The sequence below is a fragment of the Anaeromyxobacter soli genome, assembly GCF_022808855.1.
Classification (GTDB): Bacteria; Myxococcota; Myxococcia; order Myxococcales; family Anaeromyxobacteraceae; genus Anaeromyxobacter; species Anaeromyxobacter soli.
The window spans coordinates 145,158-202,319 of the sequence record NZ_JAKZLF010000005.1 but is presented as its reverse complement, the minus strand read 5'-3'; the positions used below and the strand labels follow the sequence as shown (position 1 = coordinate 202,319).

46 protein-coding genes and 1 pseudogene (2 of these 47 running past the window's edge) are annotated in these 57,162 nt (G+C 73.0%); 23 read left to right on the top strand and 24 right to left on the bottom strand.

From position 1 onward, the window contains the following. The 4 genes in view from MLV88_RS06160 to MLV88_RS06145 are tightly spaced (at most 20 nt apart) and all read left to right on the top strand, a layout consistent with a single transcriptional unit that may run on beyond the window. Nucleotides 1–1,319 carry the 3' portion of an AMP-binding protein gene (locus MLV88_RS06160; protein ID WP_242352806.1) on the top strand. The gene continues 226 nt to the left of window position 1, outside the view, so the window shows 1,319 of its 1,545 coding nt (coding positions 227–1,545); the start codon falls outside the window, past its left edge; its stop codon occupies nt 1,317–1,319. A 20-nt stretch (nt 1,320–1,339) separates the two neighbouring features. After that, nucleotides 1,340–2,368 carry a TRAP transporter substrate-binding protein DctP gene (dctP, locus tag MLV88_RS06155; RefSeq protein ID WP_242335024.1) on the top strand — a complete coding sequence of 343 codons (1,029 nt, stop codon included), beginning with the start codon at nt 1,340–1,342 and terminating at the stop codon, nt 2,366–2,368. Continuing rightward, nucleotides 2,365–2,925, top strand: coding sequence for a TRAP transporter small permease (locus MLV88_RS06150; protein WP_242335021.1), 561 nt, complete (start codon nt 2,365–2,367; stop codon nt 2,923–2,925). Before dctP ends, MLV88_RS06150 begins: the two co-directional genes overlap by 4 nt. After that, nucleotides 2,922–4,271, top strand: coding sequence for a TRAP transporter large permease (locus MLV88_RS06145; RefSeq protein WP_242335018.1), 1,350 nt, complete (start codon nt 2,922–2,924; stop codon nt 4,269–4,271). Before MLV88_RS06150 ends, MLV88_RS06145 begins: the two co-directional genes overlap by 4 nt. A gap of 62 nt (nt 4,272–4,333) precedes the next feature. Here MLV88_RS06145 and MLV88_RS06140 read toward each other — a convergent pair whose 3' ends face one another. Further along, on the bottom strand, nt 4,334–4,849 hold the full coding sequence (locus tag MLV88_RS06140) for a transposase (RefSeq protein ID WP_243337052.1): 516 nt from the start codon (nt 4,847–4,849) through the stop codon (nt 4,334–4,336). A 272-nt stretch (nt 4,850–5,121) separates the two neighbouring features. Continuing rightward, nucleotides 5,122–5,475: a hypothetical protein gene (locus MLV88_RS06135; protein WP_242352810.1), complete on the bottom strand. Its 354-nt coding sequence runs from the start codon at nt 5,473–5,475 to the stop codon at nt 5,122–5,124. A gap of 543 nt (nt 5,476–6,018) precedes the next feature. On the opposite strand from MLV88_RS06135, the gene MLV88_RS06130 reads away from it, so the two are divergent. From MLV88_RS06130 to MLV88_RS06115, 4 genes are all read left to right on the top strand, one after another. Next, the gene (locus MLV88_RS06130) at nt 6,019–9,468 is read left to right on the top strand and encodes a pyruvate carboxylase (protein WP_242352812.1); all 3,450 of its coding nucleotides are present in this window, start codon (nt 6,019–6,021) and stop codon (nt 9,466–9,468) included. A gap of 108 nt (nt 9,469–9,576) precedes the next feature. Beyond that, on the top strand, nt 9,577–9,972 hold the full coding sequence (locus MLV88_RS06125) for a bacteriohemerythrin (RefSeq protein WP_242335005.1): 396 nt from the start codon (nt 9,577–9,579) through the stop codon (nt 9,970–9,972). Between the two features lie 136 nt (nt 9,973–10,108). Then, entirely contained in the window at nt 10,109–11,971 is a 1,863-nt protein-coding gene (locus MLV88_RS06120; RefSeq protein WP_242335002.1) for a 2-oxoacid:acceptor oxidoreductase subunit alpha, read from the top strand. Between the two features lies 1 nt (nt 11,972). Next, on the top strand, nt 11,973–13,016 hold the full coding sequence (locus MLV88_RS06115; protein ID WP_242334999.1) for a 2-oxoacid:ferredoxin oxidoreductase subunit beta: 1,044 nt from the start codon (nt 11,973–11,975) through the stop codon (nt 13,014–13,016). Between the two features lie 170 nt (nt 13,017–13,186). On the opposite strand, the gene MLV88_RS06110 is transcribed toward MLV88_RS06115, so the two are convergent. Together MLV88_RS06110 and MLV88_RS06105 are read right to left on the bottom strand one after the other, a co-directional pair. After that, nucleotides 13,187–13,468, bottom strand: a complete 282-nt coding sequence (locus tag MLV88_RS06110) for a rhodanese-like domain-containing protein (RefSeq protein WP_242334996.1) — start codon at nt 13,466–13,468, stop codon at nt 13,187–13,189. A gap of 94 nt (nt 13,469–13,562) precedes the next feature. After that, entirely contained in the window at nt 13,563–14,849 is a 1,287-nt protein-coding gene (locus tag MLV88_RS06105) for a hypothetical protein (protein ID WP_242334993.1), read from the bottom strand. Between the two features lie 119 nt (nt 14,850–14,968). On the opposite strand from MLV88_RS06105, the gene MLV88_RS06100 reads away from it, so the two are divergent. The 4 genes from MLV88_RS06100 (at nt 14,969) to MLV88_RS06085 (ending at nt 20,035) form a co-directional block, all read left to right on the top strand. Beyond that, a complete protein-coding gene (locus tag MLV88_RS06100; protein WP_242334990.1) occupies nt 14,969–15,940 on the top strand; it encodes a quinone oxidoreductase family protein in 972 nt (323 codons plus the stop codon). Between the two features lie 78 nt (nt 15,941–16,018). Beyond that, nucleotides 16,019–17,659, top strand: coding sequence for an AMP-binding protein (locus MLV88_RS06095; protein WP_242334987.1), 1,641 nt, complete (start codon nt 16,019–16,021; stop codon nt 17,657–17,659). Between the two features lie 300 nt (nt 17,660–17,959). Further along, on the top strand, nt 17,960–18,523 hold the full coding sequence (locus MLV88_RS06090; RefSeq protein ID WP_242360828.1) for a DUF5666 domain-containing protein: 564 nt from the start codon (nt 17,960–17,962) through the stop codon (nt 18,521–18,523). Between the two features lie 228 nt (nt 18,524–18,751). Further along, nucleotides 18,752–20,035 (top strand): outer membrane protein assembly factor, encoded by a 1,284-nt coding sequence (locus MLV88_RS06085; RefSeq protein ID WP_242360825.1) that lies wholly within the window; start codon nt 18,752–18,754, stop codon nt 20,033–20,035. 294 nt (nt 20,036–20,329) lie between these two features. On the opposite strand, the gene MLV88_RS06080 is transcribed toward MLV88_RS06085, so the two are convergent. The 3 genes from MLV88_RS06080 to MLV88_RS06070 all read right to left on the bottom strand — a co-directional run bounded on the left by MLV88_RS06080 (nt 20,330) and on the right by MLV88_RS06070 (nt 25,245). Then, nucleotides 20,330–23,422, bottom strand: a complete 3,093-nt coding sequence (locus MLV88_RS06080; protein ID WP_242360606.1) for an efflux RND transporter permease subunit — start codon at nt 23,420–23,422, stop codon at nt 20,330–20,332. Nucleotides 23,423–23,447: 25 nt separating this feature from the next. Then, nucleotides 23,448–24,539 carry an efflux RND transporter periplasmic adaptor subunit gene (locus MLV88_RS06075; protein WP_242352814.1) on the bottom strand — a complete coding sequence of 364 codons (1,092 nt, stop codon included), beginning with the start codon at nt 24,537–24,539 and terminating at the stop codon, nt 23,448–23,450. Nucleotides 24,540–24,630: 91 nt separating this feature from the next. After that, entirely contained in the window at nt 24,631–25,245 is a 615-nt protein-coding gene (locus MLV88_RS06070; RefSeq protein WP_242352815.1) for a TetR/AcrR family transcriptional regulator, read from the bottom strand. 82 nt (nt 25,246–25,327) lie between these two features. On the opposite strand from MLV88_RS06070, the gene MLV88_RS06065 reads away from it, so the two are divergent. Further along, nucleotides 25,328–26,317 (top strand): aldo/keto reductase, encoded by a 990-nt coding sequence (locus MLV88_RS06065; RefSeq protein ID WP_243337043.1) that lies wholly within the window; start codon nt 25,328–25,330, stop codon nt 26,315–26,317. Between the two features lie 176 nt (nt 26,318–26,493). Here MLV88_RS06065 and MLV88_RS06060 read toward each other — a convergent pair whose 3' ends face one another. Continuing rightward, nucleotides 26,494–26,886 carry a VOC family protein gene (locus MLV88_RS06060; RefSeq protein ID WP_242360604.1) on the bottom strand — a complete coding sequence of 131 codons (393 nt, stop codon included), beginning with the start codon at nt 26,884–26,886 and terminating at the stop codon, nt 26,494–26,496. A gap of 42 nt (nt 26,887–26,928) precedes the next feature. Between MLV88_RS06060 and MLV88_RS24790 the strand changes: the two are divergent. Next, nucleotides 26,929–27,111 (top strand): annotated as a pseudogene (locus MLV88_RS24790) (HTH domain-containing protein); the annotation flags it as partial. Nucleotides 27,112–27,726: 615 nt separating this feature from the next. Next, the gene (locus tag MLV88_RS06050) at nt 27,727–28,122 is read left to right on the top strand and encodes a hypothetical protein (RefSeq protein ID WP_242334960.1); all 396 of its coding nucleotides are present in this window, start codon (nt 27,727–27,729) and stop codon (nt 28,120–28,122) included. A 47-nt stretch (nt 28,123–28,169) separates the two neighbouring features. Here MLV88_RS06050 and MLV88_RS06045 read toward each other — a convergent pair whose 3' ends face one another. Continuing rightward, nucleotides 28,170–29,609 carry a sigma-54-dependent transcriptional regulator gene (locus tag MLV88_RS06045; protein WP_242370744.1) on the bottom strand — a complete coding sequence of 480 codons (1,440 nt, stop codon included), beginning with the start codon at nt 29,607–29,609 and terminating at the stop codon, nt 28,170–28,172. Between the two features lie 234 nt (nt 29,610–29,843). Between MLV88_RS06045 and MLV88_RS06040 the strand changes: the two genes are divergently transcribed. The 3 genes from MLV88_RS06040 to MLV88_RS24510 are packed head-to-tail and all read left to right on the top strand — an operon-like array spanning nt 29,844 to nt 33,975. Further along, the gene (locus MLV88_RS06040) at nt 29,844–31,040 is read left to right on the top strand and encodes an ABC transporter substrate-binding protein (protein WP_242334952.1); all 1,197 of its coding nucleotides are present in this window, start codon (nt 29,844–29,846) and stop codon (nt 31,038–31,040) included. Next, complete coding sequence (locus tag MLV88_RS06035) at nt 31,037–33,256, top strand: sensor histidine kinase (RefSeq protein ID WP_242334949.1); 2,220 nt, start codon at nt 31,037–31,039, stop codon at nt 33,254–33,256. The genes MLV88_RS06040 and MLV88_RS06035 overlap by 4 nt, the downstream gene beginning before the upstream one ends. Continuing rightward, the gene (locus tag MLV88_RS24510; RefSeq protein ID WP_242334946.1) at nt 33,253–33,975 is read left to right on the top strand and encodes a response regulator; all 723 of its coding nucleotides are present in this window, start codon (nt 33,253–33,255) and stop codon (nt 33,973–33,975) included. Before MLV88_RS06035 ends, MLV88_RS24510 begins: the two co-directional genes overlap by 4 nt. Nucleotides 33,976–34,159: 184 nt before the next feature. On the opposite strand, the gene MLV88_RS06025 is transcribed toward MLV88_RS24510, so the two are convergent. Both MLV88_RS06025 and aceA read right to left on the bottom strand, forming a co-directional pair. Then, on the bottom strand, nt 34,160–34,708 hold the full coding sequence (locus MLV88_RS06025; RefSeq protein WP_242352821.1) for a hypothetical protein: 549 nt from the start codon (nt 34,706–34,708) through the stop codon (nt 34,160–34,162). Nucleotides 34,709–34,912: 204 nt separating this feature from the next. Beyond that, nucleotides 34,913–37,165 carry an isocitrate lyase ICL2 gene (aceA, locus tag MLV88_RS06020; protein ID WP_242334940.1) on the bottom strand — a complete coding sequence of 751 codons (2,253 nt, stop codon included), beginning with the start codon at nt 37,163–37,165 and terminating at the stop codon, nt 34,913–34,915. A 322-nt stretch (nt 37,166–37,487) separates the two neighbouring features. On the opposite strand from aceA, the gene MLV88_RS06015 reads away from it, so the two are divergent. Further along, a complete protein-coding gene (locus tag MLV88_RS06015; protein WP_242334937.1) occupies nt 37,488–37,946 on the top strand; it encodes an ester cyclase in 459 nt (152 codons plus the stop codon). A gap of 48 nt (nt 37,947–37,994) precedes the next feature. Here MLV88_RS06015 and MLV88_RS06010 read toward each other — a convergent pair whose 3' ends face one another. The 4 genes from MLV88_RS06010 to MLV88_RS05995 all read right to left on the bottom strand — a co-directional run bounded on the left by MLV88_RS06010 (nt 37,995) and on the right by MLV88_RS05995 (nt 41,981). Further along, complete coding sequence (locus MLV88_RS06010) at nt 37,995–39,047, bottom strand: NAD(P)-dependent alcohol dehydrogenase (RefSeq protein ID WP_242352823.1); 1,053 nt, start codon at nt 39,045–39,047, stop codon at nt 37,995–37,997. Nucleotides 39,048–39,183: 136 nt separating this feature from the next. Continuing rightward, the gene (locus MLV88_RS06005) at nt 39,184–40,572 is read right to left on the bottom strand and encodes an NAD(P)(+) transhydrogenase (Re/Si-specific) subunit beta (protein ID WP_242360599.1); all 1,389 of its coding nucleotides are present in this window, start codon (nt 40,570–40,572) and stop codon (nt 39,184–39,186) included. Then, nucleotides 40,569–40,871 carry an NAD(P) transhydrogenase subunit alpha gene (locus tag MLV88_RS06000; protein WP_242334929.1) on the bottom strand — a complete coding sequence of 101 codons (303 nt, stop codon included), beginning with the start codon at nt 40,869–40,871 and terminating at the stop codon, nt 40,569–40,571. Before MLV88_RS06000 ends, MLV88_RS06005 begins: the two co-directional genes overlap by 4 nt. Nucleotides 40,872–40,883: 12 nt before the next feature. Continuing rightward, nucleotides 40,884–41,981, bottom strand: coding sequence for a Re/Si-specific NAD(P)(+) transhydrogenase subunit alpha (locus MLV88_RS05995; RefSeq protein ID WP_243337076.1), 1,098 nt, complete (start codon nt 41,979–41,981; stop codon nt 40,884–40,886). A gap of 155 nt (nt 41,982–42,136) precedes the next feature. Between MLV88_RS05995 and MLV88_RS05990 the strand changes: the two genes are divergently transcribed. Beyond that, nucleotides 42,137–42,328 (top strand): hypothetical protein, encoded by a 192-nt coding sequence (locus tag MLV88_RS05990; protein ID WP_243337079.1) that lies wholly within the window; start codon nt 42,137–42,139, stop codon nt 42,326–42,328. 94 nt (nt 42,329–42,422) lie between these two features. Here the strand turns inward: MLV88_RS05990 and MLV88_RS05985 are convergent, their stop codons facing one another. Together MLV88_RS05985 and MLV88_RS05980 are read right to left on the bottom strand one after the other, a co-directional pair. Further along, nucleotides 42,423–42,842, bottom strand: a complete 420-nt coding sequence (locus MLV88_RS05985) for a CBS domain-containing protein (protein WP_242360598.1) — start codon at nt 42,840–42,842, stop codon at nt 42,423–42,425. Nucleotides 42,843–42,965: 123 nt separating this feature from the next. Next, nucleotides 42,966–43,508 (bottom strand): hypothetical protein, encoded by a 543-nt coding sequence (locus MLV88_RS05980; RefSeq protein WP_242334917.1) that lies wholly within the window; start codon nt 43,506–43,508, stop codon nt 42,966–42,968. Between the two features lie 235 nt (nt 43,509–43,743). Here MLV88_RS05980 and treS point away from each other — a divergent pair, with 235 nt between their 5' ends. Beyond that, nucleotides 43,744–45,405 (top strand): maltose alpha-D-glucosyltransferase, encoded by a 1,662-nt coding sequence (gene treS / locus MLV88_RS05975; protein WP_242334914.1) that lies wholly within the window; start codon nt 43,744–43,746, stop codon nt 45,403–45,405. A 2-nt stretch (nt 45,406–45,407) separates the two neighbouring features. Beyond that, nucleotides 45,408–45,743, top strand: a complete 336-nt coding sequence (locus MLV88_RS05970; RefSeq protein WP_242334911.1) for a hypothetical protein — start codon at nt 45,408–45,410, stop codon at nt 45,741–45,743. Between the two features lie 17 nt (nt 45,744–45,760). Here MLV88_RS05970 and malQ read toward each other — a convergent pair whose 3' ends face one another. From malQ to MLV88_RS05930, 7 genes are all read right to left on the bottom strand, one after another. Next, entirely contained in the window at nt 45,761–47,281 is a 1,521-nt protein-coding gene (malQ, locus tag MLV88_RS05965) for a 4-alpha-glucanotransferase (protein WP_242360597.1), read from the bottom strand. Nucleotides 47,282–47,293: 12 nt separating this feature from the next. Then, nucleotides 47,294–48,016, bottom strand: a complete 723-nt coding sequence (locus MLV88_RS05960; RefSeq protein WP_242334905.1) for a hypothetical protein — start codon at nt 48,014–48,016, stop codon at nt 47,294–47,296. Nucleotides 48,017–48,026: 10 nt separating this feature from the next. Beyond that, on the bottom strand, nt 48,027–49,250 hold the full coding sequence (locus tag MLV88_RS05955; protein ID WP_242335043.1) for a hypothetical protein: 1,224 nt from the start codon (nt 49,248–49,250) through the stop codon (nt 48,027–48,029). Between the two features lie 88 nt (nt 49,251–49,338). Then, complete coding sequence (gene aceB, locus MLV88_RS24505; RefSeq protein ID WP_255821076.1) at nt 49,339–52,668, bottom strand: malate synthase A; 3,330 nt, start codon at nt 52,666–52,668, stop codon at nt 49,339–49,341. 129 nt (nt 52,669–52,797) lie between these two features. Then, a complete protein-coding gene (locus MLV88_RS05940; RefSeq protein ID WP_242334902.1) occupies nt 52,798–54,234 on the bottom strand; it encodes a hypothetical protein in 1,437 nt (478 codons plus the stop codon). A gap of 494 nt (nt 54,235–54,728) precedes the next feature. Continuing rightward, nucleotides 54,729–55,907 carry a pyridoxal-phosphate-dependent aminotransferase family protein gene (locus MLV88_RS05935; protein ID WP_242334899.1) on the bottom strand — a complete coding sequence of 393 codons (1,179 nt, stop codon included), beginning with the start codon at nt 55,905–55,907 and terminating at the stop codon, nt 54,729–54,731. 203 nt (nt 55,908–56,110) lie between these two features. Continuing rightward, nucleotides 56,111–56,842: a 16S rRNA (uracil(1498)-N(3))-methyltransferase gene (locus MLV88_RS05930; protein ID WP_242334896.1), complete on the bottom strand. Its 732-nt coding sequence runs from the start codon at nt 56,840–56,842 to the stop codon at nt 56,111–56,113. 92 nt (nt 56,843–56,934) lie between these two features. Between MLV88_RS05930 and MLV88_RS05925 the strand changes: the two genes are divergently transcribed. Further along, nucleotides 56,935–57,162, top strand: partial view of a hypothetical protein gene (locus MLV88_RS05925; protein WP_242334893.1) — the 5' portion only. The gene runs 105 nt beyond the window's last position; the window shows 228 of its 333 coding nt (coding positions 1–228); it begins with the start codon at nt 56,935–56,937; the stop codon falls past the right edge of the window.

Below are 57,162 nucleotides of genomic sequence, written 5' to 3'. Positions count from 1 at the left end.
TGGCGGTGCTCCGGCGCGGCGGCATCTACGTCCCGCTGAACCCCGCCTACACGGTGGCGGAGCTCCGGTACTTCCTCGAGGACGCCGCGCCCGCCGCGTTCGTGTTCGATCCGGCCGACGCGGCGGGCAAGGCGCCGCTGGCCGCCGCGTGCGGCGTCCCGGCCTGCCTCACGCTGGACGCCGCGGGGAAGGGGACGCTCGCGGAGCGCGCCGCCGCCGAGGACGACGCGTTCCCCACCGCGCCCCGCGGGCGCGACGACGTCGCCGCGATCCTCTACACGTCCGGGACGACCGGGCGGCAGAAGGGCGCGATGCTCACGCACGGGAACCTGGCGAGCAACGCCCGGGCCCTGACGAACCTGTGGGGGTTCACCGAACGCGATCGGCTGCTGCACGCGCTGCCGCTGTTCCACGCCCACGGCCTCTTCATCGCCGCGCACTGCGCGCTGCTCTCCGGCAGCGCGATGCTGTTCCTCGCCAGGTTCTCGGCCGAGCGCGTCGCGGAGCTCCTGCCTCGCGCCACCGCGATGATGGGCGTCCCGACGTTCTACACCCGCCTGCTGGATCTGCCCGGGTTCGGCCCGGAGGCGTGCCGGTCCGTGCGGCTCTTCACCTCGGGGTCGGCGCCCCTGCTCGCGGAGACGAGCCGCGCCTTCGCGGAGCGCACCGGGCACGCCGTGCTCGAGCGCTACGGCATGACGGAGGCCGTCGTCATCACCTCGAACCCGCTCGACGGCGAGCGCCGTCCGGGCAGCGTCGGGAGGGCCATCGAAGGGGTCGAGCTGCGCGTCGCCGACGCCGAGGGCCGGCCGCTCTCCCGGGGCGCGGTGGGCGTGCTCCAGATCCGCGGCCCCGCGGTGATGAAGGGCTACTGGCGCCAGCCGGAGAAGACGGCGGAGGCCTTCACCGCCGACGGCTGGTTCCGCACCGGCGATCTCGGCACCGTGGCGGAGGACGGGTACGTGACGCTCGTCGGTCGGACGAGCGATCTCGTCATCTCCGGCGGGTTCAACGTCTACCCGAAGGAGGTCGAGCTCGCCCTCGACGCGCTCCCCGGCGTCGTCGAGTCGGCCGTCATCGGCGTGCCCCACCGCGACCTCGGCGAGGCGGTCACCGCCGTCGTGGTCCGGCGCGATCCGGCGCTCGACGCCGGCCGGATCGTGGGCGCGCTGAAGGCCCGGCTCGCCTCCTACAAGGTCCCGAAGCACGTGCACTTCGTCGACCACCTCCCCCGCAACGCGATGGGGAAGGTCCTGAAGAGCGCGCTGCGCGAAACGTATGCCGTCGAAGCGTCCCGTCCCGTCGTCCCAACCCACTGACCCGCAGCGCGGAGGCGATCGTGCACCAGTTCACCCGCAGGAACCTGCTGTTCGGAATGCTGGCCTCGCCGGCGCTGGCGCTCGTCGGCCGGCGCGCCCTCGCGGCGGGCACGACGGAGCTCAAGATCTCGCACCAGTTCCCCGGCGGCACCCTCACGGACGGCGACTTCCGCGACCGCCTGTGCCGCCGGTTCGCGGCCGAGATCGCGAAGCGGACGAACGGCGCGCTGACCGGGACGGTCTACCCGAGCTCCTCGCTCATGAAGGTCAACGCGCAGTTCAGCGCCGCCCGCAAGGGCGCGCTCGACATGAGCCTCTTCCCGCTCTCGTACGCGGGCGGCGAGGTCCCCGAGCTCAACATCGGCCTCATGCCGGGCGTCGTGACCTCGTACGAGCAGGGCATGGCCTGGAAGCACGGCGAGGTGGGCAAGTACCTCACCGATCTCCTCGCCGACAAGGGCATCGTGATCGTGAGCTGGGTCTGGCAGGCGGGCGGCGTCGCCTGCCGCAGCGGCGCCATCGTCGAGCCCCAGGACGCGAAGGGGCAGAAGGTCCGCGGCGGCAGCCGCGAGATGGACATGGTCCTCAAGGAGGCGGGGGCCACCGTGGTCTCGCTCCCCTCGAACGAGATCTACGCGGGCATGCAGACGGGGGCGCTCGACGCGGCCATGACCTCGTCGACGAGCCTCATCTCCTTCCGCCTGGAGGAGGTCGCGAAGCAGCTCGTCACGGGTCGCGGGAAGGCCTACTGGTTCATGCTCGAGCCGCTCATCATGTCGCGCGCGATCTTCGACGGGCTGCCGAAGGACCTGCAGTCGGTGATCATGACGGTCGGCGCGGAGCTCGAGTCGTTCGGCGTCAACTCCGCGAAGGCGGACGACCAGCTCGTCGCGGCGGCGTTCGCGAAGGCGGGCGCGAAGCCCGTGGACCTGTCCGAGGCCACCGTCCGTCGCTGGCAGGACATCGCCCGCGCCACCGCCTGGAAGGACTTCGCCGCGCGCAACGAGCGCTGCGCCCGGCTCCTCTCGCTCGCGGAGAAGACCCTGTGAGCCACGGATTCGAGCTCGAGGCCAGGGCAGCCGAGCTGCCGGCGCTGCCGCGCGCGGGCGCCCTCGGCGTGGCCATGCGCGCGCTCGCCGCCCTGAACCGCCACACCGTGATCGTCTCCGCCCTGGCGATCCTCGGCGCGGCGGCCGTCCTCACGGGCAGCGTCGTCACCCGCTACTTCTTCAAGGTCCCGACCGACTGGCAGGACGAGGCGGCCGTGTTCCTCATGGTCGGCGCGACCTTCCTGACGGCGGCGCAGGTCCAGGCGCAGCGGGGGCACGTGGCCATCGCGGCGCTCGCCTCGATCCTGCCGCCCCGCGTGAACCGGGCCCGCGCGCTCGTCGCGGACCTGGTGTCGCTCCTGTTCTGCACGTTCTTCACCTGGAAGTCCTGGGCGCTCCTCCACGAGGCGGTCGTGGACGGCCAGACGTCGTCCTCGTCGTGGGGCCCGCCGATGTGGATCCCGTACTCGCTCATGACGGTGGGGATGACCCTCCTCACCCTCCAGCTCGTGCTGCAGGTCCTGCATCGCCTCGCGCCGGAAGGAGCAACCGAATGAGCGTCTCCGTCGTCGGCGGTCTCTACGGCGCGGCCACCCTGCTCGTGATGTTCTCGGGCGTGCCGGTCGCCTTCGCGCTCGGGATGGTGGCGGTCGTCTTCATGTACTTCTTCATGCCCGGCGCGGCGCTCGACACCGTCACCCAGAACGTCTACGAGGAGATGTCGAGCATCACGCTCCTCTCCATCCCGCTCTTCATCCTGAAGGGCGCGGCCATCGGCAAGTCGCGCGCCGGGGCGGACCTCTACTCCGCCATCCACGCCTGGATCCGGCGCATCCCGGGCGGCCTCGGCATCGCCAACGTGTTCGCGTGCGCGCTGTTCGCGGCCATGGCCGGGTCGAGCCCGGCGACCGCGTCCGCCATCGGCAGCTCCGGCATCCCCGAGATGCGGTCCCGCGGGTACTCCCCCCGGCTCGCGGCGGGGATCATCGCCGCGGGCGGGACGCTGGGGATCCTCCTGCCGCCGTCGATCACCATGATCCTCTTCGCGGTCGCGTCGGAGCAGTCGCTCGGGCGGCTCTTCCTGGCCGGCATCGGCCCGGGCGCGCTGCTCGTGCTCCTGTTCGCGGGCTACACGGTGTTCCGCTTCAAGAAGGAGTACCGCGCCGCCCTCGCCACCTACGAGCGCACCGGCGTCCGCGCCGCGCACCTCGACGAGCCGGAGCTCTCGCTCGCCGAGAAGACGCGGATGCTGCCGAAGGTCCTCCCCTTCGTGGTCCTGCTGGTCGGCGTCATGGTCGCGCTGTACGGCGGCTTCGCCACGCCCTCCGAGACCGCGGGCCTCGGCGCGATCCTGGCGCTCGTGCTGGTGGGGATCATCTACCGCATGTGGCGCCCGCGCGACCTGAAGCCGATCTTCGCGGGGACGCTCAAGGAGTCGACCATGCTGCTGTTCATCATCGGCATGTCGCTCCTGTACTCGTACGTGATGAGCTACCTGCACATCAGCCAGTCGGCCGCCGAGTGGATCGTGGCCATGCACCTCTCGCGCTGGGTGCTCCTCGCGGCCATCCTCGTGTTCGTGGTGGTGCTCGGCTTCTTCCTGCCGCCGGTCTCGATCATCCTCATGACCGCGCCGATCATCCTGCCGCCCCTCAAGGCGGCCGGGTTCGACCTGGTCTGGTTCGGCGTGGTGATGACCGTGGTGATGGAGATGGGGCTCATCCACCCGCCGGTCGGCCTCAACATCTTCGTCATCAACAACGTCGCGCCGGACATCCCGCTCCGCGACGTCGTCTGGGGCGTGATGCCGTTCGTGGGCCTCATGGTGGTGGCGGTCGTGCTCCTGTGCGTCTTCCCCGGGATCGCGACCTGGCTCCCGGACGCGGTGATGGGGATGCGCTGACGCGGCCGCGCCCGCGCGCCGTGCTCGGGCGGAGGGGGGCGACGCGCTCGCCTCCCTCCGCCTCACGAGCCGGCCGCGAGGCCGGCCCGGCTCCGCGCGGAACTCGGCCCGCCGCACACCTGCAGCACCCACGTGCGCGGCGCCGCCACCGGCGGCGGCTCGCCGTCGGGGCAGCGCGCCGCGGCGGACGAGTAGGCGTCCACGTAGCTCGCCGGCACCGCCTCCCCGCGCCGCAACGCGTGACTCGAGAAGTTGCCGAGAACGTACCGGAGCGCGTTTCGGACCTCGGCCAGCGTGCGGAGGGCGTGCGCGTGATAGCGATCCGTGAAGACGGGCCCGCGCTTCTCCATGAGCGCGTTGAGCCCCAGCGCGACCCGTCCCGAGACCGCCTTCATCCCGCCCGCGAGCGCTCGCGCGTCGTCCGCCTCGACGACGAGGTGCAGGTGGTTCCCCTGGACGGAGAAGTGCACGACGCGGAAGTCCGTTCGTCCGGCGACGGCGCGAAGCGCACCCGCGAAGATCGCGTAGCAGCGCCGGCTCCGCAGGTTCCACACGTGCGCTCGCGTGCGAAGCGTCACGTGGAGCGGCGTGCGCGGGTCGACCTGAACGCGCGTCCGATGCGGCAGCCCCGGCTTCTCACCGCGTGGCTTCCGCCCAGCGTTCGGACGCGCACCGCCCCAGCCTGGCCGGGGCGGGAGCAGGAGGGGCAGCTGAGGGGTGCGGGAGGCCATGGGGTTCACCCTGAGCAACTTGATTGGGCGAACGTTGCCACGTGCCCCTGACGTTCGGCATCGAAGAGCTCGCCCCCCGCCGCGCGCCCCATCTCGATGCGATTGTGCGCGGGGTCAGGCTACGGACGTGACGTGACGGCTTCGGCCCAGAGCGTCGCCTCGCCGTTCTCGCGCTGGGTGAGCTTCCAGTCGCGCACCATCCGTACGTCGTCGGCGTATCGCTCCACCTTGCGCTCGACGACCTGGGCCACGAGCGTGGCCATCACCGTGCACTGCGGCTCGGGCAGCGCGCGGAACCGCGCGAGCGCTTCTCGAAAGGGCTCGGGATCGCCAAGGCGCTGGCACACGAGCGCATTCCAGATGAGGACGCCGAGGCGGATGGCGTCCTCGCGCGCCACGGCCGAGGCGTGATCTGGTAGCGCCGTGATGAAGGGCTCGGCGGTGTCGAGAATCGCAGCGGAGATCTTGCCCACTGCGCGATCCTGCCACGCCGCTCCGTCAGGCCCGTGCAGCCGTGTCGTGCGGCAAAGAGCTGCGCTGCCCGCGGAGCGCCGCGAGGGTGGCGGCGCACGGTGGCGGTCGACGTCCGCTCAATCAAGTCACGATGGGTGAAGATTCGTCGTCCGGCTTTCGATGGCCCGCGGGGCCGACGCCGCGCCATCCGGCCGCCCCAGGGCCTCGAAATCCCCGGACAAAGCCCGGAATCACCGCTCGCCGGCCCGTTTCCCCCGTCCTCGGGCCGCCGGCGCGGCGGCCCCGCCCATCCCCCGCCGCTCGACTCCAGAATCACGTCCGCGTGGCTCACGGACCCCTCGACACGTCGCGTCGAACTGTGCTCCATTGCCGCACGTAGGACGCGCTGGACCGAGCCGAGGCTCGCCAAGCCCGACTTGATCCTCCTCGCAACCGCGCCTGCTCCGGCAGGCCGGGCGGCCAGCAGCGAACGACACCCGAGACCCCGACGCCCGCGCCGCCGCGACGGGTGGGCGTCCACCGTTCGCTTCGAGGAGCCGCACATGCCCGTCCCGTTCAAGAGAGTGATGGCCGCCAACCGTGGCGAGATCGCCATCCGCATCTTCCGCGCCTGCACCGAGCTCGGGATCCAGACGATCGCGATCTACTCGGAGGAGGACCGCCTCTCGCTGCACCGCTACAAGGCGGACGAGGCGTACCTCGTCGGCAAGGGCAAGAAGCCCATCGACGCGTACCTCGGCATCGAGGAGATCGTCGCGCTCGCGAAGCGGCTCGAGGTGGACGCGATCCACCCCGGCTACGGCTTCCTCTCCGAGAACGCGGAGTTCGCCGAGGCGTGCGAGCGGGCCGGCATCGTCTTCGTGGGGCCGACGCCGGAGATGCAGCGCCGGCTGGGCGACAAGGTGGCGGGCCGCAAGGCGGCGCAGGCGGCGGGCGTACCGGTCGTGCCCGGCACCGCCGAGCCGATCGCGCACGACGAGGAGGCGCTCGTCTTCGCGCGCGAGCACGGCTACCCCATCATCATCAAGGCGAGCGCGGGCGGCGGCGGGCGCGGCATGCGCGTCGCCCGCAACCAGCGCGAGCTCGTCGAGGGGCTCGTGTCGGCGCGCAGCGAGGCGGGCGCGGCGTTCGGCAACCCGGCCGTCTTCCTCGAGCGGTACATCGAGCGGCCGAAGCACATCGAGGTGCAGATCCTCGGCGACCACCACGGGAACCTCGTCCACCTGTTCGAGCGCGACTGCTCGATCCAGCGCCGGCACCAGAAGGTCGTCGAGTTCGCGCCCTCGCTCGCGCTCTCCGAGGCGCAGCGCGCGGCGATCTGCGAGGACGCGCTCAAGATCGCGCGCAGCGTGGCGTACCGGAACGCCGGCACGGTGGAGTTCCTCGTGGACCGCGAGGGGCGGCACTACTTCATCGAGGTGAACCCGCGCATCCAGGTGGAGCACACGGTCACGGAGAGCATCACCGGCCGCAACCTCGTGCAGGCGCAGCTCCTCGTGGCCCAGGGGAAGAAGCTCTCCGATCCGGAGATCGGCATCGCGCGGCAGGAGGACGTGCAGCGCCGAGGCTTCGCCATCCAGTGCCGCATCACCACCGAGGACCCGCAGAACGGCTTCGCGCCCGACTACGGGGTGCTGAAGGCGTACCGCTCGCCGGGCGGGTTCGGCGTGCGGCTCGACGCGGGCAGCGCCTTCACCGGCGCGGTTATCACGCCGCACTACGACTCGCTGCTCGTGAAGATCACCACCTGGGGGCTGACGCTCGGCGCGGCGGCGCGGGTGATGGACCGCTCGCTCCAGGAGTTCCGCGTCCGCGGGGTGAAGACCAACATCGCCTTCCTCGAGAACGTCGCGCGCCACCCCGTGTTCCTGGCGGGCGACTGCGACACATCGTTCATCGAGGGGCACCCGGAGCTCATGCAGGCCAAGGTCAAGAAGGACCGCGGCACGAAGCTCCTGCGCTACCTCGGCGAGGTGATCGTGAACGGCTCGCCCGGCGTGGCGAAGCCGCTCCGCTCGGCGGAGCTCCGCGAGCCGCGCCTGCCGAAGGTGGAGATGTCGGGCCGCCCGCCGAAGGGATCGCGCGACCTCCTCCTCGAGCGCGGGCCGGAGGGGCTCGCGCGCTGGGCGCTCGAGGAGCGGCGGCTGCTCTTCACCGACACCACCATGCGCGACGCGCACCAGTCGCTGCTCGCGACGCGCGTGCGCACCGACGACCTGGTCCGCATCGCCCCCGCCACCGCCCGCCTCGCCGCAGGGCTCTTCTCGCTCGAGCTGTGGGGAGGCGCGACGTTCGACGTGTCGATGCGCTTCCTCAAGGAGGACCCCTGGGAGCGGCTCCACAAGCTCCGCGCCGCGATCCCGAACGTCCTCTTCCAGATGCTGCTCCGCGGCTCGAACGCGGTCGGGTACACGAACTACCCTGACAACGTGGTCGAGCGGTTCGTGGAGGAGGCCGCGAGGAGCGGGGTGGACGTCTTCCGCGTCTTCGACTCGCTCAACTGGACGAAGGGCATGACGGTCGCCTGCGAGGCGGTGCGGCGGCAGAAGAACGCCGTGCTGGAGGCGGCGCTCTGCTACACGGGCGACATCAGCGATCCGCGGCGCGACAAGTACCCGCTCGACTACTACGTGAAGCTCGCGAAGGAGCTCGAGCGCATGGGCGCACACTTCCTCGCGGTGAAGGACATGGCGGGGCTCCTGAAGCCCTTCGCCGCGGCGAAGCTGGTGAAGGCGCTCAAGGAGGCGGTGGGCATCCCCGTCCACCTGCACACCCACGACACCTCCGGCGTGGCGTCCGCGACGCTGCTCGAGGCGGCGCGGGCGGGCGTGGACGTGGTGGACGCGGCGCTCGCGCCCCTCTCCGGCCTCACCGCCCAGCCCAACCTGAACTCGCTCGCGGCCGTCCTGCGCGGCGAGGAGCGGGACCCGGCGCTCGACGAGGGCGGCCTGCAGGAGCTCGCCGCTTACTGGGAGACGGTGCGCGAGTGGTACGCGCCCTTCGAGTCCGGGCTGCGGAGCGGGACCGCCGAGGTCTATCGCCACGAGATCCCCGGCGGCCAGTACTCCAACTACAAGCCGCAGGTGGCCGGGCTCGGCCTCCTCGACCGGTGGGAGGAGTGCAAGGACATGTACCGGAAGGTGAACCTGCTCTTCGGGGACATCGTCAAGGTGACGCCGTCGTCCAAGGTCGTGGGCGACATGGCCATGTTCCTCGTGAAGAACGGCCTCGAGCCCGAGGACCTCTTCACGGAGAAGGGCAGGGATCTCGCCTTCCCGGAGTCGGTGGTCGGCCTCGCGAGGGGCATGCTCGGCCAGCCTCACGGCGGCTTCCCGGAGGAGCTCCGCCGGGTGATCCTGAAGGACCAGGAGCCCATCACGCGCCGCCCGGGCGAGCTGCTCGAGCCCGCCGACCTGGAGCGCGAGCGGGCGCGCGCGGCGGAGCGCGCCGGCGTACCGGTGGACGACAAGGCGCTCGTGTCGTGGCTGCTCTACCCGAACGTGTGGCCGGACCTCGTGCGTCACCGCGAGGAGTTCTCGGACACCTCGGTCGTCCCGACGCCGGTGTTCCTCTACGGGCTCGAGCCGGGGCAGGAGACCTCGATCGAGATCGAGCCCGGCAAGACGCTCATCGTGCGCCTCGTGACCGTCGGCAAGCTCGAGAAGGACGGCACGCGCGATCTCTTCTTCGAGCTGAACGGCGAGGCGCGCACCATCACCGTGCGCGACCAGTCCGCGGCGCAGGGGGCCCAGGCCCGGCCGAAGGCCGAGCGCGGGAACCCCGCCCACGTCGGCGCCCCCATGCCCGGCAAGGTCGTGAAGGTGAACGTGAAGGCCGGCGAGCAGGTGAAGGCCGGCGCGGTGCTGCTCGTCACCGAGGCGATGAAGATGGAGACGAACGTGAAGGCGAAGGCGGACTGCACCGTCGCCGAGGTCCGCTTCAAGGAGGGCGACAAGGTGGAGAAGGAGGACCTCCTCCTCGTGCTCGCGTGACCGGCCGGGCCGGCCGGGAAGGCGGCCGCGCTGCGCGCCGCGGCGCATGCCCGAAAGGCGCGCGGCCGCGACGTTGACGGATCGTCGCGATGGGCGCACTCGTCGGGCATGCCGCTCGAGTGGAGCCCGTCGCTCGCGGTCGGGGTCGCGGAGATCGACGCCGACCACGTCGAGCTGTTCCACCGGGCCGAGCGGCTCGTGCGCGCGCTGCGCACGGGCGATCGGGCGGGGGTCGAGGCGCTGTTCACGTACCTCGCCGGCTACGCGGAGCGGCACTTCCTCGCGGAGGAGCGGCTCATGGTCGCCGCCGGCTACCCGCGCCTCGAGGAGCACCGCGCCGCGCACGCCCGCTTCCGGGGTGAGCTCGAGGGCCACCTCCGAGCCCACGCGCGCGACGGCGGCAGCGCCGCCGCCGGCCTCGCGCTCCACAACTGGCTCTCCGACTGGCTGCGCGAGCACCTCGCCGGGCTCGATCGGGACCTGGCGCTGCATCTCGGGCGCTAGGCCTCCCCGGCGAGGCCCGATCGCGACGCCCCTCGGAGGGAGCGCGCACCCGGCGGACTCCGGGCGGCATTGCCCGCTCGACCCGCCCGCCGACCCCGCCCAGCAGAAGCTCCTGCGGCCAGATGTCGCTCCCTCTATGAAGCAGATGGAGGAGCGCACGATGGCGTCCCCGGACAGCTCCGTCGCGCCACTGCCGGCCGCCCGGCCGGACGGTGGCGCGCGGGTGAACGACTTCTCGATCCAGGTCGCGACCGCGAACGGCTCGGGCTCGCAGAGCTCGAACACCGTGCTCCTGCGGGCGATCTTCCAGATGGGCGTGCCGGTCTCCGGCAAGAACCTGTTCCCGTCGAACATCGCGGGCCTGCCGACCTGGTACACGATCCGCGCCTCGCGGGACGGCTGGATCGCGCGGAAGAAGGAGGTGGACCTCCTCGTCGCGATGAACCCCGAGACGGCGCGCGACGACGTGCTCGGGCTCTCCGCCGGCGCGGCGGTGGTCTACGACGCGCCGCTCGCGCTCGCGGAGCTCCGGCCCGACCTCGTGTACTACCCGGTGGCGTTCGACGCGCTCGTCGAGCCGCTCACGAAGGAGCCGAAGCTCCGGCGGCTCCTCCGCAACATGGCGTACGTGGGCGTCCTCGCGCGGCTGCTCGACCTCGACCTCGGCGAGGTGGAGCACGCCATCGAGAAGCAGTTTCCGGGCAAGCCCAGGGCCCGCGACCTGAACGTCGCGGCGGCGCGGGCCGGCTTCGACCACGCGGCGACGCTCGAGAAGCGCGATCCGCTGGTCGTGCGCCGGATGGACCGGACGGCGGGGAAGATCCTGGTGGACGGCAACGCCGCGGCGGCGATGGGCGCCCTCTTCGCGGGCGTCACGGTCGTCGCCTGGTACCCCATCACGCCCTCGTCCTCGCTCGTCGAGACGCTCATCGGCCACCTCCGCAGGTACCGCATCGGCCCGGACGGCAAGGCGACCTTCGCGGTGGTGCAGGCCGAGGACGAGCTCGCGGCGGTGGGGATGGCCATCGGGGCGGGCTGGGCCGGCGCGCGGGCGATGACCGCCACGGCCGGACCGGGCGTCTCCCTCATGAGCGAGTTCGCCGGGCTCGCGTACTACGCGGAGATCCCCGCGGTGATCTTCGACGTCCAGCGGGTCGGCCCGTCGACGGGGCTCCCCACGCGCACCGCCCAGGGCGACGTGCTCTCGACGGCGTTCCTCTCCCACGGCGACACGCGCCACGTGCTGCTCTTCCCGGGGTCGGTCGAGGAGTGCTTCACGATGGGGGTGGACGCGTTCGATCTCGCCGAGCGCCTCCAGACGCCGGTGTTCGTGATGACCGACCTCGATCTCGGCATGAACGTGTGGATGTCCGACCCCTTCCCGTACCCGGCGCGCCCGCTCGATCGCGGGAAGGTGCTCGGGAAGGACGACCTCGACCGGCTGGGCGGATTCGCGCGGTACGCCGACGTGGACGGCGACGGGATCGGCTGGCGCACGCTGCCGGGCACGCCGCACCCGAAGGCCGCCTACTTCACGCGCGGCACGGGCCACGACGAGCAGGCCGCCTACAGCGAGGACCCGCGCACGTTCGAGCGGAACCTCGCCCGGCTCGAGAAGAAGCTCGACGGCGCGCGCGACCTCCTGCCCGCGCCGGTGCGGGAGGGCTCCGGCGAGGCGAAGCTCGGCCTCCTCGCCTACGGCTCCTCCGATCCGGCGCTCCGCGAGGCGCGCGATCAGCTCCGCCGCGAGGCGGGGCTCGACTCCGACTACCTGCGCGTGCGCGCCTACCCGTTCTCGCGCGAGGTGCGCGAGTTCGTGGAGGCGCACGAGCGGGTGTACGTGGTGGAGCAGAACCGCGACGGGCAGCTCGCGGCGCTGCTGAAGCTCGATCTGCCGGCCGCGCTCGTCCCGCGGCTCCGCCCCGTCCCGCACCTCGACGGGCTGCCGCTCGACGCCCGCACGGTGTCCGACGCGATCCGCGCCGAGGAGGCGCGCTGACATGGCCACCCCCGCGACCCCCGCCGCCCCGCGCACCAACCGGCTCGGCCTCAGCGTCGTCGAGTACAAGGGCGCGAAGAGCACGCTCTGCGCCGGCTGCGGCCACAACGCGATCTCCGAGCGCATCCTGGAGGCGATGTACGAGATGGGGGTGCCCCCCGAGCGCGTCGCCAAGCTCTCCGGGATCGGCTGCTCGTCGAAGAGCCCCGCCTACTTCATGAGCCGCTCGCACGCGTTCAACGCGCTGCACGGGCGCATGCCGTCCGTCGCGACCGGCGCGGTCCTCGCGAACCGCGAGCTCCTCGCGCTCGGCGTCTCCGGCGACGGGGACACCGCCTCCATCGGGATCGGCCAGTTCGTGCACCTCATGCGCCGGAACCTCCCGATCCTCTACGTCGTCGAGAACAACGGCGTGTACGGGCTCACGAAGGGGCAGTTCTCGGCGACGGCCGATCTCGGGGCGAAGCTCAAGACCGGCGTGCAGAACGACCTGCCCGCCATCGACCTCTGCACGCTCGCGATCCAGCTCGGCGCCACGTTCGTCGGCCGCTCCTTCTCGGGCGACAAGCGCCAGCTCTCGGCCATGCTGCGGGCGGCGCTCGCGCACCGGGGGACGGCGATGCTCGACGTGGTCTCGCCCTGCGTCACGTTCAACGACCACGAGGGCTCGACCAAGTCCTACGCGTACATGAAGGAGCACGACGTCCCGCTGCACGAGCTCCAGTTCGTGCCGGCGTTCGAGGACCTCGCGGTCGAGTACGACCCGGGGACCACCGTGGACGTGACGATGCACGACGGCTCGCACCTGCGGCTGCGCAAGCTGGAGGAGGGGTACGATCCGCGCGACCGCGGCCGGGCGATGTCGCGCCTCGTCGAGGCGCAGGCGGGCGGCGACGTGCTCACCGGCGTGCTCTTCGTGGACGCGAAGGCGCCGAGCCTCGTCGATCTCCTGAACCTCGTGGACGCGCCGCTCGCGACGCTGCCCGCGGAGGCGGTGCGGCCGCCGCGGGAGGTGCTCGACGCCCTCATGGACGCGCTCCGCTGAGCCACCGGCGGCCGCGGCGCGGACGTCGAGGGTCAGCCGCGCTTCGCCGCCGGCCCGCCGCGCTCCACCGGCAATCCACGGCCGAGCCAGTCCGGCAGGCCGCCCTGGTAGACGTGGAGGTTCTTGTAGCCCATCTCGGCCGCCGCACGGGCGGCCTCCTGGCTCAGCGTTCAGCCGCCGCCGCGGCAGTAGAAGACGATGGGCGCCGCGCGGTCCTTCGGGAGGGAGCCCTGGTACGCCTTCGTCCACGCCGCCGGGATGCTTATGGCGCCCGGCAGGTGGGCCTCGGCGTACTCCTCGGGGCTGCGGCTGTCCACGAGGACGGCCTTCCGCGCGCCGGAGACGAGCGCCCGGACCTCGTCGGCGCCGACGGTCCTGACCTGGGCGCCGGCCGCGCCCGGCAGGACGAGCGCGGCGAGGACGGCTGCCACGGCGATGAGGCTCGAGCGCACGGCGTTCCTCCGGCTGCGGGGGCGGCGAGAGGCCGCCGCCCGATGAGAGCCGCGGGAGGGATGGAGGGTTCGGCCGGGGCCGGCCGTCGGGCCCTCAGCCGCGGGCGAGCAGCGCGGGCCACCAGCGGAACGTGCACGCGTCCTTGCCGGACTGCTGCACCACCGTCCCGTCCCAGCCCTGGTCGAGGGCGCCGGTCGTGCAGCCCTGGGCGCCCTCACGGATCGTGATGCGACCGCAGAGCCGGCCCGAGGGCGCGACGAGCTCGATCCGCTGCACGCAGTCGGGCGCGGCCACGCCGGCGGGCTCCAGGGCGGCGTAGCCCGCGTTGCCGCGCGTGAGGCGGTACCCCCAGCGCGCGCGCTCCGCGAGCCAGGCCGGCAGGGGCTCCGAGCGCGCGGCGAGCGGCGCGTAGCGGCGCAGCCAGCTCCCGTCCGAGCGGACCGCGAGCCCGCCGTCGAGGAGCGGCGCGACGTCCACGTCGTGGCTGAGCCCCTCGCCGACGACGGCGGCGGAGGCCTCGGGCTCGCCGGCGTCGGCCACCGCCGCGCCCGAGGGCTCGACCCAGTGCGCGCGGAGGTAGGCGGAGTCCTGGAAGAGCATGAGCGCGGCGCCGGTGATGGAGACGCCGGCGGCCATGAAGTACGGCTCCGCCGCGTCGGGGTCGGACGACACCGGCACCGCCTCGGGCCAGCGGGGCGCCCCGCTCGCGTCGAAGCGGAACGCGTCGAGCGCGTTCCAGTGGTTGCCGGCCACCGTGACCGAGCGGAACAGCACCACGCTCCCGCCCTGGGGATCCTGCGCCAGCCTCGAGCGGAAGCCGGTGCGCAGCGCCGGGTCCGGCGAGATCGGGGAGGCGCGGCGCACCCGCCCGTCGGGCGCGATCGAGACGTGCTCGACCGTGCCGGCCGCTCCGGCGAGCCCCTGCCAGCCGTCCGGCGCGGCGACGAGCGCCTCGGCCGCGAAGGTGCCCAGCGGGCTACCGTCGCGGGAGCGCGCCTGCCAGGTGAGCGCACCCGCCGCGTCGCGCACGCCGAGCGCGACCGCGCCGGTCCCGTCGGCGCTGCCGGCGACGCAGGTACCGCCCGCGGGGGCGGTCAGCCGGACGGTCACCGGCTCGGGCGCAGCGGTGGGGACGAGCGCGTCGCACTCGGCGGCGGCGTCGAGCCGCTCGAGGTCCAGGGAGGCCGCTCCGGGCGCGCCCGACGCGGCGATGGGGCTGGAGGACGGCGGCGGTGGCACATCGGGACCCGCCGCGCCGGCGGTGGCGCCCGAGGAGGGCGGACCGCCCGCGCCGCCGCACGCCAGGAGCGCCCCGAGGGCCGACGCGGCGAGGAGGAGGACGGACGGCCGAGGTGCGAGGAGGTGGTTGGCGGGGCGCATGGCGGGGACAGTGTCGGCACGCCGATGGGGCTCCGCCTGCCTGCTCCCCTGATTTTCTCGGCCTCGCCCGCGCCGGGCGGGCCCTGGCGTGCCGCGCCGCCCAAGGTTAGGAGCCGGGCATGCCCAGGGCCATCCGCTTCCACGAGACCGGCGGGCCGGAGGTGCTCCGGCTCGAGGACGTCCAGGTCGGCGCGCCCGGCGCGGGCGAGGCGCGCGTCCGCCACACCGCGATCGGCGTGAACTTCGTCGACATCTACCACCGCTCCGGGCTCTACCCGCTGCCGCTCCCGTCCGGCGTCGGGGTCGAGGGCGCCGGCGTGGTGGAGGCGGTCGGCGCCGGCGTCACGCACGTGCACGCCGGCGATCGCGTGGCCTACACCGGGCCGCCGGGCTCGTACTCGGAGGTGCGGCTCGTCCCGGCGGACCGGCTCGTGAAGCTGCCCGACGACATCGCCGATCGCACGGCCGCGGCGGTCCTGACGAAGGGGCTCACGGTGCACGCGCTGGTGCGGCGCACGCACGCGGTCCGTGCGGGAGAGACGGTGCTCCTGCAGGCCGCCGCCGGCGGCGTCGGGCTCATCGCGGTGCAGTGGCTGAAGGCGCTCGGCGCGACCGTCATCGGGACCGTCGGCTCGGACGAGAAGGCGGAGATCGCGCGCGCCCACGGCTGCGACCACGTGATCGTCTACACGCGCGAGGACTTCCCGAGGCGCGTGCGCGAGATCACCGGCGGCGCGGGCGTCCCGGTCGTCTACGACTCCGTCGGCAAGGCCACCTTCGACGGATCGCTCGACTGCCTCTCGCCCCTCGGGCTGATGGTCCTCTTCGGGAACGCCTCCGGGTCGGTCCCGCCGTTCGACCCCGCCGTGCTCGGGCGGAAGGGCTCGCTCTTCCTCACGCGGCCGTCGGTCTTCACGTACATCGCCCGGCGGGAGGACCTCGAGCGCGGGGCCGCCGCGCTCTTCGAGATGCTGCGGACCGGGAAGGTGAGGGTGCAGATCGGCCGGACCCTGCCGCTCGCGGAGGCCGCCGACGCGCAGCGGGCGCTCGCGGCGCGCGAGACCACCGGGTCGGTGGTGCTCTTGCCCTGACGCGCAGGGTCTAGCGGCCGCTCGCCCGCCGAAATACGATGCCGACCTTTGCGCGAACCGCGCGCGGGAGGCATCTCTTTGTACGCACCTTCCTACCTGAGCGGCCCGTCCTCGGCGCCGCTCCTCGGCGAGACCATCGGGGAGAACCTGCGCCGCACCGTGACCCGGTTCCCGGAGCGCGAGGCGCTCGTCTCGGTCCAGCAGGGGTACCGCGCGACGTACCGCGAGCTCTGGGAGCAGACCTCCGAGATCGCGCGGGCGCTGCTCGTCCGCGGCGTGCGCAAGGGCGACCGCGTCGGGCTCTGGTCGCCGAACCGGTTCGAGTGGGTGGTGCTCCAGTACGCCTGCGCCCGCGTGGGCGCGATCCTCGTGAACGTGAACCCCGCCTACCGCGTGCACGAGCTCGAGTACGCGCTCCGGCACGCGGGCGTCTCGACGCTCCTGCTCGCGCGCGCGTTCCGCCAGGCCGACTACGTCACGATGGTGCGGGAGGTCCGGCTCCGCTGCCCGGAGCTGCGGCAGACGATCGTCATCGACGAGGAGTGGACCGACCTCCGGCAGGACGCGCGCCGCCTCTCCGAGGAGGAGCTCTCGCGCGTCGAGCGCGACCTGCAGTTCGACGAGCCGATCAACATCCAGTACACGAGCGGCACGACCGGCTTCCCGAAGGGCGCGACGCTCTCGCACCACAACATCCTCAACAACGGCTACTTCGTCGCGCAGTACCTCCGCTACACCGAGGAGGACCGCGTCTGCATCCCGGTGCCCTTCTACCACTGCTTCGGCATGGTGATGGGGAACCTCGCCTGCACCACGCACGGCGCGGCGATGGTGATCCCGGCGGAGAGCTTCGAGCCACAGTCGGTGATGCGGACCGTGCAGGAGGAGCGCTGCACCTCGCTCTACGGCGTCCCGACGATGTTCATCGCCGAGCTCGACCACCCGGAGTTCTCCGCGTTCGACTTCTCGTCGCTCCGCACCGGCATCATGGCGGGCTCGCCCTGCCCGATCGAGGTGATGAAGCGGGTCCAGCGGGACATGCACATGCCGGAGGTCACGATCTGCTACGGCATGACCGAGACCTCGCCGGTGTCCACGCAGTCGCGCCCGGACGATCCGCTCGAGAAGCGGGTCACCACCGTCGGCCAGGTCCACCCGCACGTCGAGATCAAGGTCGTCGATCCGACCACCGGGCGCGTCGTGCCGCGGGGCACGCCGGGCGAGCTGTGCACGCGCGGCTACTCGGTGATGATCGGCTACTGGAACGACGCGCCCGCGTCGCGCGACGCGATCGACACCGGGCGCTGGATGCACACGGGCGATCTCGCCACGGTGGACGCCGACGGCTACGTGAAGATCGTCGGCCGCATCAAGGACATGGTCCTGCGCGGCGGGGAGAACGTCTTCCCGCGCGAGGTGGAGGAGTTCCTCTACACGCTCCCCGGCGTCTCCGACGTGCAGGTGATCGGGGTGCCGGACGCGAAGTACGGCGAGGAGCTCATGGCGTGGGTGAAGCTGCGCCCCGGCGTGACGCTCACGGGCGACGATCTCCGGCGGCTCTGCCGCGGCAAGATCGCGACCTACAAGATCCCGCGCTACTACAAGTTCGTGGACGCGTTCCCGATGACGGTCACCGGCAAGGTCCAGAAGTTCCGCATGCGCGAGCAGGCGATCCAGGAGCTCGGGCTCGAGAAGGCCGCCCGGATCGAAACCGCCTAGCACCTCGACCCTCGAGCCCCGCGGCGGAGGGAGCCCGCGGGGCGCTTGAATAGGCGCGCCGCGCCTGCCGTCGCGATCGCGGCGAGCCGAGTCGAAGGTGCACGCTCGGAGAAGGGGCTCGCTCCCTCGCGCGCCGCGCGGGCGGATGGAACGTCGAGGGGTGGACGGGCGCCGCTGCGTCCGCCTCCGCCCCCTGGCGTGCATCGACCCGCTCGCAGACGCCAGGTTTCCCGGACGGCGGGAGAGTGCGCACCTTCTCGCTTGCGGGCGCGACGCCCGCCACAGGGAGGGGAGTTGACCATGAGAAAGATCGCAATCGTGGGCGCGCTGGCCGCGCTCGCCTGGGCGCAGGGCGTCCGGGCGGAGGATCCGGCGAAGGCGGAGGCCGAGGCGCAGGAGAAGGTCCAGAAGGCGGAGGCCAAGGCGCACGAGAAGACCGCAGAGGCCCAGGCGGACGCGCAGAAGAAGACCGCCGAGGCGCAGAAGGACGTCCGCAAGGAGAAGGCGGAGGCTCAGGAGAAGGTGCAGGACGCGCGCAGGGACGAGATGCGCCAGGGCACCGCGGCGGGCACGGGCACCGGCTCGATGGCGGCGCGCGACGAGCGGAAGCACCCGATGTTCGAGGGCAAGGACAACTACGAGGTGAAGGGCAAGATCGAGGCCGTCACTGCGAGCTCGATCACCGTCCGTCGCGACGAGCTGCCGGCGGCCAAGCTGAGCGTCGATCACAACACGAAGATCGAGCTCGACGGCCAGCACGTCGCCGCGTCCCAGCTGAAGCAGGGGCAGGACGTGAAGGCGTCGTTCAACCTCAAGGACGACAAGCCGCTGGCCGTGGAGATCAAGGCCGAGAAGATGAAGTAGCGCCGCAGGCGGCGTTTGCTCGAAGGGCTCCCCGGACGTCTCCGGGGAGCCCCTTGCATTTGCGAGGCGCCTGGCGCGAGCGCCGGCTCCGCGGCCTCCTCCTCGACCCGCTCCTCGCGGGTGTCCGCGGGGGCCGTGCGCCGGAGGACGCCTTCTCTGCGCCATGAGGGAGGCCCCGCTCCTCGCCCTGCGCAGCGCCTGGCCCGGCGGTAGCTTCGTTCTCGACCCATGAGCGTCGCCCTGGTCCTCCTCGCATCCGCAGCGCTGTGCGCCGGCGCGCCCGAGCTGCCTCCGCCGGATCCCTCGGCCGCGGCGGCGCCCGCGGAGGGCGCGCAGGCGGGGGACGCACCGCGCAGCGCGCCGGCGGCGCCGGCGTCGCAGGCCACGGACCCCGCGCCGCAGGAGTCACGCCCTCGAGCAGCTCCGCCGCCGCCTCCTCCGGCGCCGCCGACCGAGCCCGGAGAGCGGTCCGCCGAGACCTCCGCCCATCAGTCCGGGCACGTCGCAGCCGCCGAGGCGACGCACCGCGGGAGCCGCTGGTTCGCGCTACCGGTCCTGTTCTGGCTTCCCGAGACCCGGCTCGGCTTCGGCGTGAGCGGCGGCCTCCATCTCCACCTCGACGGCGCTCCGCGGACGAGCAGCCTCTTCGCCGGCGCCGTCTACACGCTGCAGCGGCAGGGCTCGCTGGACGTCGCGGGGGACGTCTACCTCCCGGGCGGTGCGCTCCTGTCCGGGCGCGCGCGCGTCGTCCACTTCCCCGACGTGTTCTACGGGATAGGCCCGCACACCACGACCGCGCAGCGCGAGGACTTCACCCGCCGCGCGGCCGAGCTGGTGATCGCCGCCGAGTTCCCGATCGTCGCGCACCTGAGCGCCGGGCCGCGCCTGGACCTCCGTGCGGAGGAGATCCGCGACCGGCGGCCGGGAAGCGCGCTCGCGGAAGGCGACGTCACCGGGTGGAACGGCTACTCCGCGGCCGCGCTCGGCGCGAGCGCGCGCTGGGACTCGCGGGACAGCGCCTTCTGGCCCACCACGGGGACCCTGGCGCAGACCTGGTACGTCTACGCGCCGGAGGGGTTCGGCCGGAGCCACGGCTTCGGGCGCGGGGTCCTGGAGGTGAGCCGGTTCCTGGGGCTCGGCCGCGGGCGCGTGCTCGGGCTCGACGGCTACGCCGAGGGCGCCCACGGCGACCCACCGTTCACGCTGCTGCCGAAGCTCGGAAGCACCCACTTCCTGCGCGGCGTCCGGGAGGGCCGCTACCGCGACCGGCTCGACTGGGCGGCGCAGGCGGAGCTGCGGGTGCCGGTCTGGCAGCGGATCAGCGCCACCACCTTCGCGGCGGCGGGCGCCGTCGCCCCGGGGCTCCGGGACCTCTCGCTGCGGACCGTGCAGGTCACCGGCGGCGCCGGCCTGCGCTTCCGGCTCACGGAGGAGGGCGCCAACATCCGGCTCGACCTGGCCGCGAGCCGGACGGGCGTCGAGGTGTACGTGCTCGTGCTGGAGGCGTTCTAAACGACAGTTCGTGCTTCGCGATCACCTTCGGTGACGCGAATCACGCTGTCGTTTAGCCATGTTCGAACGGGGGCTGCGCCCCCGCCCCGCCGGGCGAAGCTCGTCGGGGCCCCACCCCTGCTCGCCGGGTCCCGTGCGCCGCCGCGAGCGGCTTCGCCGCTTCCGCGGCGTCGCCCCGGCGGGCTCGCTTCGCTCGCCTGTTCGCGAATCATGATCAACCTCTTAGGCGCGCCCGGGCCTCGAGCGGGCTCCCCGGGTCATCCCGGGGAGCCCGCTTTCGTGCGAGTGCCTGTCCTACGCGGCCTTGTCCCCGGTCTCCTCCTCCTCGTGAGGGGCGGCCGGGAGGGCGCGGACGAGCCGCCCGCGCAGGCCGTCGAGGAGCGCGTACACCACCGGGACCACGACGAGCGTGAGGACCGTCGAGGCGGCGAGGCCGCCGATGATCGCCCAGGCCATGCCGGTGCGCATCTCGGCGCCGTCGCCGCGCGCGAACGCGACGGGGATCATGCCGGCGATCATCGCGATCGACGTCATGAGGATGGGGCGGAGCCGCAGCGGGCCCGCCTCGAGGAGCGCCTCGAGCGTGGTCCGGCCCTCGGCGCGGAGCTGGTTCGTGAACTCCACGATGAGGATGCCGTTCTTCGTCACGAGGCCGGCGAGCATGATCATGCCGATCATGGCGAGCATCGACATGAACTCGTGGGCGAGGAGCAGCGCCGCGATGGCGCCGATCACCGCGAGCGGCAGGGAGAGCATGATGGTGACCGGGTCGAGGAGGCTCTCGAACTGCGCCGCGAGGATCATGTAGATGAGGATGATCCCGAGCAGGAGCGCCATGAGGAACTCGCGCCCGGTGTTCGCGAGCTCCTTGCCCTGGCCCTCGAAGTCCGTCTGCACCTGCGGCGGGAACTCCTTCGCGATCCCGTTCAGGAACGAGATCGCCTCGCCGAGCGAGTAGCCCTTGAGGTTCGCGAGCATCGTCACCTGGCGCTTCAGGGCCTGGCGCTCGATCTGCGACGGGCCCTCGCCGCCCTGGAGCCGCGCCACGCTGCGCAGCTCGACGAGCTCGTTCTTGGGCGTGCGCAGGGTGAGCGCGCCGATCGCGTCCGGGTCAGCGCGGGTCTCGTCCGGGAGCCGGAGCTTCACGTCGTACTGGTTGCCCTTCTCGCGGTACGTCCCGAAGGCGTCCTGGCCGAGGAACGCGCGCAGCGTCTGGCCGACGGCCGCCGCCGGGAGCCCCACCGCGGCGGCCCGGTCGCGGTCCACCTGCACCGAGAGCAGGGGCCGCCCTGCGCGGTAGGTGGTGTCCACGTCGGTGAGGCCGGGGTTCTTCAGCATCGCGGCCTTGGTCTTCTCCACCGCCGCGAGGATCGCGTCCCAGTCGTCCGAGCGGATGTTGAACTGCACCGGCTGGGGGCGCGAGCCGCCGCCCGCCATCATCTGCTGGTCGGCCACGGAGAGCACCGTGCCCGGAGGCACCGCGAGCGACTGCCGGAGGTGCTGCTTGAACTCCTCCTGGCTGTAGCGGCGCTCGTTCACCCGGAGGAGGTTCACCGTGAGGTCGGCCTTGTTCACCGCCTCGTCCACGCCGCCGCCGACGAGGGAGAAGACGTTCACGACGCCGGGCACGCCGCGGATCTGGCCGGCGATGCGCTCCGCCTCGCGCTGCGTCTCCGCGAGCGGCGTCCCGACGGGGAGCTCCACGCTCACCGTGACGCCGCCCTGGTCCTGCGACGGGATGAACGTGAACTGGAGGAACTTGCCGAGGCCGACCGTCACGAAGAGCACGCCCACCGCCGCCGCGACGGTGAGGGCGCGGTGCGCGAGCGCCCACTCGAGCGTGCGGCGGTAGCCGCGCTCGATGGCCGTGAAGAACCGCTCCAGCACGGCCCCCACCCGCGACGTGCCGTGCCCGTGCTTCGCCAGGATGCGCGCGGACATCATCGGCGTGAGCGTCATCGAGACGAAGTACGAGATGGCCACCGCGACCGCGACCGTCACGCCGAACTGGAAGAAGAAGCGGCCGACCATCCCCTTCATGAACGCCACGGGGATGAACACCGCGATGACCGAGAGGGTCACCGCGAGCACCGCGAGCGCGATCTGCCCGGTCCCGTTCAGCGCCGCCTCGCGCGGCCGCTCGCCCTTCTCCAGGTGGCGGACGATGTTCTCGATGACGACGATGGCGTCGTCGATGAGGAGGCCGATCGAGAGGGTCAGCGCGAGCATCGTCACGGTGTTGAAGGTGAAGCCGAGCGCGTGCATGACGGCGAAGGTGCCGATGACCGAGGTCGGCAGCGCCAGCGCGGAGACGATGGTGGCGCGCCAGTCGCGCAGGAACACGAGCACGACGAGCACGGCGAGGATCGCGCCGATGACGAGGTCGTGCTGCACCGCCGAGATGGAGCCGCGGATGAACTTGGAGTTGTCGGTGACGATCTCGAGCTTGGAGCCCGCCGGGAGGCGCTGGGTGAGCGCGGCGAGGTCCCCCTTCACGCGCTCGGCCACCTCGACGGTGTTCGCGCCCGACTGCTTGCGGATGACGAGCGCGACCGCCGAGCGGCCGTCGAGGGTCGCCGCCGAGCGCGCCTCCCCGGGGCCGTCCACCACGTTCGCGACGTCGCGCACGCGGATGGGCCGGTTGCCGGGGCTCGCCACGACGAGATCGCGGATCTCCTCGACCGAGCGGGCCTCGGTCTCGAGCTTGACCACGCGCTCCTGGCCGGGCTCGAGCGTGCGGCCGCCGGGGACGGAGATGCTCTGGGCGCGGATCGCCTGGGACACGTCGGTCGCGGCGAGGCCGTAGGACCGGAGCCGGACCGGGTCGACGACCACGTTGACCTCGCGCTCGCGCCCGCCGACCACGTCGATGGAGCCCACGCCCTGGAGCCGCTGGAGGCCGGGCTTCAGCTCGTCCTCGGCGATGCGGGTGAGCTCCTCGATGGGCACCGGGCCGGAGAGGGCGAGCTGGACGATCGGCATGGCGCCGAGGTCGAGCTTCTGGACGACCGGCGTCTCGATCTCCTTCGGCAGCTTGGAGAGGGTCGCCTGCACCTTGTCGCGCACGTCCTGGGCGGCGACGTCGACGGGCTTCGAGAGCTCGAAGCGCAGGACGACCATCGAGACGCTCTCGAAGTTCTGGGAGCGGAGGGTGTCGAGGCCGGAGATGGTGTTGAGCGCCTCCTCGAGCGGCTTGGAGACGTTCTCCTCGACGGTCTCGGGGTCGGCGCCCGGCAGGATCGTCGTGACGGTGACGATGGGGAAGTCGACCTCGGGCATCTGGTCGACGCCGATGCGCGGGTACGAGAACAGGCCGAACACCACCACCGCGAGCAGGAGCATGCTCGTGAAGATGGGGCGGCGGATGAACGTTCGGATGGGGCTCACGTGCGTGCCTCGGCTCTCTGTCGGATCACTGGAGGACGCGGACGGACGCGCCGTCCTTCAGGGCCGCGCCGCTCTCGGCGACGACGAGCGCGTCGGGACCGACGCCGGACAGGACGCGGACCGTGCCGGGCCCGAGCTTCTCGACCTTGACGGGCTGGCGCTTCAGCTTGTCGGCCTCGACCGTCCAGACGAACTGCGCGCCGGCCTCCTCCGCCACCGCGCCCGCGGGGAGGAAGAGCCCCTCGGCGGCGGCGCTCCCGCCGAGCGCGATCTCGACGATGGCCCCCGCCCGGAGCTCCTTCAGCGGGCCGCCGATGGGGTCGGCGCGCACGTCGACGGTGCGGGTGCCCGCCTCGACGACCGCGCCCACCGAGCGGATCCGCGCCTTGAACGGCTTGCCCGACGGGCTGACCGTGGCGGCGAGCTCGGCGCCGGGCGCGAGGAGGTCCGCGACCGCCTCCGGCACGCCCGCGCGCACCTCGAGCGAGCCGAGGTCCACCATCGCGAGCACCGGGGTCGGCGGCACCATCGCGACGAACTCGCCCGCGCTCTTCGTCCGCGCGGTGACGACGCCGTCGAACGGCGCCCGGAGCACGTGCTTCGAGAGCTGGTCCTGCGCGGCCGCGACGGCGGCGCTCGCCTGCTGGAGCGCGGCGGCCGTCTGCAGCTCCACGGTCTCCGCCCGCTCGACCGCCGCGGGCGAGGCCGCGTCGCCGCGGGCGAGCTCGCGCGCGCGGCGGAGATCGGACTCGGCGCCCTTGTGGGCCGCGGCGGCGGCCGCGCGCGCGGCCTCCGCCTGCTGCACCTGGATGCGCGCCGTCGAGGCGTCGAGCTCGGCGAGCACGTCGCCCTTCTTCACCCGGGACCCGACGTCCACGAGGAAGCGCTGGATGCGGCCGGAGGTCTCGGCGGAGAGCACGGCCTCGTGGCGCGCGCGCAGCTCGCCGGTCGCGCGCGTCACCTGGGCGGAGCCGGCGTGGGGCTTCACGGTCCGGACGCCGATGGCGTCGGGGTGCGCGTCGCTCGGCGCGGCGGCGGGGAGGGCGGCGCCGCCGCCGCGGCCGCAGGCGAGGGTGAGGGCGGCGAGGACGGCGAGACGGGGGAGGGTACGAGTCATCGTCCGAATCTCCATTCGGCAAATTGAAGCGGCGTTTAGCACGCTGCGCCCGGTCGGACAAGGCGCTGCGGTGGGAGCGAGTGTGGGGGCCCTAGCCGCCGGCCGGGCGGCCTGCCCCCCGCAACAAGAGCTCGACGGCGTGCGCGGCTTCCCGTGCCGGGTCCGGCGCCGCGGCCGCGCCCGCGACGATCCAGGGGAGGAAGAGCGCCTGGGTGATGCCGAAGAGGACGCGCGCCGCCTCCTCGGGCGGGAAGCGCAGGTGTTCCCTGGCCCCGGACGCGGCGAGGAACTCGGTCATGCGGCGGAGGAGCGGAAGCGGGCCGTCCTCGTCGTTGCGGCAGCGGTGGCGGGGGCCCAGGTCGAAGATGATGCGGAGCGCCTGGCGGCGCGCGAAGGCGAGCTCGAACTGGCGCTGGACGAGGAGCTCGAGCCGCTGCTCGAAGGTGAGTCCCGCGGGCAGGTGGGCGTCGAAGGTCGCGAGGAACGCGCCCCTGAACTCGTCCACGAGCGCCTCGTAGATCTCGTCCTTGCTCTTGAAGTACGTGTAGAGCGACGCCGCCGTGAAGCCGACCTCGCGGGCGATCGCCTGCATGGTCGCCTCGTGGAACCCCGCCTGCGCGAACACCCGCGCCGCGGCGTCGATGATGTCGCGGCGGGTGTGCTCGATCTCTCGTGCCCGACGGGCTGATTTAATATTCGGTGCCACCGAATGCGTATTTGGCGCATGCGGGGCCCGGTGTCAAGGGGAACACGGGCATAAGAACGCCTGGACCAGGAGGAGCGAACGCATGGCGCTCGAGAGGCGGAGGCTGGGACGGCAAGGGCTGGAGGTGTCGGCGCTCGGGCTGGGCTGCATGGGGATGAGCCAGTCGTACGGCGCGGCGGACGAGGCGGAGTCCGTCGCCACGATCCACCGCGCGCTCGAGCTCGGCGTCACCTTCTTCGACACCGCCGAGGTCTACGGGCCGTTCCGGAACGAGGAGCTGCTCGGGCGTGCGCTCGCGGGGAGGCGGGACAGCGCCGTGATCGCCACGAAGTTCGGGTTCCGGATCGAGGACGGGCAGAGCGTCGGCCTCGACAGCCGGCCGGAGCACGTCCGGGAGGTGGTGGAGGCCTCGCTGCGCAGGCTGCGCACCGACCGGATCGATCTCCTCTACCAGCACCGGGTCGATCCGGCGGTGCCGATCGAGGACGTCGTCGGGGCGATGGCGGAGCAGGTGCGGCAAGGCAACGTGCGCTACCTCGGGCTCTCCGAGGCGGGCGCGCGGACCCTTCGCCGGGCCCACGCGGTCCACCCCATCTCGGCGCTGCAGAGCGAGTACTCGCTCTGGGAGCGCAACCTCGAGCCGGAGATCATCCCGCTCCTGCGCGAGCTCGGCATCGGGCTCGTCCCCTTCTCCCCGCTCGGCCGGGGGTTCCTCACCGGCGCGGTGCGGCGCGCGGAGGAGTACCCGGAGACCGACTTCAGGCGCCGCGATCCGCGCTTCCAGGGCGCGAACTTCGACGCGAACGTCCGCGCCGCCGACGCGGTGCGAGCGCTCGCGGCGCGCAAGGGCGCGACGCCCGGCCAGCTCGCGCTCGCGTGGCTCCTGCACAGGGGCGACGACGTCGTGCCCATCCCGGGGACGAAGCGGCGCAGCTACCTCGAGGAGAACGTCGCCGCGGCGGCGCTCTCCCTGTCCCCCGCGGAGCTGGCCGAGCTCGACGCGGCGCTGCCGCCGGACAAGGTGTCGGGGCCGCGCTACGACGAGGAGCGCATGAGGACGGTGGACCGCTAGACGACGGGTCGCGTGTTCACCGGCGCGCACGTTGCTTCGAGAGCTTCACTTCAGCCGGTCGCCGCCGGGTTCACCTTCTCGAGGCGCAAGACCCCGGCGCCGGACGGGCGCCGGGGCGTGCGTTCCGGGATCGGGCACCGAGCGGCGTCCCGCGCGAAGCCGCGGCCCGACGTGGGTCAGGCCCGCTCGGGAGCGCGGCGGGTCCGGTCGTGCAGGCCGACGCGGTTGCCCTCGGTGTCGAGCAGCAGCGCGAAGTGGCCGTGCTCGCCGATGTCCGTCTTCGGCACGAGGACCTTGCCGCCCGCCGCCTCGACGCGCCGCACGCATGCGTCGAGCACGCCGTCGGCGTTCAGGTACACCACCGCCCCGTCCGAGGCCGGCCTGAAGCGCGGGTCCTTCACGAGCGCGCCGCCGACGCCGTCGGAGCTCGGGAAGAACGCCATCGGCAGCCCACCGTCGTTCACGCGGGCCCCACCTCCGAGCGGGGTGGCGAGCACCGTCTCGTAGAACCTCCGGGCCCGCTCCAGATCCTCGACCGGCAGCTCGAACCAGTTGATCGCGCTCGTCATCGCCTCGTCTCCCTTGAAGGACGAACGGAGGAATCCGTCGTCGTGGGCGTAAGATGCGCGCCGGGTGTGTCATCGTTATGTCAGGTTTCCTCTCGAGGCCCCGTGACGCGACAAGCTCGCCTGTTCGCCATCGCCGAGTACCTGCGCGGCCGCCGCACCGGGGTGACCGCGCAGCGGATCGCCGAGCGCTTCGGCGTCACCGTCCGCACCGTCTACCGCGACCTCGACGCGCTGCGGGCGGGAGACCTGCCGCTGCACGCGGAGCAGGGCCGGGGCGGCGGGTACGCGCTCGACCGGCACTACTCGCTGCCGCCCGTCAACCTCAACGCGCGCGAGGCGGCCGTGCTCGTCGCGCTCGGCGCCTACGCGAGCGCCATGCGGCTGCTCCCCTTCGGCGAGACGCTCGAGGCCGCGCTCGACAAGGTTCGAGGTGCGCTGTCGGTGTCGGCGCAGCGCGAGCTGCTCGGACGGCGGCGTCGGCGAGCGGGTCGTGCGGGTGGTCGGGGTGGTGATGGAGAGGCACACCACGCTCGTCCACTGCGTCGACTCGAGCACCGGGGAGGAGCGCCACCTGCGCCTCGACCGCATCGACTCTGCGGCGCTCGAGCGGGGGCCGTAGGGGCAGCGCACCGGGGCGCTCGCGGAGTGAGCGCACGGGCGGCTCCCCGGCACCTGACCGCAGGGCATGCGCCTGCGCCACGCCCGGGGGCGCGGGCGCGTCCGCCGGGGGCGGGGAGCGCGCCGCGCGGCGGACTCCTCGCCGCCGCGCGCAATGAAACTTCGTCATCGCGAAAAGCGCGGGACGCACTCGCTCGCCAGACTCCCGGGCGAGGCACGATCATGAGACGGATTCGACTCCTCCTAGTCCTCGAGGGCACGAGCTTCGTGGCCGCGGCGCTCGTTCACTTCGGCGTGCTCGCCCGCGGCTACGAGCACCAGAAGGCGGGCACGGCCGAGAGCGTGATCGGCGGGGTGCTGCTCGCGGCGCTCGCGCTCACCTTCGCGAGCGCGCCGCGCACGCGCGCGATCGGGCTCGCGGCCCAGGCGTTCGCGCTCCTGGGGACGCTCGTGGGCCTGTTCACCATCGCCGTCGGCGTCGGCCCCCGCACCGCGCCCGACCTCGCCTACCACGCGGCGATCCTGTCGCTGCTGGCCGTCGGGCTCCTCGTCACGGCCCGACGCCCGGGCGCGTCACGGTCCGTGACGCCGGCCGTCGCCAGGGCGACGGGGCGATGACGGTGCACGGGAGCGCTCGCGACGACCGGCCGGTCTCGCCCCCGCGATCACTCGATCCCGTACTCGCGCAGCTTCCGGTAGAGCGTGGTCCGGCCGATGCCGAGCTGCTTCGAGGCGCGCGCCCGGTTGCCCCCGTACTGCCGCAGCGCCTCGACGATGGCCTGCTTCTCCATTCCCGCGAGCGACAGCCCGGCGTCCTCGCCGGCGGATCCGAGGGGCTCCGCGGGAGCCCTCGCGAGGGTCGAAGGCGCCGAGGTCGTCGGGAGCTCTTCCGCGCTCGGGGAGAGCGCGGCCGGCGCCGCGGCGCCCTCGCTCGGGCCGTTCGGCGCGGAGGGCAGCCCGAGCCCGCCCGGCAGATCCCCGGGGCGCACGACGCCGTCCTCGCACGTGACGAGCGCCCGCTGGCAGACGTTCTGCAACTCGCGGACGTTCCCCGGCCACCGGTGCGCGCGCAGCCGCGCCAGGGCCTCCTCCGAGATCGTCACCTCGCGCCCCCGCAGCTCGCGGCCCGCCTGCGCCAGGAACCGTCGCGCGAGCAGCACCACGTCGTCCCCTCGCTGCCGCAGCGGCGGCACCTCGAGCTCGAACACGACGATCCGGTAGTACAGGTCCTCGCGGAACCGCCCCGCGCGCGCCGCGGCGCCGAGATCCTGGTGCGTCGCCGAGATGAGCCGGAAATCGACGGGGATCTCCTGCGAGGAGCCGACGCGCTGCAGGCGCCGCTCCTGCAGCACGCGCAGCAGCTTCGCCTGCGTCGCCGGGGAGAGCTCGGCGACCTCGTCGAGGAAGAGGGACCCGCCCGCCACCTGCTCGAAGCTCCCGAGACGGCGCGCGGCCGCCCCGGTGAACGCCCCCTTCTCGTGGCCGAACAGCTCCGAGTCCTGGAGCGACTCCGGGATGGCCGCGCAGTTGAGCGCCACGAAGGGAGCCTCGGCGCGCCCGCTCCGCGCGTGGATGGCGCGCGCGACGAGCTCCTTGCCCGTTCCACTCTCGCCGTGGATGAACACCGAGATGTCCGTCGCAGCCACCCGGTCGATGAGGTGGTAGAGCCGGCGCATCGGCGGAGACTCGCCGGTGAACCCCGGCATCGCGCCCGCCGCGTCCCGCTCGAGCGAGGCGATGCGCAGCTCCATCGCGTGCTTCTCGATCGCGTTCACGACGGTGGTCACGAGCTTCGTCCGCTCGATGGGCTTCGACAGGAAGTCGTAGGCCCCCTTGCGCATGGTCTCGACGATCGTCGCGACGTCCGCCGCGGCCGTGAGCACGATGACCGGCACGTGCGCGTGGTGGGCGCGGATGCGCTCGAGGGTGGCGATCCCCCCGAGCCCCGGCATCGACAGGTCGAGCAGCACCGCCGCGGGGGTCTCGTCCGCGAGCGCGAGCAGGCAGCTCTCGCCGCTGTCCACCAGGGCAGGGGAGAGGCCTGCGGCCTCGAGCCACGCGCCGACGAGCGCGCGGAGGTGCGGGTCGTCGTCGACCACGAACACCCTGACCGGCTCACCCTCGCCCATCGGTCCGCCCCCGGCGCACCGACATTCCAGCACGGCGCCCCGGCGTCCGCCACCGCGCTGAATGCCGCGGAGTCACCGTCGCGGAGACCGGGTCCGCCGTGGCCGCCCCTTCGGCCCACTCCGTCCGGTTCCCAGGATTGGCGCGCTCGAGCGCGCCCTGGCGCGTAGAGTGGCGATGACGCGGGGACCTCGCCCGCGCAGAGGCAGGCCATGGTTCCTCTGCATCGCGTGGTGGCGTTGCTGCTCGCCCTCGCGACGACGCCCGGCCACGGAGCGGGCGGCCCCTCGACGCGCCCCGTGCTCCTCGCCCTCGATCTCGAGTTCGGGCACGCGACGAGCACCTCCGCCGAGGCAATCCGCAGGGGCGCGCTCATCGCCGCGGCCGAGGTCAACGCGAAGGGCGGCGTGCTGGACGGACGTCCGCTCGAGCTCGTCACCCGGGACAACCGCTCGGTCCCGTCGCGCGCGATCGAGAACGTGAGGGAGGTGGCGGCCAACCCGGACGTGGTCGCCGTGATGACGGGAAAGTTCAGCCCCGTCGTGGAGGAGCTCATCCCGGTCGTCCACGAGCTCGGCATCCCGCTCCTCGCGGCCTGGTCCGCCTCGGACGCGATCGTCCACAACGGCCGCACGCCCAACTACGTGTTCCGGCTGTCGCTCAACGACACCTGGGCCATGGAGGCGCTGTTCCGAGGCATCGAGCGGCAGGGGCTCAAACGCGTCGGGCTCGTCCTCCCGAACACCAGCTGGGGCCGCAGCTCGCTGGCCGCGGCCGAGCGGTACACGCAGCGAAGCCGGCGGTCCTCGCTGGTCGCGACCGCCTGGTACAACTGGGGCGACGCCTCGCTGAAGGCGCCATACCGCACGCTGCTCGCGGCCGGGGCGGAGGCGGTCGTGCTCGTCGCGAACGAGGGGGAGGGCTCGATCCTGGTGAAGGAGATGGCGGGCCTCCCGCCGGACGAGCGGCGTCCCCTGTTCTGCCACTGGGGCCTCACGGGCGGGCAGTTCACCAGGCTCGCGGGCGATGCGCTGCAGCAGGTGTCCCTCCACGTCGTGCAGACGTACAGCTTCGTCGGCGCCCGCGATCCGAACGCGCGGCGGGTCCTGCGGGCGCTGCGCGACGAGTTCGGCGTCCACGGGCCGCGCGCGGTGGAGGCCCCGGTCGGCGTCGCGCACGCGTACGACCTCGTCCACCTGCTCGCGAGGGCCATCGACCGGGCGGGCAGCACCGACCGGAAAGCCATACGCAGGGCCCTCGAGCAGCTCGGAGAGTACGACGGCCTCGTGAAGACGTACCGCCACCCCTTCACGGCCACCCGTCACGAGGCCCTCGGGCCGGGGGACGTCTTCCTCGCCCGCTTCGCGCCCGATGGCGCCCTCGTGCGCTCGGACGGGCCCGTCAGATGAGCGCGTCCGGTCGCCTTCGCAGGACCGCCACGGAGCGTCTCGGCGTCACCGCTCGCGCGGCGCGCTGGATCCGGCGGAGCATCGCGAACCGCATCGTGATCCTGGGCGCTGCGCTGGCGGCCTCGTTCGTCGTGGTCACGGGGGCCCTCGCGTTCCTCGTCACGCGCGCCGTGGTCGTCGACGGGGTCCGGGCGTCGCTCACCAGCGAGGCGACGCTCGTCGCGCAGCGGTTCGAGGGCTATCTGCTCGCAGTGCAGTCGGACGTCGCGGGGCTGGCGCGGAGCCCGCTCGTCGCGAACGGGCTCGTCGACTCCGCGGGGAGGGCGAGCTATCTCCAGCCCTTCCTTCGGGACCATCGCCTCCCGGCCCCGCTGGACGTGACGCCGTATCGCCTCGGGCTCGCCGACCACACCGGGAAGGTCATCGCCTCGAGCGCCGAGCTGACGGGGCGGTTCGGCGGTCGCCCGTGGTGGAGCGCCCTCGTCGAGCGAGGCGTGGAGCACGCCGGCATGCTCGACGAGGGCGAGCACGGCGAGCCCACGCTCGTCCTCGCATATCCGGTGGTGTACCCCGCGACCCGCCTGCCCGAGGGGGCGCTCGTGCTGGAGCTGCCGATCTCGGCGGTGTTCGGGCGGGCTGCGCGCATGCTGCCGGCGGGCCACGTCGCCGCGCTGCGCGTCACGAGCGGCGACCGGCTGAACGAGATCGTCGCCCCCGGTCCGCCGCGCCCGGGCGATCCCCTGGAGGTGGCCGTCGCGCTGGGGACGGCCGGCCTCGCGCTGCCGCTCGACATGACGGTCTCGGTCCAGACGGAGCGCGCGACGGCGCTCGCGCCGCTCTCCCGGCTCGCGCTCATGTACGCGATCGGCGGCGCGGTCGTCCTCGTCCTGGCGGGCGCGGCCTCGTGGATCTCGGCGCGCCGGCTCCTGGCTCCGCTTCGACGCCTCTCCCTCGCGGCCGACGCGGTCCAGCGCGGGCGCAGCGACGACGTGCGCTTCGAGACCGTGGGCGAGGACGAGCCCGCCCAGCTCGCCCGGACACTCCAGCACATGGTGGACGGCCTGCGCGCGGCGCAGGGGTCGCTGGAGGCGCGGGTGGCGGAGCGCACCCTCGAGCTCGAGTTCGCGGAGTCGCGCCTCCGGGAGATCGTGGATCACATGCTCGACGGGCTCGTCACCATCGACGAGCACGGCCGGATCGAGTCGTTCAGCCACGGCGCGGAGCGGATCTTCGGGTGGCGCGCCGCGGAGGTCCTCGGGCGGAGCGTCTCGTGCCTCATGCCGGAGCCCGATCGCTCGCACCACGACGGCTACGTTCGACGGTACCTCGAGACGGGCGAGCGCAAGGTGATCGGGAGCGGCCGCGAGGTCGAGGGCCTTCGCCGCAGCGGCGACCCGTTCCCGATGGAGCTGTCCGTGAGCGAGGTGCGGCTGCGGGGTCGTCCGGTCTTCGTCGGCCTCGTGCGCGACCTCACGGAGCGGCGGAAGATCGAGCGCATGAAGAGCGAGTTCGTCTCGGTCGTGAGCCACGAGCTCCGGACGCCGCTCACCGCGGTCCGTGGCGCGCTCGGGCTCCTCCGCGGCGGGGTCGTCGGCGCGCTCGACGAGAAGCAGCGCCAGCTCGTCACGATCGCCGACGAGAACGGCGAGCGTCTGTCGCGCCTCATCAACGACCTCCTCGACGTGCAGAAGATCGAGTCCGGCGCGATGCAGTTCAGGTTCGAGCCGGCGCCCGTCCCGGAGCTCCTGAGAGAGGCCGTGGCGCTGAACCAGGCGTTCGCGCAGCGGCTGCAGGTGGAGATCGCGACGGTCGGTGCGCTCCCCCCGATCGTCGTCTCGGTGGATCGCCACCGGTTCCAGCAGATCATGTCGAACCTCCTGTCGAACGCGTGCAAGTACTCGCCCCCGGGCGGCCGCGTCGAGGTCCGCGCCGTCGACGTCGGCGCGGGGACCGTCCGCATCGAGGTGCGGGACCGCGGCCCCGGCATCCCCGAGGCGTTCCGGGAGCACATCTTCGAGCGCTTCTCGCAGTCCGACGCGTCGAGCACCCGCGCGCGCGAGGGGACCGGGCTCGGGCTCTCCATCGCGAGGTCCCTCGTGGAGCGCATGCGCGGCCGGATCGACTACGTCTCCGCCGCCGGGGAGGGCACCACGTTCTTCGTGGAGCTCCCGGCGGAGCCAGCGGCGGTGCGCGCCGCGACCGCGGAGGCCACGTGAGCGCCGCGCGGCCGCTCCGCAGGGTGCTCGTCGTCGACGACGAGCGCGACATCCGAACGGTCGCGCGGATCGCGCTCGAGGCGGTGGGCGGCTTCGAGGTGGCGGAGTGCGCGAGCGGGACGGATGCCATCGCTCGCCTCGACGAGCTCCGCCCCGACCTGATCCTGCTCGACGTGATGATGCCGGGCACCGACGGTCCGGCGACGCTGGCCGCGCTGCGCGCGTGCGCGGGGACGCAGGCACCGGTGGTGGTGTTCCTCACGGCGCGCGTGCAGCCGGGGGAGGTGGCAGCCTACGGCGCGATGGGTGCGGCGGGCGTCGTGACGAAGCCCTTCGATCCGCTGGCGCTCGCGGCCGAGGTGCTGGCCATCTGGGAGCGAGCGGCGCCGCCGCGAGCTCTCCCGGAGAAGCCGGCGGAGCCGGCTGCGCCGCCTCCTCGTCCCGCCGCCGCGCGCGTGGACGTCGCGTCGCTGCGCGCCGGCTTCGTCTCCTCGCTCGACGCCGTGGCCCAGGAGCTCGAGGCGAAGGTGGCCGCGGGTGAGGCGGACGCGGCGGGTCGGCTCGCCCATCGGCTGCGGGGGACCGCCGGGACGTTCGGGCTCCCCGCGCTCTCGGAAGCGGCCGCGGCGCTCGAGGACGCGCTGCTGGCGGGGAGGGAGCTGGGCTCCCTCGCGGCCGAGGTCGCGCGGCTGCGCGAACGCCTGCTCGGCCCGTGCTGAGCTGGGCCGGAGGCCTCGAGGCCCGCGGCGAACGCAGCGCCGCCCCGGCCTGGCGGGCCGGGGCGGCGTCGAGCGAAGGCGCGGCGGCGAGTGCAGCGAGCCCGCTGGGGCGACGCCGCTCGCGGCGGCGCAGGGGACCAGCGTGATTCATCACCGAAGGTGATCGCGAATCACGAACCGACGTTCAGTACAGCAGGGCCCGGGACGCGCCGAACGTCACGTAGAGACGGGCCGGCGTCGTGGAGAGCGTCACGCGGGTTCCGGGCACCTCCACCCAGGCGATGTCGTTGTCCGAGGCCGGGCAGATGTCGCTGCCGTCGACGGTGCTCTCGACCTCGTCGCCGTAGCCGATGAGGAAGAAGCCGGTCACCTGCTTCTTGTTGTTGCGGGTCTCGAACTGGATGCTCAGCTCCGAGGCGCGGCTCCGCTTGAATTGCTTGGTCAGGGTGGTCTTCTTCCCCTCCTTCTCGCAGGTCACGTCGTAGACCGCCTCGGACTCGTAGCTGAACGCGATGGCGTTGGCGTACGACTGGAGCATGGCGTTGTTCCAGGCGAAGGGGGTCTGCACGTCGCCCTTCCCCACGAAGCCCTGGCCGGTCGCGGGATTGAACGTGACGTCCGCCGCGGCGGAGCCCGCGAGCGCGAGCGCTGCGAGGGCGAAGGAGATCCTGCGGAGGAGGCTGGAGCGGACGCGAGCGGACTGCTGGGCATTCTGAACGGTCATCTTCGTCACCGGGCCTTTCGTCGTTCGTCGTGAGTGAGACGGGACGACGCCATTGCGCGCGTCGTGCCACGCCCCGCTCGCCGGCGAGATCGCGGGTCCGGCGCCGGATCGCGACACGCGGCCGCGCCGGAACCGTTCCGAACCCGTGCGACCGTTCCGATCCGGGAGGGGAAGCCGTTTCGATCCGGAACGGGCGCTCGCCCGGTCTCCCGCCTATCGCCTCGCGATGAGCGCCTTGAGCGCCGCCCGGTCCGGCGCGAGCAGCTCCTTCACCCGCGCCTTGTTCACGTCGGCGACGATGATCTCGCCGACCTCCTGCACGACCGTGCCGAACAGCCCCTGCGCCCTCATGCCCTCCGCCTGGCGCTGGTTGTCCTCGGTGGGCGTCACGAAGTGCACCGAGTCCACCTTGTAGCGGTGGAACAGGAACAGGAGCACGAGCGTCATCAGCCGCTTCTTGCGCAGGCCGAGATCGAAGTTGTTCTGGTCGCGCACCGACAGGATGCTGCGCCCGCGCCGGTCGTGGATGCTCGCGAAGATCACGTCGAGCTTCTTCTCCCCGTCCGCCGAGACGAGCGCGAGCTCGAGCAGATCGGACTCCGCGGTGTGCGGCCGGAGGGCGACGCGCAGCTTGCCCTGCACCCCGTGGTGCTCGCGCCACGCGTCGAGCCACTCCTCGAGCAGCTTGGGCGGCACCTCGGTCTGCACGAGGTGCTGGACCTGCGTCGAGCCCTGGCCCATCGCCTTGGTGGTGGCGGTGCGGCCCGAGATCGACATGAGCCCGGCGTCGGCGCGCGGCCCGCCCACCAGCGTCTGCGGCGTGCGGTAGCCCGACTCGAGCAGGCGGAACTTCCGCTGCAGGCGCGCCAGCGCGAGCATGCCGTCCTGGCGGAGCGCGCTCGCGAACTCCTCCGCGGCGAGGCCGTCGATCTGGTGCCCGCCGTAGGTGATGAAGTTGAACACGAACCCCAGCTTCCCGAGCTCCTCGGGGAAGCGCCGCATCTGCTCGTCGTCCATCCCGGTGGTGTCCCAGTTGAAGGACGGGGAGAGGTTGTAGGCGAGCATCTTGTCGGGGAAGGCGGCGTGGATGGCGTCCGCGAACCGCCTCGCGTCGTGCAGGTCGGCCGTCTTGGTCTCCATCCAGAGCAGGTCCGCGAACGGCGCCGCGGCCAGCGACTTGGCGATCGCGTAGTCGAGGCCGCCGCGCACCTGGTAGTAGCCGTCGGGGGTCTTCGCGTGCTCGCAGTCCCAGGTGACGTCGAGGCCGATCGAGCGCGCCCGCTCCCGCGCCCGGTAGAACGGGGCGCGCTCGGCGAACGCGAGCCAGTCGGCCTTGCTCATCGCCGGCGGGTCGCCCTCGTTCTCGCGGAAGGCGATCGCCTCGCCCACCGCCTGGGCGTAGGTGGAGATGCCCGCCTCCTGCTGCCAGGCGTCGACGAACGCGTCGAAGACCTCGTCGAGCGCGGCGTCCACGGAGCGGATCGCTCCCCGGAGGTAGCCTGCGGCCGCGGCGGCGATCCCCTTCGCGAACCCGGTCCGCTCGAGCCAGGCGTCGGCGGCCGCGAGCTCCTCCTCGCAGAGCGCGTAGAGCTCGTGGCCGGAGAGCTCCTCCACGCCGGCCCGCTGGAACTGCCGCAGGATGGCGAGGAAGGCGGCCTTGAAGGTGGGCAGCGCGAGGTTCCTGGCGCCGAGGATGAACGGCTGGTCCCGGTCGTCGCCGCGCCCGTCGAGCAGGGTGGCCGACTCGGCGTCGGTGCGGGCGACGAGGATGCCCGGCACGCCCATGATGTCGAGCTGGAAGCGGGCCGCGGAGAGGCGCTTCAGCTGCTCGTCCTCGGAGACGAGCACCTTGCCGCCCTGGTGGCCGCACTTCTTCACGCCCGGCTTCTGATCCTCGATGTGGTAGCCCGGCACGCCCACCTCGACGAAGCGCCGGATGAGGTTGCGCACGTGCGCGTCACCGCCGTGGCCGGTGTCGGCGTCCGCGATGATGAAGGGCCGGAAGTCCACCGCCGCCGTCGCCCTGCGCTGCTCCTCGGTCATGCGCGCGCGGGCGTGGAGCTGGTTCCTGTCGGCGGTGAGCAGGGCGCGGACGATCGGCGCCGCCTCGTCGGGGACCTGGCTCAGCGGATAGCTCGCGAGGTCGGGGCCGGGGTCCTCGTGCGAGGAGCCCTTCGCGGAGGTGGCCCAGCCGCCGAGGTAGATGCCCTCGATCCCCATCTTCTTCATCGCCACCGCCTGCCCGGGCGAGTACGGGCCGAAGGTGGTGATGCACCGCCTCTGCTCGAACAGCTCGCGCAGGCGCGCGTGGAAGGCCTCGGCGGCGGACCGGGCCACCGTGTAGTCCGGCCGGATGGTGCCCCGCTGCTCGATCACCTCGCGCGCCGAGTGGATCCGCTTGATGCCCGCGAAGCGGGGGCTCTCGAACCAGCGGCGAAGCTCGGCGACCTCCTTCTCGAGATCCATCTCTCTCTCCCTCGCGCCGCGAACGAGGCGGCGGACCGTGGCAAACCTTTTCTTAGTGCTGCGTGTGGAGGACGACGAGGCCCACGCGGCAGGCGCGGCCGGCTCCGTCAGGTGCTGCGCGAGGGGCGCGCCGTGAAGCAGCCGGGCGGGGCGGCGCCCGCGCGGGACCGGCGTCCATCCGCCGTGCCCCCGACGGCTGGGCTCCACCGCCCCGTGATCTCGGGGGTCAGCGAGCGTTGACCGCGCGCCCCACCGGGCCGTTGCCTACGTCAGTCCCGCCTCCCCCTCGAAGGTCTTCAGGGGAGGTGGAAGGGAGCGAGTCATGGCCGTGGACATCAAGCAGTCTCACCGCAGGATGTTCGAGGAGGCCTGGGGGAAGGGGAACTTCGGCATCTTCGACGAGCTCTGCGACCCCAAGTACCGGAGCCACGATCCGCTGGCCGGAGACACCGATCTCGAGAAGACGCGCGAGCTGTGCCGCCAGTACCGGGACGCCTTCCCCGACATGGCCCCGACGATCCTCGGCTCCTTCGCGGATCACGACACGGTGATCACGCGGTGGCGCATGACGGGAACGCACCGCGCGGCGCTCATGGGCATCGAGCCCACCGGGACGCGCTGCACGGTCGAGGGGATCACGGTGGGGAAGTTCAAGGGCGCGAAGCTCGTCGAGGAGTGGACCCAGTGGGACGCGCTCGGGCTCATGCGCCAGCTCGGCGTCGCGACCGCGCCGCAGGCCGGCGCCGGGGCGCGCGCCACCGAGAAGCGGCCGCACGCGTGACGGGATTGGCCGAGCGCCGCGCGTCGGCCGCGCCCGGGGTGGGTCGGCTCAAGCGCGCTCGAGGCTCGAGACGTCGATGACGAACCGGTAGCGGACGTCGCCGCGCATCATGCGATCGTACGCCTCGTTGATCTTCTGGATCGGGATGATCTCGACGTCCGAGACGATGCCGTGCGCGGCGCAGTAGTCGAGCATCTCCTGGGTCTCCGCGATGCCGCCGATGAGCGATCCGGCGAGCCGCTTGTTCCCGGAGATGAGGGAGAAGGCGGCGACGGGGGTCGGCTCGGGGGGCACGCCGAGCAGCACCATGGCGCCCTTCGGGCGCAAGAGGCCGAGGTACGCGTTGTAGTCGTGCGGCGCCGAGATGGTGTCCACGATGAGGTCGAAGCGGCCCGCGAGCCTGGAGAACGTGGAGGCGTCCTTGGTGGACGCGAACCCGTGCGCGCCCAGCCGGCGCGCGTCCGCCTCCTTCGAGGCGGACGTGCTCAGCATCGTGACCTCGGCGCCCATGGAGGCCGCGAGCTTGACGGCCATGTGGCCCAGGCCGCCGAGGCCGACCACGGCGACGCGGTCGCCGGGCTTGCAGTTCCACTGGCGCAGCGGGGAGTAGGTGGTGATGCCGGCGCAGAGGAGCGGCGCGGCGCCGGCCGGATCGAGGCTGGCCGGGACCTTCAGGACGAACCGCTCGTCGACGACGACGCGCGTCGAGTAGCCGCCGTACGTCCGCGTGCGCCGGTCCATCTCCGTCCCGTTGTAGGTGAAGGCGGCGCCCTTCTCGCAGAACTGCTCGCTGTCGTGCCGGCAGGGATCGCACTCGCGGCAGGAGTCGACCATGCACCCCACGCCCGCGACGTCGCCCGGCGCGAGCCTCGTCACGGCCTTCCCGACCTGGCGGACGCGGCCGATGATCTCGTGGCCCGGCACCATGGGGAAGATCCCGCCGCCCCACTCGTCGCGCGCCTGGTGGATGTCGGAGTGGCAGACCCCGCAGTACAGGATGTCGATGAGCACGTCGTGCGGCCCCGGGTCGCGGCGCTCGACGGTGAAGGGAGCGAGCGGCGCTCCGGGGGAGGGGGCGGCGTAGGCGGGGGTCTTCGACATCGGGCTTCCTTTCGACGGCTCCGCGAGGAGCGCTCCGGGGAACGGGAGGTAATGTGCGCCGGACCGCCGCGCGAGGAAACGGCAAATTCCCGCATGCGTCATCCAGCTTCTCTTCACGACGGCCGCGGAAGAGGGCTCACGCCTGCTTGATCTCGTGCACGAGCTTCGCGAGCGACGCCTTCGCGTCGCCGAAGAGCATCGCGGTGTTCTCCCGGTAGAAGAGCTCGTTCTCGATGCCGGCGAAGCCGGGGTTCATCGAGCGCTTCATCACGATGACCTGCTTCGCCTCGTCGACGTTCAGGATGGGCATCCCGTAGATGGGCGAGGCCTTGTCCGTGCGGGCGGCGGGGTTCACGACGTCGTTCGCGCCGATCACGAGCGCCACGTCGGCGTTCTTGAACTCGTCGTTGATCTCGTCCATCTCCTTCAGCTTCTCGTAGGGGATGTCCGCCTCGGCGAGCAGCACGTTCATGTGGCCGGGCATGCGGCCGGCGACCGGGTGGATGGCGTAGAGCACCGTCCCGCCGTTCTTCTCGATGAGCGCCGCGAGCTCGCGGACCTGGTGCTGCGCCTGCGCGACGGCCATGCCGTAGCCCGGCACCACGATGACGAGCCGGGCGTAGGCGAGCTGGATGGCGGCGTCCTCGGGGGTGATCGCGTGGACGGTGAGCCCCTGCGCGGTCTTCTGCGCGGCCTCGGGGGCGGCGCCGAACGCGCCGAAGAGCACGTTCGCGAACGACCGGTTCATCGCCCGGCTCATGATGATGGAGAGGATGAAGCCGGAGGCGCCGTCGAGCGCCCCCGCGATGATGAGGACGTTGTTGCCGATGGCGAACCCCGTCGCCGAGGAGGCGAGGCCGGCGTACGAGTTGAGGAGCGAGATGACGACCGGCATGTCGGCGCCGCCGATGGGCAGCACCAGGGAGACGCCGAAGACGAGGCCGAGCACGACCATCGCGTAGAACGCGCCCGGGTTCGCCGGGTCGGCGACGAGCCAGGCGAACAGCGCGGCGGCCGCGGCGAACATGCCGATCGAGACGAGGTTCTGGCCCTTGAACGTCACCGGCCGGGAGGGGAGCAGCTCCTGCAGCTTCCCGAACGCCATGAAGCTGCCGGTGATGGTGAGCGCGCCGAACAGCACCTCGAAGCCCAGCGCGGCCATGACGGACCGCGAGACCTCCGCCCCGTTGCCGAGGTGCCAGAACTCCGCGACCCCGACGAGCGTGGCCGCGACGGCCCCGAACATGTGGGAGATCGCGATCCGCTGCGGCATCGCGGTCATGGGCACGTACACGCCGAGCGGGTAGCCGACGAGCGAGCCGAGCACGAGCCCGGCGATGATCCACTCGTAGCGCACGATCTCGTGGTTCACGAGCGTGCCCACGATCGCGACGAGCATGCCGAGCGCGGCGAGCTGCATGCCGCGCCGGGCGCGATCGGGGAGGGTGAGGCTGCGCAGGCCGAGGATGAAGAGGATCGAGGCGAGGAGGTAGGCGGCCTCGATGAAGACGGTGCGGGGGCTCACTTGCGCGGCCCCCCGCGGTCGGCCCGCTTGAACATCTTGAGCATGCGGTCGGTGATGATGAAGCCGCCGACGACGTTGATGGTGGCGCTCGTCACCGCGATGAACCCGAGGACGGTCGGGAGGGCGCCGCGGTCCGCGCCCGCCATGACGAGCGAGCCGACGAGCGAGATCGCGCTGATGGCGTTCGTCGCCGACATGAGCGGCGTGTGGAGGAGGGCGGGCACGCGGGTGATCGTGAAGAACCCCACGAACCCGGCGAGCACGAAGACGTAGATCTCGATGAGCTCCAGGCCTGGCATGGATGATCCTCCCTAGCCGCGGACCTGCCCGTCGTGGACGACGAGCATGGCGCCGGTGATCTCGTCCTGCGGGTCGAGCACGAGCCGGCCGTCCTTCGCGAGGTGCTGCAGCAAGGTCGTGACGTTGCGGCCGTACATCTGGCTCGCGTGGAACGGCACCGTGGAGGGGAGGTTCAGGGGGCCGAGCACGGTGACGCCCGCCTCGACCACCACCTCGCCCGGGCGCGTGAGCTCGCAGTTGCCGCCCGACTCCGCCGCGAGGTCCACCACCACCGAGCCGGGCCGCATCGAGCGGATCATGTCGGCGGTGAGGAGCCGCGGCGCCGGCCGGCCGGGGATCTGGGCGGTCGTGACGACGAGGTCCATGTCCTTCACGTGCGCCGCGATCGCGCCGAGCACGCGCTCCTGCTCGGAGGCGCCGAGCTCCTTCGCGTAGCCTCCCGCGCCCTCCGCGGCGACCTCCTGGACCTCCACGAACGACGCGCCGAGCGACTGCACCTGCTCCTTCACCACCGGGCGCACGTCGAAGGCGGAGACCACCGCGCCGAGCCGTCGCGCGGTGGCGATGGCCTGCAGGCCGGCGACCCCCGCGCCGACGACGAACGCCTTGGCCGGCGCGAGCGTGCCCGCGGCGGTGGTCATCATGGGGAGGATGCGAGGCAGCGCGTTCGCGCCGACGAGGACGGCCTTGTACCCGGCGAGCGTCGCCTGGGAGCTGAGCGCGTCCATGGACTGGGCGCGCGTCGTGCGAGGCACCTTCTCCATGGCGAGCGCCGACACGCGCCGCGCCGCGAGCCGCGCGAGGAGCGGCCCGCCCTGGTGCGGCGCGAGGAGCGCGACGAGGAGCGCGCCCTGCGGCAGGAGGTCGGCCTCCGCCTCCGACGGCCGCTGCACGCGCACCACCACCTCGGCGCCCTCGAGCGCGGCGGGGCCGTCCGCGAGCGCCGCCCCCGCGGCCTCGTAGGCCTGGTCGGGGAAGCCGGCCGCCACCCCGGCGCCGCGCTCGACGCGGAGCTCGTGCTGCTGCTTCACGAGCCGCGCCACGTTCTCCGGCACGAGCGCCACGCGGCGCTCCCCGGGCGACGTCTCCCTCGCCACTGCGATGCGCATGGTTCCCTCGCGCGCCGCGTCCGCCGCGGCGACACGCGGCCGCCCGGCCCCTCCTGGAGGCCGCACGGTCGCCGGGGGAGCCTCTAACCGGGCAACGGCGCGGCGCAAGGTGCAAAGGCCCGGGCAAAGCGACGCGCCGCGCCGAGGAGGACACCATGGGAGAACGGAGACCAGGACAGGACGCGCCGGAGATCCCCCGCGTGCCACCGCCGCAACCGGAGCTGCCGGGGCGTGGCGCGCAGCCGGGCCGCGAGGTGCCGGGCATCCCCCGGCCGGAGCCCGAGCTCCCCGGCCGCCGGCCGGAGCGGCCGGAGGCGCCGATGGATCCCAACGCTCCCGGGGAGTGAAGGCGCCCGGCGGGCGGGACGGCGCAGGAACGCCCGGCGGCCAGGGCGGGGAGACCGCCTCGGGCCGGCGCAACTCGCGCGACCGGGCTCCGGGCTACCTCCCCGTGATGTAGTCCTGCAACTGCTCGATCACGAACTGCTTCTCGTCGAGCATGAGCTGGATGATGTCGCGCATCGAGACGACGCCCACCACGCGCCCCTCCTCCTCGACGAGCAGGTGGCGGGTGTAGTGGTCGCGCATGAGCGCCGCGCACTCCGCCTCGCTCGCGCTCGACGGGACGTGCGGCAGGCCCGTCCGCATGGCCTCGCGGATGGGGAGGCCGCCGTCGCCGCCGCGGGCGAGCACGGTCATGACGAGGTCGCGCTCGGTGACGAGCCCGACCACGCCGCCGGCGTCCTTCACGCCCACGGAGCCGATCCTCCGATCGGCCATGAGCTGCGCCGCCTGGCGGATGGGGGCCGTGGCGTCGAGCGCCACGACGTCGCGGGTCACGTGCTTGTGGATCGAGGCCATGCGCCGCTCCTCTCTGGGGAGGATGGGTCCGTAACGAGCGGGCGGGGCGAGGCGCCGCGACGCAGCGTGGAAAAAGCGGGGCTTGCCCGCGAGGGACCCGGGGCGGCGCCGCGTGCGTGACGCTCAGAACTTGTCGATCCGCACCGGCCACATCCCGCGCTCGACACCGGTGTAGCGCCGAACGCAGGAGGGGGCGGCGTCGGGACGGTCCCACACCATCGGCGCGAACTGCGCGTCCACCTGCTCCCAGCGCGAGTTCGAGTGCATGGGGTCGCCGAGCTTGTAGTGTCCGAGCTCGTGGAGGAGCTCCGACGCCTCGAAGCAGCCCTCCGCGTCCGGCGGCACCCGCACCGAGAGGGTCTTCTCCAGGTAGTCGGTGCAGCCGTCGTTGTGCGACGCGAGGTAGCAGGCGTACTCGGCGTCCTCGCGGAACTGGATGCGCCAGCCGCCCAGGTTCGCGAGCCCCCAGAACGGAAGCTCGCGGTCGAGCAGGGAGGAGACCCGCTGCTCCGCGTCGGCCAGATCGGCCGGATCGTTCACGAACTCGATGCACGCGTCGCGGACGTAGAAGTCGCAGTGCCAGGGCTCGCACGCGCCGAGGCACAGCGCCGCCGCGATCGCCGCCGCCCAGATCCGCACGATGCCCCCGCCCCGCGCAGCGACCACGTCTGAAGCTAGGACTCGCCACCTCCGCCGCGAACGCCCCGGCCCATCGTGGCCCGCGCCCGGCCGGGCCGCCCCCGCCCCGTTCACGCTCCGAGAACCGGGACGGCGGTCCCTCGCCCGTCCGCCCGTCCGGGCGTATACACGGGAGCGCGCGGGATCCGGGACCCCTCGCGGAATCCTCCGCTTGCGGGTGCCCGGTGCGATCTTAGAACTGGCAGGAGGTCACGGACGCCGGATGGCAATCTTCCAGCGAAGGCGCGGCCAGGATCCGCTCTGGTACAAGGACGCGGTCATCTACGAGACGCACGTGAAGTCGTTCTACGACTCCAACGGCGACGGGATCGGCGATCTGCGCGGCCTCGTGGAGAAGCTCGACTACCTCCAGGACCTCGGCATCAACTGCCTCTGGCTGCTGCCGCTCTTCCCGTCGCCGCTCAAGGACGACGGCTACGACATCGCCGACTACCGCGGCGTCCACCCCGACTACGGGACGATGGACGACTTCCGCCAGCTCGTCGCGGCGGCGCACGCGCGCGGCATCCGGGTCCTCATCGAGCTCGTGGTGAACCACACCTCGGACCAGCACCCCTGGTTCCAGCGGGCGCGGCGCGCGCTGCCGGGCTCGTCCGAGCGCGCGTTCTACGTGTGGAGCGACACCGATCAGAAGTACCGCGACGCGCGCATCATCTTCACCGACACCGAGAAGTCGAACTGGACCTGGGATCCCGAGGCGAAGCAGTACTACTGGCACCGGTTCTTCAGCCACCAGCCGGACCTCAACTTCGAGAACCCGGCGGTCCTCCAGGAGGTGCTCGACGCCCTGAGCTTCTGGGCGGAGCTGGGCGTCGACGCGTTCCGGCTCGACGCCGTGCCGTACCTCATCGAGCAGGACGGGACGAACTGCGAGAACCTCCCCGGCACGCACCAGGTGATCAAGCAGATCCGGCGCCACGTGGACGAGCACTTCCCAGGCCGCATGCTCCTCGCGGAGGCGAACCAGTGGCCCGACGACGTCCGCCCGTACTTCGGCGACGGCGACGAGTGCCACATGGCGTTCCACTTCCCGCTCATGCCGCGCATCTTCATGGCGCTGCGGCTCGAGGACGTGGAGCCGATCGTCGAGATCATGCGGCGCACGCCGCCCATCCCGGACACCGCCCAGTGGGCGCTCTTCCTGCGCAACCACGACGAGCTGACGCTCGAGATGGTGACGAGCGACGAGCGGGACTACATGTACCTCGCGTACGGCCAGGACCCGCGCATGAAGCTCAACGTCGGGATCCGCCGCCGCCTCATGCCGCTCGTCGAGAACAGCCGCCGGCGCATGGAGCTCCTGAACAGCCTGCTGTTCTCGTTCCCCGGCACGCCGGTCGTCTACTACGGCGACGAGATCGGCATGGGCGACAACATCTACCTCCACGACCGCAACGGCGTGCGGACGCCCATGCAGTGGACCCCCGACCGCAACGCCGGCTTCTCGCGCGCCGACCCGAGCCGCCTCTACAGCGCGCCCATCTCCGACGCCGTCTACGGCTACCAGGCCGTGAACGTGGAGGGGCAGTCGCGCGATCCGTCCTCGCTCCTCCAGTGGATGCGGAACACCATCGCGCTCCGCAAGCTCTTCAAGGCCTTCGGGCGGGGGACGATGGAGTTCCTGCAGGTCGCGAACCGGAAGGTGCTCGCCTACGTCCGGCGCTGGGAGGAGGACGTCATCCTGTGCGTCGCGAACGTGTCCCGCTCCGCGCAGCCGGCGGAGCTCGACCTCGCGGCCTTCGAGGGCTACGTCCCGGTGGAGATGCTGGGCTACACGGAGTTTCCGCGGATCGGCAAGCTCCCCTACTTCCTCACCCTCGGCCCGTACGGCTTCTACTGGTTCGAGCTCAGGAAACCGCACTGACCATGGCCCACCTCGTCGCGTTCCTGCTCCGCCTCGTCCTCTCCGCCGGCGTCCTCTGGCTCGCCGTCGCCTGGGTGTCTCCGGCGAACCCGGCGAACACCTTCGGGCGCGCGGTGGCGGTCTCGGTCGTCCTCTCGATCGCGTACTACGTCACGCTCGCGAAGTTCCTCTGGTTCCTGCTCCTGCCGTGGCTCTTCTACGCGATGATCTGGCTCGCGGTGATCATGGGCGCGTACGGGATCGGGTTCTGGCGGGCGCTCCTCGTCGCGCTCGCGCTCACCGTCCTGTCCTGGCTCGTGTCGGCGCTCCTGGGCGTCCGGACCTTCCGCGCGGGGTAGCCGGCGCGGCGGAGGCCTCACCGGCCGTAGAGCCGGGTGAGCTCCGCGAGGCGCGCCGCGCGCTCCGGCCCGAGCGCCTCCTCCCGCATTCGCCAGCGCCAGTTGCCGCCGAGGGTCGCGGGCGTGTTCATGCGCGCCGGCGAGCCGAGCCCGAGCACGTCCTGCATCGGCGCGATCGCGGTGTCCGCCACCGAGGAGAGGACCGCGCGGATCATCACCCAGCTCATGTCCCGACCGTCCGTCGCGAGGTACGCGCGCGCGTGCGCCTTCTCCCGCGCGACGTCCTCCGGGGTGCGGACGCTGTCGCCGGCGCCGCCCGCCCACCAGCCCGTCACCGTGTCGTTGTCGTGCGTCCCGGTGTACGCGGCGGTGTCGCGCTCGTAGTTGTGCGGCAGGAACGTGGGCGCCTGGGGATCGATGCCGAAGGCGAACTGGAGCACCGCCATGCCGGGCAGGCGGAAGCGCCGCCGCAGCGCCTCCACCTCGGGGGTGATGACGCCCAGGTTCTCGGCCACGAACGGCAGCGCCCCGAGCGCGGCCTCGAGCGCCTCGAACAGCCGCGCGCCCGGCCCCGGGACCCACCGGCCCTCCTCGGCGGTGGACGCGCCGGCGGGGATCTCCCAGTACGCCTCGAAGCCGCGGAAGTGATCGAGTCGGATCCGGTCCACGAGGGCGAGCGCGCCGCGGACGCGCGCGATCCAGCTCGCGAAGCCCTCGCGCGCGACGGCGTCCCAGTCCCAGAGCGGGTTCCCCCACAGCTGGCCGGTGGCGCTGAAGTAGTCGGGCGGCACCCCCGCGACGGCGGCGGGCCGTCCCGCGGCGTCGAGCCGGAACAGCTCGCGGCGCGACCAGACCTCGACCGAGTCGTGCGCGACGTAGATGGGGACGTCGCCGAGGAGCGCGATCCCGAGGGCGCGGCAGCGCGCGCGGAGCGCGTCCCACTGCCGCGCGAAGCACCACTGCGCGAACACCTCCGCGAAGATCGCCCGCGCGTAGCGGGCCCGGGCGGCGTCGAGCGCGCGCGGGTCGCGGCGGGCGAGCGGCTCCGCCCAGGCGGTCCAGGGCCGCCCCTCGTGCGCCTGCTTCAGGACCCAGAATAGCGCCCAGTCCTCGAGCCACCCCGCCTCGCGGGCGCGGAACGCCTCGAGCTCGGCGCGCGCCTCCGCGCCCGCGCGCGCCCCGAAGGCCTGCGCGGCCCGCTCGAGCCGCTCGCGCTTCCAGGGCCCCGCCTCGTCGTACGCGGCGCGCTCGGGATCGGCGGCGGGCGCGCCGGCGAGGTCGCCGTCGTCGAGCCAGCCCTCGTTGCGGAGCGTCTCCAGCGAGACGAGCAGGGTGTTGCCGGCGCGCGACGAGAGCGCCTGGTAGGGCGAGTCGCCGAAGCCGGTCGGGCCGAGCGGGAGGACCTGCCACAGCCGCTGGCCCGCCTCGGCGAGCCAGGCGGCGAAGCGATGGGCCCCGGCGCCGAGATCGCCCACGCCGTGCGGGGCGGGGAGCGAGGTCGGGTGGAGCAGGATTCCGCTGCGGCGGTCGCGGGGCAAGGGGCGCTCGGGCTAGAGGTGCTGGACCTTGTCCTCGGGGCCGGTCGGCCCTGGCTCGCCCGGCCGCGGCTCCCCGCGGGTCTCCCGGTCGAGCGCGCGCGACACGGCGTCGCGCGCCCCGAGCCCCACGGCGAGGGCGACGGAGAGCACGATGCCGCCGACCACGAGCGCGAACGCGAGCGTGGGGAGCTCTCCGCCGATGCCGACGTGCTCGAGGGCCATCGCCGCCGCGAGGACGAGGACGAGCCACTTCACCGCGAGCGCGATGAGGCGCGCCTGGCGGATCTGCTGGTTCACCGCGCTGATGAGCGTGCTCCGCTCGAGGAAGCGGGCGGCGCCGATGCCGACGAGCAGGATGATGGCCCCGACCACGAGCTTCGGGAGGAACACGAGCAGGGAGAGGCCGAACGCGCTCACCGTGCTCGCGCCGAGCACCTCGAGCGCGAGGGCGATGCCGGCCACCACCACGAGCCAGAACGCGAAGCGCGAGACGATCGCGGAGGGCTCCTGGCGCGGCCCGAGGTCCCGGCCGGTGGTCACGCCCCACTCTCGCGCGCGCCGATCGAAGCCGGTGCGCCCGAGCACCGCCCGCAGGATCGCCCGGATGACGAACGCCGCGACGGTCGTGGACACGAGCACGATGAGCATCGCCACGATGCCCGGCAGGTCCGCCGCGATCACCGCCCCGAGCCGCTCGAACGCCTCACCCAGCACTGCTCGTACCTGTTCCCACATGGCCTCGTCCTCACGGGTTGAAGCGGTCCGGCCAGCGCCAGCGCGAGATGAGGTACCGCTTCTCGTCCTCGAACGCGGAGCAGAGCCGCTCGACGCGCTCGTCCGCCGCGTCCGGTCCGAGCGGTCCCACCTCGTTCACGTAGCTCGCGACCCAGCCCAGGTAGATGGGCGTGAGCGAGCGCAGGAGCTGGCGGCGCTCCATCAGCTTGAAGCGCCACGCCACCGCGAAGTCGTAAAGCACGCGCGCCCAGATCGCGTCCGGCATGCGGAACGCCTCCGGGGGCGCGCGCGGGATCCGCTGCAGCGCGAGCAGGGTGTGCGGCGGCAGGACGCTGCTCCACAGCGGTCGCAGGTCGCGCCAGCCGAGGGCGAAGGCGTCCACGAGTGGCGCCACCGCCGGCGCGTTCGCGGGCTCCTCCGCGAGCCGCTCCTCCCCGAAGGTCGCGACCACCTGCGAGCCGATCACCCGCTGCCAGTAGTGCGCGTGCACCTCCATCTCGTGGAAGAGGGTGTCGAGCACGCCGGCGAGGGCCTGGGACACGTCGGAGGGCTGGGGCGCCGGGCGGGGCCGGGGACCGATGAACACCTGCGCGATGCGCACCTCGCGCGCGAGCGCCTTCGTCACGCACCACAGGTCCTCGCCCGCGTGCGCCGGATCCGTCCGCCACTCGGTGTCCGCCAGCAGGTGCCGGGCGAGGCGGCGCGAGAGCACCAGCTCGCGCCCGAGCGGCTGCCGCAGGCGTTGCCCGAACAGGGCGCGCGTGAGCGGGTAGACGATGCCGGTGACGAGCACGCCGTCGAGCCGGCCGCGCGCGTAGGACGGGACCACGAGGTCGAACCCGCCCGTGAGCACCGGCTCGAGCAGCGCGCGGAGCCACCGCGGGTCGCTCGGGCGGGGCAGGGGCTGGAGGAGCGCGCAGGCGGGCGCGTCGCGGGCGACCGCGATCTCGAGCAGGGTGGGCAGGGCGGCCTGCGGGCCGGTGTGACCCCCCGTGTAGATCGCCGGGGGGTGATCCCGCTCGACGAGCGCGAGCACCGTCTCCGGCGTCGCCGCGCCGCTCGGATCGCCGGTGAGGACGACGGCCAGCGCGGGACGCCCGGGAAAGGCCTCCTTGAGCCCGGTCTCCAGCGCGATCGCGGCCTCGGTGGCCGCCATGCGGTCCGGCTCGGCCGGCACGCCGACGACCACGTCGGGCCCGGAGGGCTCGCTGGGGCGCGACGACGGCTCGAGCACGAGAGACAAGGTAACCCCTCCCGCGGGATCGTCGCGCGCCAAGTTCGGGCGTCCGGAGGGGCGCCCGGACGCCGGGCGCCGGCGGCCCCTAATGTAGCGCCCGGGCGAGCACCATCTCGCGCGCCTCGTGGTCGCGGATCCGGCCGCCGAGGGCGCAGGTGAGGGGCGCCAGGTCCGACGCCGTCGCCTGGCCCTTCGCGCGCTCGCGGACCTGCTGGAGCGCGGCGATGAGCTCCCGGTGCTCGTCGGTCATGCGCAGCACCTCGGCGCGGTACTCGGGGGAGGCGGCGAGGAGCCCGTAGAAGCCCTTCTGGTGCTCCTCGTGCGCGAAGTGCTCGGTGAGGAGCTCCGCCAGCGACTCGAGGGCGGCGGTGATGGCGGCGACGTCCTTCGCCTCGCCGAGCCGGTCCACCACCGCCTCGATCCGCCCGTGGTCCTCGTGGAGGGCCGCCTGGACCTGCTCGGCGGCGTGGGTCGCGCCGGTCCTGCCCGCGGCGGTGAACTGCGCCGCCTCGGTGGAGCCCTCCAGGGCGAGCGTCGACGCGGTGCCGCCCGACACCGCGCTCGCGACGAGGTCGAAGTAGCCGGTGCCGACCTCGCGCTGGTGGCGCGTCGCGGTGTAGCCGTGCCGCTCCGAGGCGAACTCGGCCTGCTGCAGCTCGGTGTAGGCCGACATGCCGCGCTCGCGGTAGCCGCGGGCGAGCTGGAACATCCCGTGGTTCAGGGCGTGGAACCCGGCGAGGGTGACGAACTGGAACCGATAGCCCATCGCGCCGAGCTCGCGCTGGAACCTCGCGATGGTCGCGTCGTCGAGGTTCTTCTTCCAGTTGAAGGAGGGCGAGCAGTTGTAGGCGAGCATCTTGCCCGGGAACTTCGCGTGGATCCCCTCCGCGAAGCGCCGCGCCTCGCGCAGGTCCGGCGTCTGGGTCTCGCACCAGATCAGGTCCGCGTACGGCGCGTAGGCCAGGCCGCGGGCGATGGCCGTGTCGACGCCGGGCCGCATCCGGTAGAACCCCTCCGCGGTGCGCTCGCCCTTCTCGATGAACGGCGCGTCGTACGGGTCGACGTCGCTCATGACGAGCTTCGCGCCCTCGGCGTCGGTGCGCGCCACGAGGATCGTCGGCACCCCCATGACGTCGGCCGCGAGGCGCGCCGCGTTGAGCGTGCGGACGAACGTCGAGGTCGGCACGAGCACCTTGCCGCCCAGGTGGCCGCACTTCTTCTCGGAGGCGACCTGATCCTCGAAGTGCACCCCGGCGGCGCCCGCCTCGATCATGGCCTTCATGAGCTCGAAGGCGTTGAGGGGGCCGCCGAAGCCGGCCTCGGCGTCGGCGACGATGGGGGCGAACCAGTACGTTCCGTCCTTCCCCTCGGAGTGCTCGATCTGGTCCGCGCGCTGCAGGGCGCGGTTGATGCGCCGGACCACCTCCGGGACCGAGTTCGCCGGGTAGAGGCTCTGGTCCGGGTAGGTCTGACCGGCGGAGTTGGCGTCGGCCGCGACCTGCCAGCCCGAGAGGTAGATGGCCCGGAGGCCCGCCTTCACCATCTGCACGGCCTGGTTGCCGGTGAGCGCGCCGAGCGCGTTCACGTACGGCTCGCCGTGGAGGAGGTCCCACAGCCGGTTCGCGCCGAGCCGCGCGAGCGTGTACTCGATGCGCACGGAGCCGCGGAGCTTCTCGACGTCCTCCCGCGTGTAGCGGCGGACGATGCCCTCCCAGCGGCGCGGGTCGGGGTGGTGCGGCGCGGGCGAGTCGGCGAGGCCCTCCGTGCCGCCGGCGAGCATGCGCGCCTTCTCCTCGCCCTCGGCCTCGAGCAGCTCGTAGGAGGGGAGGGTGATGAACTCGACGAAGTCCCCCTGCGTGCTGATGCGCTCGAAGAGCGCGCGCGCCTCCTCGAAGCGGCCGCCCTGGAACGCGGCGTCCCCGACCTCGAGGCGGATCCGATCCATCTCGTCGGCGAGCACGGTGCGGAACCGCTCGACCGTGAGCGGCGCGCCGTCGTCGAGCGTCGCGCCGTGGTGGATCCACTGCCACGCGAGCGAGCGGGAGATCTCCACCGTCGCGGCGTCCTCCATGAGGCCGTAGATCGGGACGCAGCCGGTCCCGCGGAGCCAGGCCTCGAGGTACTGGACCGAGACGCGGATGTCGTGGCGGAGGCCCGCCTCGGTACGCGGGCCGTCCGGCACCTCGAGCAGGTCGCGCGCCGTCACGCGCACGTCCTCGCGCTTGCGGTGGAGCTGGTTCGGCGTCTTCATGTGCTGGTCGAAGATCGCCCTGGCGATGGGCACGAGGCCGGGGTGCGCCACCCAGGTGCCGTCGTGGCCGTCGGTCACCTCGCGGAGCTTGTCGGCGCGCACCTCGGCGAGCGCGGCCTCGTTCGCCGCCGGATCGTCCTCGATCGGGATCTGCGCGGCCATGCCGCCGATGGCGTGGACGTTGCGCCGGTGGCACGTCTGGATGAGGAGCTGCACGTACGCGCGCAAGAACCCCTTGTCCATGGTGATGTGCGCGCGGTCCGGCATGACGTGCTTCGCGTCCGCGCGGAAGCGCTTGATGGTCGAGAAGATGTAGTCCCAGCGCCCGCAGTTGAGGCCCGCGGAGCGCTCGCGCAGCTCCCACAGGATCTCGTCCATCTCGAACGCGGCGGGGAGGGTCTCGATGAGGCAGGTGGCCTTGATCGAGCCCCTCGGGAGGCCGAGCCGCTCCTCGCCGAGGGTGAACACCTCGTTCCACAGGCGCGCCTCGAGGTGGCTCTCGAGCTTCGGGCAGTAGAAGTACGGGCCGGAGCCCTTCGCGAGGAGCCGCCGCGCGGCGCTCGAGAGGTAGATGCCGAAGTCCCACAGCGCGGCGCTGACGGGCCTCCCGTCCACGCGCACGTGCTTCTCGAGCAGGTGCCAGCCCCGCGGGCGCACCATGAGGACGGCGGTCCGGTCCCCGAGCCGGTGGCGCTCGGCGGTCTCGGGGGCGTCGTGCTCGATCGTGCCCTCGACCGCGTCCCGGAGGTTCACCTGGCCCTCGACGACGTTGCGCCAGGTGGGGGAGCTCGAGTCCTCGAAGTCCGCCACGAAGACGTTCGCGCCGGAGCCGAGCGCGTCGATGATCGTCTTGCGGTCCAGCGGGCCGGTGATCTCGACCCGACGGTCCTGCAGATCGGCCGGGAGCGGCGCGACGGTCCAGTCGCCCGCGCGGACGTCCTCGGTGGCGGAGAGGAAGCTCGGCCGCTCGCCGGCGTCGTAGCGGCGCTGCAGCTCGCGGCGCCGCTCGAGCAGCTGCTCCACGCGCGGGCGAAAGCGGCGCACGAGGTCCGCGACGAGCGCGAGCGCCTCGCGCGTGAGCACCTCCTGGGCGCGTCGCGGCAGGGCGCCGCGGATCTCCATGCCGGGCGGAAGATCGAGCGGCGGGGTCTCGGGGGTGGGCATCCGGGAGGCTCCTCCTGATCGAAAGGTTGTCCTGATTTCGATCAAGCTCAATACCGGAGCGCGCGAGACGCTCGGGCCGCCCGGACGGCCCGAGCCAGGCTGGGGCGGCCAGCAGGCCGCGAGGGCCCGCTAGCCCGCCACGCCGAACCGCTCGGACGAGCGCTCGAGCCGGCGCACCGGACGGACGAGCGCGTCGTGCGTCGCGCCGGTGGCGAGCCGCAGGAAGGCGTAGCGGTCGAGCTCGAGCGCGCCCGCGAGCGACTCGGCGAGCCGCTCGAGGCGCCGCGCCTCGAGCCGGCTGCGCTCGCTGGAGGCCCGCTCGGCATTCACCGCGCTCTGCTCGAGGGCGCGGATGCGGCGGCGGGCGTCGGCGCGGTCGGACTCGATCCGCTCCAGGTCGGCGCGGGCCTGCTCGACGATCTCGACCCGGCGCGCGCGCTCGGAGACGTCGCGGGCGAGGGCGCGATCCCAGGCGAGGGCCGCGTCGAGGGCGGCGTCGCGGGTGGCCTGGAGGCGCGCCGCGACCCGGACGAGGAGGGCGCCCGCGAAGGGGACGATGGCGAGGAGCGCCACATGGGCGAGCCGGTTGGGCGCGGTCGCGGCGGCGGCGACGCCTCCGGCGAGGAGCGCCGCGAGGAGCGCCGCGGTGCCGCCGAGGCCCCGCCGGCTCGCGCCGTCCGGGCGATCGAGCTGGGCGGCGCGGTCGAGCGAGACGGCCGCGAACGCGAACACGGCGGCGGCGGCGCCGAGCGCGAAGACGAGCGCCATGCCCACCGGGACGGGCGACGCGTTCAACGCCTCGACGATGCTCGCCGGGTCGACGCCTTGCGCGGACAGGATCGGGCCGGAGAAGAAGAAGGCCTCGGCGACCACCAGCGCCAGCACGAAGCCCCGCAGGATCGCGGCGGGCGCTGGAGACGGGACGGGCGGCCGTCCGAGCTGCTCGGGGGTCGCGTCCACGGTGGCGGGGGCGGGCACCTTGCCCGCGGCGAGATCGTCGGCGAGGGCGCGCGCGAGCGTGTCGGCGCGGGAGCGCGCGGCCTCGGCGCGCGCGTCGAGCGCGGCGAGCGCGGCCAGCGCCTCGCGGATCTCCTGCGCCGCGAACGGGCCCTCGCGCTCGACGAGGGCCTTCATCCAGCGGGTCTGGTCGTCCGTGCGGGGCTGCGCGGCGTACGACGCGGCGTACGACGCGCCGTAGGTGGCCGGGATGGCGGGTGCCGCGTGGACGCGGGCGCGCACCACCGGCTCGCCGCCCTCCACGTCGACGACGACCGGCAGGTCCTCGAGCGTGACGGGGAGCCGCGAGGCGTACTTCGCGAGGCGGTTGCGGAGGAAGTCCTCGAGCCGGACACCCGAGCGGACCGCGAGGCGCGCCTCGACCGCGACGTCGAGCCGCGACCGCGAGACCTTCACGTCGGGCAGCGGCTTCGGCATCTTCGCCGCGGCGCGGGCTGCGGCGCGCCGCCGCGACGCCTCGAGGGCGAGGTCGAGCGCTCGGCGCCAGGCCGGACCCTTCCGCCGCTTGAACTCCGCCACGAGGCCGACGTTGTCGTCACCGACGTGCATGGACTCGATGCCTCCGTTCCCCACCCGTCGCCGAACCTATGGAGGGCAAGCGAGCCCTGGAAGCCAACCCGGCGGGGCGAGCCTGGAGGGGCTCGGTGGAGAGACGTACGGGCGGCGCGGGAGGGGGCAAAAACCGAGCGTGCCCTTGCCCGCGCGAGCGCTTCGGAGCGCGACGCGCGAAGACGAAATGATCGCTGCGGCGCAAGGAGAATCGGAGGAGCTCACCCCTCGCGTGCCCGCGCGGCCGATCGCTCGGGCCTGTGACGGGGGCTTGCCGGTGTCCTCGCTCTGCCAGGTTCACTGCGAGCGCCCGCCTGGTGCCATGGGAACTAGGGGAACGGGCGGGCGGTCGCTTCAGGGTCGGCGGGAAGGGGGACGACGGGCGGGGAGAGCGGGGGACGGCGGCGTTCGATCGCGACCCCGATGCCCGGAAGCGTACGCCCCCGACCCGAGCCAGCCGGGCGGGGGCGATCGTTCGTCGCGAATGGGCCGAGCTACCCGCGCGCGTAGACCTCGAGCGCGGCGGACGTCGCGGTGCCCGGCTTCGGACCCTTGCCCTGCTTCGCGAGGGCCTGCTCGATCGCGGCGAGGACCACGAGGACGCTCTCCTGCCGCGAGCCCTCGCCCATGAGGCCGATGCGCCACACCTTGCCCGCGAGCGGGCCGAGGCCGCCGCCGATCTCGATGCCGTGGTCGGCGAGGAGGGACTTGCGGACCGCTGCCTCCTCGATCCCGGCGGGGACCTGCACGCAGTTCAGCGTCGGGAGCCGGCGCCCCTCCTGTGCCTGCGGCGAGCACCCCAGCGCGGCGAGGCCCGCCATCAGCGCGGCCGAGTGGCGGCGGTGGCGCGCGAAGCGCGCCTCGAGCCCCTCCTCGTGGACGATCCGGAGCGCCTCGCGGAGCGCGTAGACCATGCTGATGGGCGCGGTGTGGTGGTAGGCGCGCTTCCCCTCCGCCCAGTAGTCCGCGATCATCGACGCGTCGAGGTACCAGCTCTGCACCTTGGTCTTGCGCGCGCGGAGCGCGTCGAGCGCGCGCGGCGAGAGGGTGAGCGGCGCGAGCCCGGGCGGGCAGGAGAGGCACTTCTGGGTGCCGGAGTAGCACGCGTCGATCTCCCACGCGTCCACCTCCACCGGCACGCCGCCCAGCGAGGTGACGGTGTCCGCGACGAGGAGCGCGCCGTGGGCGTGGCAGAGCTTGCCGAGCCCCTCGAGCGGCTGGTGCGCGCCGGTCGAGGTCTCGGCGTGGACGATGCCGACGGCCTTCACCTGCTCCTTCTTCAGCGCCTCCTCGACCCGTCCGAGGTCGCAGGTCTGGCCCCACGGGATCTCGATCTTCACGAGCTTCGCGCCGCAGCGGCCGACGATGTCGGCCATGCGGTTGCCGAAGACGCCAGCCGCGACGACGACGACCGTGTCGCCGGGCTCGACGACGTTCACGAGCGCAGCCTCCATGCCGGCGGACCCGGTGCCCGACAGGGCGATCGTGAACGGGTTCTGGGTCCGGAACGCGGCGCGGAGCTGGCCCTGGACCTCGTTCATGATCTCCAGGAACTTCGGGTCGAGGTGACCGAGCAGCGGCGTCGACATGGCGCGCAGCACGCGCGGGTGGACGGGGCTCGGCCCGGGGCCGAGGAGGAGGCGGGCGGGCGGCGACAGCTCGGGGACGTTCATGTCGGGGACCTCGTGGTTGCGGGCGCGCGGCGGCGAGCGGCGCGCCTCTTCGAGAGCGCGAATCGGATACAGATACACCAGCGGGAGATTCGCGGCCCAGGGGTCATGGGGGCTCTGCGGGCCCGATCGTCCGGCCGGGGGAGGGGCGCACGCGCGCGGACGGTGGAGCGGGCTCTCGCGCTCGGGTCCGACCGCGGGGTGGATCATCCGCCCCGCAGCCAGAGCTCCACCTGTCCCACCGCGTAGGGCACCGCCGCGTCGACGCGCAGCACGCGAGGCCCGAGCGAGAACGGCTCGAAGCCGCGCGCGCGGAGCGCCTCGGCCTCGTAGGGCGTCCAGCCGCCCTCCGGACCGATGGCGACGCAGGCCCGCTCGGAGAGCGGCGTGAGCGTCTCGAGCGGCGCGCTCCCGGCCGGATGCGCGAGGAGCCGCGACCGCTCGGGGAACGTCGCGTCGAGCTCGTCCTCCACGAACGGCTTGAAGAAGCGCCGGAGCGACACCTCGGGGAGGATCGTGTCCTTCCCCTGCTCGAGGCCGAGGACGAGCTCCGCGCGGATCGCCTCGGGCGCGAGGACCGGCGAGCCGAAGTAGCTCTTCTCGACGCGGTAGCTGCCGAGGAGCACGAGCCGCTTCACGCCCATGGAGGCGACCGCCTGCAGGACGCGGCGGAGGATCTTCGGGCGCGGCACCGCCGCGAGGAGCGTCACCTTCGCGGGCGGCGGCGGGGCGCGGTCGAGGCGCGGCGCGATCACCACCTCGGTGCCGGAGGCGTGGAGCACCTCCGCCTCTCCCATGCGACCGCCGACGACGCCCGCCTGGATCCGATCGCCCGCGACGGCGCGCAGGACCTCGCGGACGTGCAGCGCGCGGCGGCCGGACAGGCGGGCGACGCCGTCCGCCGCAAGCTCGGAGGGCTCGAGGAGGAGGAGGTTCACGGGAGCGCCAGACTACACCGCGCCGGCTCCGGCGCACCGCGCGCGGAGCCCCGGCCGGGCGCCGGGCCGGACGACCGGGTACAATCCTCTCGATGCCCGCTGATGCCGCCGCGTCCTGGACCCTCATCTCCGTCCTCTTCTCGTCCATCCCGCTCTCCGATTCGCTCGCCGCGGCGCTGCACGACGCGGCGGTGGAGCTGTACCGGCGCGACGACTCCGTGGGGCAGGTCGCGGGCGATCTCGCGAACGGCCGGGTCGTCAACCTGAAGCGGACGATGCAGCTCGGCGCGATCACGGGCCCCGCGTTCGAGGCGAAGCTC

Excerpts from the sequence above, each read along its gene's own strand:
- MLV88_RS06145 (WP_242335018.1), top strand. The coding sequence starts at position 2,922 with ATGAGCGTCTCCGTCGTCGGCGGTCTCTACGGCGCGGCCACCCTGCTC.
- MLV88_RS06130 (WP_242352812.1), top strand. The coding sequence starts at position 6,019 with ATGCCCGTCCCGTTCAAGAGAGTGATGGCCGCCAACCGTGGCGAGATC.
- MLV88_RS06125 (WP_242335005.1), top strand. The coding sequence starts at position 9,577 with ATGCCGCTCGAGTGGAGCCCGTCGCTCGCGGTCGGGGTCGCGGAGATC.
- MLV88_RS06120 (WP_242335002.1), top strand. The coding sequence starts at position 10,109 with ATGAAGCAGATGGAGGAGCGCACGATGGCGTCCCCGGACAGCTCCGTC.
- MLV88_RS06115 (WP_242334999.1), top strand. The coding sequence starts at position 11,973 with ATGGCCACCCCCGCGACCCCCGCCGCCCCGCGCACCAACCGGCTCGGC.
- MLV88_RS06105 (WP_242334993.1), bottom strand. The coding sequence starts at position 14,849 with ATGCGCCCCGCCAACCACCTCCTCGCACCTCGGCCGTCCGTCCTCCTC.
- MLV88_RS06100 (WP_242334990.1), top strand. The coding sequence starts at position 14,969 with ATGCCCAGGGCCATCCGCTTCCACGAGACCGGCGGGCCGGAGGTGCTC.
- MLV88_RS06090 (WP_242360828.1), top strand. The coding sequence starts at position 17,960 with ATGAGAAAGATCGCAATCGTGGGCGCGCTGGCCGCGCTCGCCTGGGCG.
- MLV88_RS06085 (WP_242360825.1), top strand. The coding sequence starts at position 18,752 with ATGAGCGTCGCCCTGGTCCTCCTCGCATCCGCAGCGCTGTGCGCCGGC.
- MLV88_RS06075 (WP_242352814.1), bottom strand. The coding sequence starts at position 24,539 with ATGACTCGTACCCTCCCCCGTCTCGCCGTCCTCGCCGCCCTCACCCTC.
- MLV88_RS06065 (WP_243337043.1), top strand. The coding sequence starts at position 25,328 with ATGGCGCTCGAGAGGCGGAGGCTGGGACGGCAAGGGCTGGAGGTGTCG.
- MLV88_RS06060 (WP_242360604.1), bottom strand. The coding sequence starts at position 26,886 with ATGACGAGCGCGATCAACTGGTTCGAGCTGCCGGTCGAGGATCTGGAG.
- MLV88_RS06050 (WP_242334960.1), top strand. The coding sequence starts at position 27,727 with ATGAGACGGATTCGACTCCTCCTAGTCCTCGAGGGCACGAGCTTCGTG.
- MLV88_RS06040 (WP_242334952.1), top strand. The coding sequence starts at position 29,844 with ATGGTTCCTCTGCATCGCGTGGTGGCGTTGCTGCTCGCCCTCGCGACG.
- MLV88_RS06035 (WP_242334949.1), top strand. The coding sequence starts at position 31,037 with ATGAGCGCGTCCGGTCGCCTTCGCAGGACCGCCACGGAGCGTCTCGGC.
- aceA (WP_242334940.1), bottom strand. The coding sequence starts at position 37,165 with ATGGATCTCGAGAAGGAGGTCGCCGAGCTTCGCCGCTGGTTCGAGAGC.
- MLV88_RS06015 (WP_242334937.1), top strand. The coding sequence starts at position 37,488 with ATGGCCGTGGACATCAAGCAGTCTCACCGCAGGATGTTCGAGGAGGCC.
- MLV88_RS06010 (WP_242352823.1), bottom strand. The coding sequence starts at position 39,047 with ATGTCGAAGACCCCCGCCTACGCCGCCCCCTCCCCCGGAGCGCCGCTC.
- MLV88_RS06000 (WP_242334929.1), bottom strand. The coding sequence starts at position 40,871 with ATGCCAGGCCTGGAGCTCATCGAGATCTACGTCTTCGTGCTCGCCGGG.
- MLV88_RS05995 (WP_243337076.1), bottom strand. The coding sequence starts at position 41,981 with ATGCGCATCGCAGTGGCGAGGGAGACGTCGCCCGGGGAGCGCCGCGTG.
- MLV88_RS05990 (WP_243337079.1), top strand. The coding sequence starts at position 42,137 with ATGGGAGAACGGAGACCAGGACAGGACGCGCCGGAGATCCCCCGCGTG.
- MLV88_RS05985 (WP_242360598.1), bottom strand. The coding sequence starts at position 42,842 with ATGGCCTCGATCCACAAGCACGTGACCCGCGACGTCGTGGCGCTCGAC.
- treS (WP_242334914.1), top strand. The coding sequence starts at position 43,744 with ATGGCAATCTTCCAGCGAAGGCGCGGCCAGGATCCGCTCTGGTACAAG.
- MLV88_RS05970 (WP_242334911.1), top strand. The coding sequence starts at position 45,408 with ATGGCCCACCTCGTCGCGTTCCTGCTCCGCCTCGTCCTCTCCGCCGGC.
- MLV88_RS05960 (WP_242334905.1), bottom strand. The coding sequence starts at position 48,016 with ATGTGGGAACAGGTACGAGCAGTGCTGGGTGAGGCGTTCGAGCGGCTC.
- aceB (WP_255821076.1), bottom strand. The coding sequence starts at position 52,668 with ATGCCCACCCCCGAGACCCCGCCGCTCGATCTTCCGCCCGGCATGGAG.
- MLV88_RS05940 (WP_242334902.1), bottom strand. The coding sequence starts at position 54,234 with ATGCACGTCGGTGACGACAACGTCGGCCTCGTGGCGGAGTTCAAGCGG.
- MLV88_RS05935 (WP_242334899.1), bottom strand. The coding sequence starts at position 55,907 with ATGAACGTCCCCGAGCTGTCGCCGCCCGCCCGCCTCCTCCTCGGCCCC.